The organism is Polynucleobacter sp. VK25 (assembly GCF_018687355.1).
GTDB lineage: Bacteria > Pseudomonadota > Gammaproteobacteria > Burkholderiales > Burkholderiaceae > Polynucleobacter.
This window is the reverse complement of the sequence record NZ_CP061288.1, coordinates 396,915-454,585: the sequence shown is the minus strand read 5'-3', so window position 1 is coordinate 454,585 and position 57,671 is coordinate 396,915. Positions and strand designations below refer to the sequence as shown.

Genomic DNA, 57,671 nt, shown 5'->3' with positions numbered 1-57,671 from the left:
TCAATGGTGCAAGACCAGCAGCCAACAAACAGGAAATAGCGATGCCAAGATAGCCAACCCTTTGCAAAATACATAAAGGACAAGGCAAGAAGCTCACACCTTGGTAGCCAGTCTGCTGCAAGATTACGGCAAAAATCACCAAACTCAGACTGAGGGTTGATAGGAAGAGGTACTGAGTTCTTTTCATCTATAGATGATAGCCAATGGGTTCAGAATCCACCATAAACCACCGCCTTATTACTAAAAGTCTGATCTATATCACTACAGAGTCCTATTTTTTGGGGGATTAGCCCCTATTTAGACCCCCAAGAATGGGATAATTATCGTTTTGCTATCACCTAATTAATACGCATTTATGGCCGCATACAACACCGAAACCGTTTTGTCAGTTCACCACTGGAATGACACTCTTTTCAGCTTTACTACCACCCGCAATAAGGGCTTGCGCTTTCGCAGTGGCCACTTCTTGATGATCGGGCTTGAGGTTGAAGGTAAACCATTGGTGCGCGCTTATAGCGTTGCTAGCCCGAACTATGAAGAGCATCTTGAGTTCCTGAGTATTAAAGTTCAAGACGGTCCTTTGACTTCACGTTTACAGAAGATTCAAGTCGGCGATCCGATTCTTGTCAGCGAGAAGTCTGTAGGCACATTAGTACTAGATGATTTAAATCCAGGCAAGCATCTCTACCTGTTTAGTACTGGTACCGGCCTTGCTCCATTCATGAGCATCATCCGCGATCCAGAAACCTATGAGAAGTTTGAAAAAGTTGTTCTCATTCATGGCGTGCGTTTAGTAAGCGAGTTAGCTTATGAGAACTACATTAAAAATGAACTCACTCAAGATGAATACTTGGGCGAACTCATTCGCGAAAAACTCATCTATTACCCAACAGTGACACGCGAAGCATTTAAGCACACTGGACGCCTCACTACTGCAATTGAAACAGGTCAACTTTTCAAAGATATTGGCTTGCCACCACTCGATCCAGCAGTCGATCGCGCCATGATTTGCGGCAGCCCATCCATGCTCAAAGAAACCTCTGAAATGCTCGATGCCAAAGGCTTCAAAGTCTCGCCAAGCCTTGGTCAATTGGGTGACTACGTCTTTGAACGTGCTTTCGTAGAGAAGTAATCGGTTTATCCCTATATATCTAAAAGTCATTTAGATATCGCTATATATTCCTTGTGGATATATAGATGCCTTGGTAAATTCTCCTTAACGAGCTATTTACCAAGGAATTGCAATGTCACCAGTCAGAGAGCACTTCAATCCAGTTATCACCAATTTACTGCGTCAGCATGATCGCTTACCCCATGATCAGGTTGAAGAACGTAAAAGCTTTCAGCGTCAAATTTTGTTTCTCATGAACACAATCAAGCTCGAAGAATTCGAGCAATCATTTGCTTAAGCAGGGGAAGCAAATATCGTGATCCAATTTTTTATAGACTCTTCGCAATTTATCATTTCTGGTGCACTGGTTGGTCTACTTGTAGGCATGACCGGCGTTGGTGGTGGCTCATTAATGACCCCTTTGCTCACAATCATCTTTGGCGTAGCACCAACTACTGCAGTTGGAACTGATTTAGCTTTTGCCGCCATCACTAAAGGCTTTGGTACTGCTGCTCACAGACTTCATGGCAATGTTCGCTGGGATATTGTTCGCCTTCTTTGTATTGGTAGTCTTACCACTGCAATATTCTCCATTCTTGTCCTCAAGTATGTTGGTCCAGTTTCAAAGGACTTTAATCATTTGATTAGCATTTCGATTGGCATTTCTGTCTTGCTAACAGCGGCATCACTTTTGTTTAGGGCTAAGATTTTGAAATGGGTGCAAGACAACCCCAACTTTTTACCTAGCGGCACCAATTTAAAAATCGCGACCATTACTGTTGGTGCTGTGATTGGTGTACTTGTAACTGTTTCATCAATCGGGGCGGGTGCAATTGGTGCAACGCTTATTTTGGTTCTGTATCCATACCTTAAGCCTGCCCAAGTTGCTGGTACCGATATAGCCTATGCAGTACCGCTTACAGCTCTGGCTGGTGCGGGTCACTGGTGGCTTGGTAACGTGCACTTTGACTTGTTATTCGGTCTTTTGCTAGGTTCAGTACCTGCAATTTGGCTCGGCGCCAAGTTATCCAGCACCTTATCAGAACGTGCGACCAGGACCACTCTTGCGGCAACGTTATTTTTAGTCGGAATTAAATTAGTTACCTCATGATTGCTCCAGAATTTTGGTCAATTCCGCCAAGCACCCTTTCCGCCACAGAGCTTGCTGAGAAATCTGCCACCCTGAAGCAACGCTTAATAGATATTTCAGAGCGTTTTTCAGATATTCGCTTTGCAACTAGCTTAGCAGCGGAAGATATGGTGATTACCGATGCTATTACTAAGGCTGGCGCCGAGATTAAGTTATTTACATTAGCGACCGGTCGCCTGCATCAAGAGACTGTTGATATGGTCAAAACTACTGAAGATCATTACGGCGTATCCATTGAAAAAGTTTATCCGCAAGATAGTGATGTTCAAGTCTTTATTGATCAATATGGCATGAATGGTTTTTACGATGGTGAAGAGCCTAAAAAAGCTTGTTGTGGAGCGCGCAAGATTAAACCACTCAATGCTGCACTTCTTGGCGCCGATGCCTGGATTACCGGCCAGCGACGTGAGCAATCTACCACTCGTACTGAGCTTAATTTTGAAGAACTCGATGATGCACGAGACATAGCAAAGTTCAATCCTTTGTTTGACTGGAGTGAAGCTGACGTCTGGGCTTATATCAAACAAGAAAATGTTCCTATTCATCCATTACATCTCAAGGGCTATCCCAGCATTGGCTGCGAGCCCTGTACCCGTCAGGTGAAAAAGGGTGAAGACATCCGCGCTGGTCGCTGGTGGTGGCTGCAAAGCGATAGCAAAGAATGTGGCTTACACGTTAATAAATAATTCAATTTCATCATTAAAATTTAGCAGAAATTACTTTCAGAATGTCAGAACAAAAATTACTTGATGATCACTTAGATTGGCTTGAAGCTGAATCGATCTACATCATCCGCGAAGTGGTAGCGCAGTGCTCCAATCCAGCCATGCTTTTCTCTGGCGGTAAAGACTCTATTGTGATGTTTCACTTAGCGCGTAAGGCTTTCCAGTTTGGTGATCGTCCAGTGAAATTACCTTTCCCTATTTTGCATATTGATACCGGCCATAACTATCCAGAAGTGATCGCCTATCGTGATGCTGTAGTGGAAAAGACGGGCGTGAAGCTGATTGTGGGTCATGTTGAAGACTCGATCAAAAAAGGCACTGTACGTTTGCGTAAGGAAACGGATTCACGCAATGCTGCCCAAGCTGTGACTTTGCTAGAGGCGATTGCTGAGCATGAATTCGATGCCCTCATGGGTGGCGCCCGTCGTGACGAAGAGAAAGCCCGCGCAAAAGAGCGCATCTTCTCTTTCCGTGATGAATTTGGGCAATGGGACCCTAAAGCTCAGCGCCCTGAGCTCTGGAAGCTCTACAACGCACGTATCGCCAAAGGCGAAAATATGCGTGTATTCCCAATCTCGAACTGGACGGAGCTCGATATTTGGCAATACATTGCTCGCGAGAAACTAGAACTCCCAAGCATTTACTACACACACCAACGCGAAGTGGTAAAGAAAAATAATTTATTGGTTCCAGTAACTAACGTTACGCCAAAAGCGGCTGATGATATTAGCGAGGTCCTGAGCGTACGTTTCCGTACTGTAGGCGATATCAGCTGTACCTGCCCAGTACTTAGTACTGCATCAACTCCACTAGAGATCATTGCTGAAACCGCTATATCTGAAATCACTGAACGTGGCGCTACTCGCATGGATGATCAAACTAATGAGGCCTCTATGGAGCGCCGCAAGAAAGAAGGTTACTTCTGATGACTGCCAATCAAAATCAAAACGTCGTTCGCTTCATTACTGCTGGTAGCGTGGATGATGGCAAGAGTACTTTAATTGGGCGCTTGCTCTATGACACTAAATCTATTTTGGTGGATCAATTAGAGTCCCTCTCAAAGACTAAGCACGCTCGCGTTACCTCCTCTGATGCAGGCGTTGACTTGGCCCTCCTCACCGACGGGCTAGAGGCTGAGCGTGAGCAAGGCATCACCATTGATGTGGCTTATCGCTACTTCTCTACCCCAAAACGTAAGTTCATCGTAGCTGATGCCCCAGGTCATGAGCAGTACACCCGCAACTTGGTGACTGGCGCCTCTCAATCGGATGTGGCAGTGATCTTAGTGGATGCAACCCGCGTTGATCTCAACACCACTCCCGCAACTTTGCTAGCGCAAACAAAACGTCATGCCGCTATTGTGCATTTATTAGGCTTGCGTCATGTTGTATTTGCCGTTAATAAGATGGATCTATATGAGTTTGATGAAAAAGTATTTAATACCATCAAGACTTCCATTGAAGATCTCACCCAGAAGATTGGTCTACCTAAGCCAACTTTGATTCCAATCTCTGCATTGCTTGGTGCTAACGTAGTTACTGCAAGCAAAAATACTCCTTGGTACAAAGGCCCTACCCTGCTTGAGTGGTTAGAAAGTTTAGACACTAGCCCTGAGTCTGAAAAATTGGCGCTACGTTTCCCAGTGCAATATGTAGCCCGTCAAGATGGTAGCGCTTCTGATGACTTCCGCGGCTACCTTGGAGAAATCGAGTCGGGCAGCATTCGCAAGGGACAAAAGATTAAAGTATTGCCAGGTGGCTCTGAGGCAACGGTTGCTGAGATTTATTTGGGTAATCGCTCCAGTAGCAAGCAAACCAATGGCAATAATGCTGTTGAGTCGGCGCAAACTGGGCAAGCTGTTGCCATCCAACTATCTGAGGATATTGACATCTCACGCGGCTCTTTATTTATTAGCGCCGAGGATAGTCACCCTCCAATACTAAGCAAGCAACTTTCTGTAGATCTATGCTGGCTAGATAGTGAACCACTCTCATTGAGTCGTAAATATGCCTTGCGTCACACCACCAACACTGTTGGCGCGAAAGTGAAGGGCATTCAACAAGTACTAGATGTACAAACATTGTCTCAAGCAAGTGATGTAGGTGCCCTATCCACCAATGAAATCGGTCGCGTTGATTTCATCTTGCAAAAGCCGATTGTTGCTGACTTGTTTGATCAATCTCAGCGCACTGGAGCCTTTATCTTGATCGATGAAGCCACCAATCATACGGTCGCTGCAGGCATGATTCGTGAGGCAGTAGCGCAGTAGTCGATGGATTTAGACGAACTGACCCACAGCAATATTGATCACAACCCCACCAAGCACAAGCCACAGAAATAGAATAGCCGCCAGCTTCAATGGTCCTGTTCCTGCTTTGGCTATAGCAGAAATATGGGTAGTCAACCCAAGGGCACCCATAGCTAAGGCTAATAAAAAATTATCTAGATAGACAAGGCCAGTACGAACAGGCTGGCTAATGTAGCCTGTTGAATTAATTCCAATAGCAATCAAAAATAAGACTGCAAATACTGGAAAAAATTTACCGATAGACTTTCTTATACCGCCACTAGTCGCATCTCGGTTTGCAGAGGTTTTGTCTGCCTTTTCTGACAGGGATGCTAAGACTGAAACACCAATTAAAAATGGCGCTAACATCATGACGCGCACCATTTTAGCAATCACAGCGGTATTAGTAACATCATCACTAATCGCGTCTGCAGTTGCGACCACTTGAGCAACTTCATGAATAGTCGAGCCAATATAGATACCAAATTTTTCTGGACTGCAATACTCGACGTAATGAAGCAAGGCATAAGAATGGATAATTGGATAAATAAAAATCGCAACAGTTCCAAAAATCACGATAGTAGAGATCGCAACGGCAACACGTTCATTGCTCGCCTTCAGAATAGGTTGAGTCGCTAAGATTGCCGCCGCACCACAAATTGAACTGCCCGCACCAATTAAAACTGAAGTATCTCGGTCTAGTTTGAAATATCTCATACCTAGATATACCGCCAAGATAAATGTAGATATCAGCATGACCGCATCAATCACAATGCCGCCAATACCGACATCGCCAATATCTTGGAATGTTAGCCTGAAACCATACAAAATAATCCCTAAGCGCAGCACTTTTTGCTTGGAAAAGTTGATCCCAGAACCGCAATAAGAAATCAAAAATTTATAAATTGGCATGTTGCCAATCGCAATGCCAATCAAAATGGCTAGAGTAAGAATGCTTAAGCCATTTTTCCCCAATGAAGGGTACCTACTAGACATTTCTATAGCTACCAAAGCAACTATCGTTGCGAATAATATTCCTGGGATATTTTTAATAAATGACATTATTTGGGGCGCATTAAGACAATCAACTCGCAGGAATACTCGAGCCGGTCAGTATAAACAGCAATGTTTATTGGGGCGGAAAAACATAAGCCCCAAAAGAAAAGCCACCCCGAAGGATGGCTTAAAAGATTTTTTTGGAGGTACTACCTAAAGAATGAACAACAACTTCATCTTAGCCCCACCAGAAATCTCACTTTATTAGGTTTGCATGATTGTAGGCATAAATGCATTAATTTGGTGCATTAATGATTCTCTTTGGCATGATTGATTGAATATTTGGGGATTTCAATCACTAAATCCTGCTTTGCCACAATAGCTTGGCAAGACAAGCGGGACTGAGGATTTAAACCCCAAGCGCGATCAAGCATATCTTCCTCATTCTCATCAGGAGGATTGAGGCTTTGGAAACCCTCTTTCACAATAACGTGGCAGGTAGTACAAGCACACACCATATCGCATGCATGTTCAATTGGAATATCGTTTTCTAGTAAGGCCTCACAAATAGAAGTACCTGGCGCTACTTCAACAACTGCGCCTTCAGGACAATACTCACTATGCGGTAGTACGACGATTTGAGTCATGATTCTTTTCTATTTGTATTTAGTGTGAATTCGTTTTAGGTTTTTTGTTTTCTTAAATCTCAGCAACATTCTTGCCAGATAAAGCCTTCTGAATGCTGGCGTTCATACGCTTTTGTGCAAAATCGTCAGTAGCTTTAGCAGCATGATCAACTGCTTTACGAACTACTGCGCTATCTTTTTCTTCATTCAGTATCTTTTGCAATGCAGCCATCTCTCGATCAATGATTACCTGCTCTTCTACATTCAGTAGATTGCGATCGCTATCAAGGGCTGTTTGAACAGCATCAAGTAAACGCTGTGCATTAACCTGCTCTTCACGCAAAGACCTGGAAAGCAAATCTTCTTTTGCAGATGAAAAACCATCTTGCAGCATGCGAGTAATTTCTGCATCAGTTAGGCCATAAGAAGGCTTTATATCAATCGAGGCTTTGACGCCAGAGCCTTGCTCTGTGGCGCTTACAGACAGGAGGCCATCAGCATCCACCTGGAAGGTCACTCGAATACGCGCTGCACCTGCAGCCATAGCCGGAATACCACGCAACTCAAACTTACCTAAAGAGCGGCAGTCTTGTGCAAGCTCACGCTCACCCTGCACCACCTGGATAGCCAATGCAGTCTGACCATCTTTAAAGGTCGTAAAGTCCTGCGCTCTAGCAACTGGAATCGGTGTATTACGGGGGATGATTTTTTCTACCAAACCACCCATGGTTTCAAGGCCGAGAGATAGTGGAATGACATCCAATAAGAGCCACTCATCATCTTTGCTTTGATTGCCTGCCAATAAGTCAGCCTGCATCGCTGCACCCAGCGCAACCACTTGATCTGGATTTAAATTATTTAATGGCTGGGTGCCAAAGAGCTCGCCAACGGCACGTTGCACATTAGGCATGCGAGTTGAACCACCCACCATGACAACACCTTTTACGTCTTCAGCCTTAAGGCCGGCGTCACGCAAGGCTTTTTTACAAGCCATCAAAGTCTTGGCTACTAAATTCTGAGTAATCTCAAATAACTGTGCCTGACTCACTCCAACATTCACTACCGTGCCGTCCGCAAGAGTCTCATGTACTCGCGCCAGCGGATTATGACTTAACAACTCTTTAGCATGTTTACACGCCTGCAGGAGCGTTCGATGATCATGAATGGATAGTGGAGGAAGCTTTGCTTGTTCAATCACCCAGCAATACAAACGATGATCAAAGTCATCGCCACCCAAGGCAGAATCGCCACCCGTAGAAAGCACTTCAAAGACACCGCGACTCATACGAAGTATGGAGATATCAAAAGTACCGCCGCCTAAGTCATAGACTGCGTAGATACCTTCAGTGGCATTATCCAACCCATAAGCAATTGCAGCAGCAGTTGGCTCATTTAATAAACGTAGAACTTCAATGCCGGCTAACTTAGCGGCATCTTTTGTTGCCTGACGTTGTGCATCATCAAAGTATGCGGGGACGGTAATTACAGCGCCAACAATGTCATCAGAGACAGAATCTTCTGCAAGTTGACGTAAGCGCGCCAAGATTTCTGCGGAGACTTCAATTGGACTCTTGTCACCAGCCACCGTTCTGAGTTTGAGCATGCCAGGCTGATCAACAAAGTCGTAGGGAGCACTTTCAATATGCTCCACATCCAGTAATCCTCGACCCATAAAACGTTTCACGGAAACAATCGTATTCTTTGGATCAATCACTACACTCTCAAGCGCTTCAAATCCAGCTTGAGTTCTGCCATTCGGTAAATAACGAATGACAGATGGAAGCAACTCGCGCCCCTGGGCATCCGGCAACACCTTAGGTAGAGCATCACGCACAATAGCCACTAAAGAATTTGTTGTGCCCAAATCAATGCCCACGGCAAGACGGCGCTGATGGGGCGCTAGCGATTTACCGGGTTCGGAGATTTGTAATAAGGCCATAGGAAATAGAGTTTAGCTTGAGTGAGGCTAGATTAAGGCTGCAATGGTGTCATCAAGCTCAACAGCAAACTTATCAATGAAGAGTAAGCCGCGCAGTAATTCCGCTGCACGTTGATAATTTTTTGCCCCATCAATGGCCTGAGCAATTTCAGCCAGCGTATCAGCCTTTGATTCATCTACCTCAGTCATTAAGGATTCAAGTGCCGGCAAATCTTCCGCCTGCTCATCAAGACTTTCACGCCACTCCATCTGCCGCATCAAAAAAGCGGCAGGCATTGCAGTATTCGTTTCTAGCTTGGCATCAACGCCATGAAGATGGCAGATATAGAGGCCGCGCTGAATGGGGTTCTTTAGGGTCTGAAATGCAGTGTTTGCCAAAGTAGCCATTTGCATCGCCAAGCGTTGGTCTGTATCACTGCCTCGTGCATGGCGATCAGGATGCACTTCCTTCTGAATCGCAAGGTATGCCTGATCTAGAGCAGGCAAATCGATGTTGAATTGCTGATTTAGTCCAAAGAAGCGAAAGTAATCGTCAGACGCGGAAGGATTCGCCACAACCACACTCATCTTTTACGTTTGGATTTTGGAACTTAAACCCTTCGTTCAAACCCTCACGCACAAAGTCTAGCTCCGTACCATCTAGGTAAGCTAAACTTTTTGGATCTATAAATACCTTAACGCCATTAGACTCAAACACTTGGTCTTCAGCTGCGGGCTCATCAACATACTCCAGTTGATATGCCAAACCAGAGCAACCCGTAGTGCGAACACCCAAACGCAAGCCGCAACCCTTGCCGCGCTTTTCTAGATTGCGGTTTACGTGTGCAGCAGCTTTGTCGGTTAATGTAATGGCCATAGTTTTGACTTAGTATTTTTTGTTCTTTACTTCAACTTTTATTTCGTTGGGTGCTTTTCTTTGTAATCAGCTACTGCTGCCTTGATGGCGTCTTCAGCCAAGATAGAGCAGTGGATTTTTACTGGTGGCAAAGCCAACTCTTCAGCAATCAGTGAATTCTTGATCTCAAGCGCTTGATCCAAAGTCTTGCCCTTAACCCACTCAGTTACCAATGAAGATGAAGCAATCGCTGAACCACAGCCATACGTCTTGAACTTAGCGTCCTCGATTACACCCTGATCATTCACACGAATTTGCAACTTCATAACGTCGCCACAAGCAGGTGCGCCAACCATGCCGGTACCCACTGTGTCATCACCCTTTTCGAATGAGCCAACGTTACGGGGATTTTCGTAGTGGTCAATGACCTTTTCGCTATATGCCATGGTATTTCCTCTTTAATTTCTATGTATTAGTTTTAGTGTGCAGCCCATTGAATCGTGCTGATATCGATTCCATCTTTGTACATTTCCCAGAGCGGAGATAATTCACGCAACTTGGCAATCTTTTCTTTTACTAACTTGATAGTGAAGTCCACCTCTTCTTCAGTCGTAAAACGACCCAAGGTAAAACGAATCGAGCTATGTGCCAACTCATCATTGCGACCTAAGGCACGCAAAACATAAGAAGGTTCTAAAGAGGCGGAAGTACACGCTGAGCCCGATGAGATCGCTAAATCTTTCAGAGCCATCAACATGGATTCACCTTCAACATAGTTAAAACTAATGTTCAGGTTGTGTGGAACACGATGGTCCATGTCGCCATTGACGTAAACCTCTTCAATGTCTTTTAAACCATTCAATAAACGATCACGCAAAGCACGGATACGCTTGTTTTCTGTGGCCATATCGATGCGGGCAATACGGAATGCCTCACCCATGCCTACGATCTGGTGAACCGCCAGGGTGCCAGAGCGCATGCCGCGCTCATGACCACCGCCATGAATCTGCGCCTCAATACGAATACGTGGCTTACGACGAACAAACAAAGCGCCGATACCTTTAGGACCATAAGTCTTGTGAGCAGAAAAACTCATCAAATCGACTTTGACCTTTTCGAGATCAATCTCAACCTTGCCAGTTGCTTGTGCTGCATCCACATGGAAAATCACACCACGTGTACGACACAAGTCACCAATCGCTGGAATATCTTGGACAACACCGATTTCATTATTGACATACATCACTGAAGCCAAAATCGTGCCTGGCTTCATTGCCGCCTCTAATTGCGCGAAGTCAATCAAGCCATTCGGTAATACATCTAAATAAGTAACTTCATAACCTTCGCGCTCAAGTTCACGACAAGTATCTAGCGTTGCTTTGTGCTCAGTTTTTACAGTGATGATGTGATTGCCACGATCTTTGTAGAAATGGGCAGCGCCTTTCAAGGCCAAGTTAATACTTTCAGTAGCACCGCTAGTAAATACGATCTCTCTTGGATCGGCATGCACTAATTGAGCAACCTCAGAACGCGCCCACTCAACCGCCTCTTCTGCAGCCCAGCCATAAGCATGGCTTCGGGAAGCGGCATTGCCAAACTGCTCGCGCAAATAAGGCAACATTTTGTCAACCACGCGTGGATCAATCGGTGTAGTAGCCGAATAGTCCATGTACACAGGAAAGTGTTCAGGACTAAACATGGGAACCGGTTGTTGCGGCAAAGCTTGTGGTGCGTTCATGATCTACTTATATAGGTAATGTGGTTATTAACTCTGTCGCGCCAAATTAAATACTGAATTAATTAATGGCGCTTTAGGGGCTACTTCTTTTTTAGCTGCAAGCGCTGGAGCAGGTTTATCTGCTTTAGTGCTTTCAACTTTAATTTTCTTTTGGCGCATGTCTTGAATCACAATGCCGCGCCCTTCTTGTTGCTGAACCAGATCTTTCAAGCTTACTGAGCTGAGGTACTCAACCATTTTAGAGTTGAGATTGCTCCAAAGATCATGCGTCATACAGCGGCCATGATTTTCTTCATCGGTATGACAGTTACCTTTACCACCACATTGGGTTGCATCAAGAGGCTCGTCGACTGCAACAATGATGTCAGCAACACTCACTTCGGAGGATGGTCGCGCTAGGGTGTATCCACCGCCAGGTCCGCGAGTACTCTCCACGATATTGAAACGGCGTAATTTGCCGAACAATTGCTCAAGATAAGAGAGGGAAATCTTTTGTCTTTGGCTAATTCCGGCCAAAGTTACGGGACCATGCGTTTCACGCAGGGCTAAATCAATCATTGCGGTTACTGCAAAACGACCTTTGGTTGTAAGTCTCATATGTCACCTTGGTAATGGATTGTTATGGACAGCTAACAGTCGGGCGGGTAATACCCGACCATTCCACTCAACTTTACCATATTCCCCAGCAAATTGCTCGGGAATTATCCCAAAAAACCGCATTGTAAGTCAGGAATTAACTGATTAAACCCCTAGACGGCGTCCCTAGACCTAGCCCCAAAAGCCATTTCTTTCACCTTAGTAAGTCTATCCCGGGTGCTAGCAGCCTTTTCAAACTCTAAATTCTTGGCTTCAGCATTCATCTGCTTCTCCAGGCGCTTGATTTCAGCTGCTAGGTCCTTCTCGCCCATATCTTCATAGTGAGCCCGCTCCTGCTCGACCTGCATCTCCTGGCGCTTCTCTTTGACGTCATAGACACCATCAATAATGTCTTTGATGCGCTTTTTCACGCCCTTAGGCTCAATGCCATGAAGCTTATTGAAGGCGATTTGCTTGGTTCGCCGTCTTTCGGTCTCCCCCATGGCAAGGCGCATGGAGTTTGTAACCTTGTCGGCATACAAGATGGCTTTACCACGAACATTTCGAGCGGCGCGCCCAATGGTCTGAATCAAGCTGCGCTCGGAACGCAAGAAGCCCTCTTTATCAGCATCCAGAATGGCTACTAATGACACCTCCGGAATATCCAAACCTTCGCGCAACAAATTAATACCAACTAACACATCGAAAACACCCAAACGTAAGTCACGCAAAATTTCGACACGCTCCACTGTGTCGATATCTGAGTGAACGTAACGCACCTTCACACCGTTATCCGAAAGATAGTCGGTTAATTGTTCTGCCATACGCTTGGTCAATACAGTTACTAGAACTCGCTCATGCACTTTAACGCGCGCATGAATTTGATCGAGCAAATCATCAACCTGGGTACTTGCTGGTAAGACTTCAATCTCTGGATCGACCAATCCAGTTGGTCTGGCTACTTGTTCAACCACTTGACCTTGATGTGCTTTTTCATAATCAGCAGGTGTTGCAGAAACAAAAACGGTTTGACGCATCTTGGTTTCAAACTCGGTAAATTTCAACGGGCGGTTATCCATCGCTGAAGGCAAACGGAATCCAAATTCCACCAAAGTATGTTTACGAGATTTATCCCCGTTGTACATAGCATTCAGTTGCCCGATTAATACGTGACTCTCATCCAGGAACATCAAGGCATCGTTAGGAAGATAGTCCACCAGCGTAGGCGGCGCCTCGCCAGGAGCAGCTCCAGATAAGTGGCGAGAGTAGTTCTCAATCCCCTTACAGAAACCCAATTCATTGAGCATCTCTAGATCAAAACGCGTGCGCTGTTCAAGACGTTGCGCCTCAACTAATTTGCCATCTTTAACGAACTCATCCAAGCGAGTGCGTAATTCTGTTTTGATAGTTTCAATTGCTTTCAAAACAGTATCGCGTGGCGTAACGTAATGTGAACTTGGATATACAGTAAAACGTGGAATCTTCTGACGAATTTTTCCAGTCAGCGGATCAAAGAACTGCAAGCTCTCAATCACATCATCAAAGAGTTCGACGCGCACTGCTAACTCGTTATGCTCAGCAGGGAAAATATCAATCGTATCGCCACGCACTCTGAATACACCACGCTTGAAATCCGTTTCATTGCGGTCATACTGCATTGCAATGAGGCGCATCAAAATATCGCGCTGGCTCATCTTGTCACCCGGACGCAATGTCATCACCATACTGTGATAGTCGCCAGGATTACCAATACCGTAAATTGCCGATACAGTTGCAACGATGATGACGTCACGACGCTCTAACAAACTCTTTGTTGCGGACAAACGCATCTGTTCGATGTGCTCGTTGATGGAGGAGTCTTTTTCAATAAAGAGATCACGCTGAGGGACGTAGGCCTCCGGCTGGTAATAGTCGTAGTAGCTGACGAAGTACTCAACCGCGTTTTTCGGGAAAAACTCCCTAAATTCACTGTAAAGCTGAGCCGCTAAGGTCTTATTCGGGGCAAAAATGATGGCCGGACGGCCTGTTCTAGCGATGACATTGGCCATCGTGAAGGTCTTTCCAGACCCAGTCACCCCTAGAAGCGTCTGAAAGGTCAATCCATCCTCAACCCCTTCCACTAGGGCATCAATTGCCTGAGGCTGATCGCCTGCAGGGGCAAATGGTTGATAGAGGAAATAAGGGGAGTCCGGGAAGGTGACAAACTTAGCCGGATCGAGGTCGTGGCCAGCCTCGCCCAACGGATCTGCCGCCGGGCTTTTATTTACCGCTTTTACTTCAGAATTTGGACCAGTTTTAGGCAACTTAGGGGGCATCTCGGCTATCATTTCACCTGTGAGACTTCTTCACAGAGAATTTTGTACAAACAATGATTTTGCCGTTTTTCTTAGGAAATAGTTGATTCTGGCCTCAAAAACCATCAATTAAACTGAATTTAACGTCAACGACAAGCTTAACTACCCCCAATCACCCCCTAACTACCACTTTCGACCTCCAATGACCCTGTTTGCCTCAGTTCAATTAGCCCCTAAAGATCCTATTTTTGGCCTCACAGAAGCCTATGTTGCAGACCAGCGTGCTGACAAAGTGAATTTAGGTGTTGGCGTCTATTACACAGACGAAGGCAAGGTGCCACTTCTCAAAGCGGTCATGAAGGCAGAAGAGGCGATTGTTGCAAAGCACTCGCCACGTAGCTACATCCCAATCGAAGGCCCAAACCCATACAACAGTGCAGTGCAAAATTTATTGTTTGGTGCCGAGTCTGCACTTATTAAAGACGGCCGCGTCGTTACAGCCGAGTGTCTTGGTGGAACAGGTGCGTTACGTGTTGGTGCTGACTTTATTAAACGCTTGAACTTAAATGCACCCTGTGCGATTAGCAACCCTACCTGGGAAAACCACCGTGGTATTTTTGAATCCGCTGGCTTTGAAGTAGTTGAGTACACCTACTTCGACGGCAAAACACGTGGTGTTGATTTTGATGGCATGGTGAAATCTTTAGAGTCTTTCCCAAAGAACACGACTGTGTTGTTGCATGCTTGCTGCCACAACCCAACTGGCGCAGATATTACTGAGGCGCAATGGCGCCAAGTGATTGCTATCTGTAAGAACAAAGGCCTCATCCCCTTCCTGGATATGGCTTACCAAGGTTTTGCCGATGGGATTGAGCAAGACGGCATTGCAGTTCGCCTCTTTGCCGAATCAGGTATGTCTTTCTTTGTATCGAGCTCTTTCTCCAAATCATTCTCACTCTATGGAGAGCGTGTTGGTGCCTTATCTATCGTGACGCAAGACAAAGACGAATCTACTCGCGTGCTCTCACAATTAAAGCGCGTAATTCGCACAAACTATTCGAATCCCCCAACTCATGGCGCTGCAATTGCTGCTGCTGTTTTAAATTCACCAGAGTTACGTAAGCTCTGGGAAGATGAGTTGGCAGAAATGCGAGATCGCATTAAAGCCATGCGTCATGGTCTTGTTGAAAAACTCGCTGCTGCTGGTGTGAAGCAAGATTTTGCTTTTATCGAGAAGCAACGTGGAATGTTTTCTTACTCAGGCTTAACTGCTGAGCAAGTTGAGCGCTTACAGAAAGAGGATGGCATTTATGCCCTTTCTACTGGACGCATTTGTGTTGCGGCCCTCAATACCAAAAATATTGACAAAGTGGCCAAAGCAATCGCCCGCGTATTGGCTTAAATAAAGCGTAATAAGCGGATACACTGAATTACCGGAGGTACCATGCTATATCAGTTACACGAATTTCAAAAAGCCTTACTTCAACCAGTTAGTTCATGGGCACGCGCTGCTTCAGAAGCTTTTATCAATGCTTCCAATCCCGCGTCTAAGGTTCCGGGCTCGGATCGATTGGCTGCTAGTTATGAACTCCTATATCGCTTGGGTAAGGATTACAAAAAACCGGAATTTGGCATTCGCTCTGTAAAAGCACATGGTCACGAAGTTGCGATTCATGAAAGAACAGTCGTCTCAAAGCCTTTCTGTAATCTGATTCGTTTTAAGCGCTTTTCTGATGATGTAGAAACCATTAAGAGCCTCAAAGAAGATCCAACAGTTCTCGTAGTTGCTCCAATGTCTGGCCACCATGCCACTTTGTTGCGTGATACCGTACGCACCCTTTTGCAAGACCACAAGGTTTACATTACTGATTGGATTGATGCACGTCTGGTGCCTGTAGAGGATGGTGAGTTTGGTCTTGATGACTATGTTCATTATGTCCAAGAATTCATTCGCACTATTGGCGCAAAAGATTTACATGTGATTTCAGTTTGCCAACCTACTGTTCCTACATTAGGCGCAATCTCCTTGATGGCCTCTGCTGGCGAAGCAACTCCAGCATCCATGATCATGATGGGTGGCCCTATTGATGCGCGCAAATCACCGACTGCAGTAAATAACTTAGCTGATCAGAAGTCTTTTGAGTGGTTTGAGAGTCACGTGATTTATAACGTACCACCAAATTACCCAGGCGCTGGTCGTCGTGTATACCCCGGCTTCTTGCAGCACACTGGCTTTATTGCCATGAATCCACAAAACCACTTACAGTCACACTGGGATTACTTCCAAAACCTAGTTCGCGGCGATGAGCAGGATGCTGAATCACATATCCGCTTCTACGATGAGTACAACGCGGTACTGGATTTGGACTCTAAGTTCTATCTCGATACTATCAAGACTGTCTTCCAAGACTATTCATTGCCTAACGGTACTTGGGAGGTTGCTGGTGAACTCGTCAAACCTCAAGATATCAAAAAGACTGCTTTGCTGACTATTGAGGGTGAGCTAGATGATATCTCCGGAAGTGGTCAAACACGTTCAGCACATGGTTTATGTGCCGGCATCTCAAAAGAGAACAAAGATCACTATGAGGTTGCTGGTGCTGGTCACTACGGCATATTTGCTGGCCGTCGTTGGCGCGAGAAGGTGTACCCAAAGATTAAGACGTTTATTCGTGAGCATCAAAATACGAAGAAAACAGCTACCCGGACTACCAAGTCTGCATAAATTAAGGGCTCTTCGGAGCCTTTAATTTTTAAGAAGATCAGCACTTCAATGAGTCAAACAAAAACCCTCATCGATCAACTTGAGGATATTCTTCCGCAAACGCAATGTACTAAATGCGGTTACCCAGATTGTCGTGGGTATGCCCAGGCCATGGCCTCTGGAGATGTGCCGCCCAATCGCTGCCCCCCAGGCGGAGTTGAGGGCATTCAGCGCCTGAGCAAGGTCCTAATGCCCATTTATCCGCAGGATGCCTTCGATCTCCATCCAACCATTGATCCAGAGTGCGGAGTTGAGCGTCCTAGGCCAGTTGCTTTTATTGATCCTCAAAAGTGCATTGGCTGCACTTTATGTATTCAGGCGTGTCCTGTTGATGCAATCGTTGGGGCCTCCAAACAAATGCACGTAGTGCTGACGGAGTGGTGCACTGGTTGCGACCTTTGCATTCCGCCATGCCCAGTCGACTGCATTAGCATGATCGACGTTACTGGGAATCAAACCGGCTGGGACGCCTGGTCTCAAGAGCTGGCTGATATTTCTCGTCAGCGCTATCACGACCGCGAACAGCGTCTTGATAGAGAGCAAAAGGATAACGATGATCGCTTGGCTAAAAAAGCTGCTGCAAAATTATCCGCAGTGAATGCAGAAAATCCTTCCTCTGTAGACGAATTAAAAGAACAAGAACGTAAGCGCGCCATTATTGCTGCCGCTATCGCACGAGCCCAACAAAAGAAATGATGAACCCAGAAAAGCGTCGTGCTTTTTTTGAGCAGCTCAAAGCCAATAACCCCAAGCCAGAAACTGAGCTGGAATATAACTCGCCATTTGAGTTATTAATTGCAGTACTACTATCTGCGCAAGCAACAGACATATCCGTTAACAAAGGGACACGTGAGCTATATAAAGTAGCTAATACCCCGCAAGCACTTCTGGATCTTGGAGAAGAAGGGGTTAGGCCCTATATTCAACATATTGGCTTATTCAACTCCAAAGGCAAACATATTCAAGAGACTTGTCGACTTCTCCTTGAAAAACATGGCGGTGAAGTTCCTCAAACCCGTGAAGAATTAGAAGCATTGCCAGGTGTCGGCAGAAAAACTGCGAACGTCATCCTTAATACCGCCTTTGGACAAATCGCTATGGCTGTTGATACTCACATCTTTAGGGTGTCTAACCGCACTGGCTTAGCACCTGGCAAAGATGTGGTGAAAGTGGAAGAGCAATTACTTAAGCGTGTACCAAAAGAATATCTATTGGATGCACATCACTGGCTTATTCTGCACGGTCGATATACTTGTAAAGCACGTAACCCAGATTGCGCGCAATGCATCGTGGAGCCTCTATGCGGCTTCAAACAAAAAACTGGCAAAGGGAAAGTTCGTGGCGATATTTAATCCAACCCGTGAAGAAGTGAGGCGCTTTTTCTGCGATACCTGGAAAAAGAAGACCGAGAATCAGATTCTTGATCCGATGGAGACGCTTGCAAGCGATTGGATGGTTGAGCACCCTGAATATCATGACTTACTCGCCGATCCAGAAGGCGCTCTAGGACAGGACTACACACCAGAGCGCGGTGAAACCAATCCTTTCTTGCATCTGTCGATGCATCTGTCGATTAGTGAGCAGATCTCAATCAATCAGCCACCTGGGATTAAAGAGATTGCAGACAAGCTCTCGCAAAAGCTAGGCTCAATGCATGAGGCACAGCACGTCATGATGGAATGTCTGGGGCAAGTGATGTGGGAAGCACAGCGTGAAGGTCAGCCACTCAATCCAGATAAGTATCTCGAAGCTTTGAAAAAACTGGGGTAGGTAGATTTAAAGACTGCTAGCGGTATTGAATGGATTCAAAATGAAAGCCGCCTCAAGACGGCCTTCATAATTGTTAGCGAATCACATCTTAACGATATGCCAAGCCCCATTTAAATAGTTATCGCCATTACGATCATCGGGCTTTTTGTCCATGATAAAGAAATACAAAGGCTTACCTTTATAGGCAAACTGTTGCTTACCGTCATCGCGCGTAATAATTGAGTAGTCCCAATAAGATGTGGCATTTTTATCCACCAATAATGGAGGCCAGTTAATCGCGCAATCTCCATTACAGGTTGATTTGCCTGATCCTGCTTGATCCTGCTTGATCCTTATCAAAGGTATACAAAGTCATATTGCTAGTGCTAACTAAAATACCATTATTAGTTTTAACGATACTTTGACTAGGAGACATTGAAACGCATGCCGCCAAAGTAAAGCATACCAATGATCCAAGTCCGAATTTTTTAATCATATTCATATCAATTCCTTTTTATGAAACCCCAAAACTTAATAAAACATCAAAGATGGGGCTTAATTCATCAATTAAATAATGCACTTACAGCTTGCGCTTTAAGTCTTGCAAGGTTTCAGCGTATTCCTTAATGAATCAATTTCATGTTCGCTATCAGACATATGGAATAAGAAATGAATCTTCGTGAAGGCGTTACAAACAGGATTGATGATTTTGTAACGCAAGCAAAGAGGTCGTCCGATGATCTGAAAAAGTTATCGCATGTGGGCGCGATAACAAGAGAGTGAATCTCTAACAGTTCATTACCAAGGCAATGTCGGTAGTACTGGCTTTAATCCTGCTTTTTGTATCGTTGGGGCCGCCTTGGCTGAAGCCAAGAACGCAATTAAATCTTTTGATGCAGTTAAATTCTGAACATTGCTCGTAATACCTGCAGAAAACAGCACCGTCTTTTGCGCTTCCGGAGGCAACTCACCAATAAAGTCTACGCCAGGGATAGGTAGTAGCTCGCTAACTTGCTGAAAGCCCAAATCGGCTTCTCCTCTAGCTACAACTGATGCCACTCTTTCACTATAAATTTTTCTTGCAGTTTTATCCATCTGCTCTGAAATTCCCATTTTTGGGAATAGCTCTGTTGATAAATACACGCCGCTAGCGCTTGCCGAATAAGCAACTGACTTTGCATTTAATAAGGCCGATTTCAATCCACTCATCGTACTAATATCGGGTTTTGGCGCGCCCGCCTTCACTACTGCGCCCATTACTGAAGCCACTAAATCAACTCGTGTTCCCGATTGCACTACGCCGCTCTTAATAAAGCCATCTAAAGCAGGTGAAGCCAAAATGAGGACATCAAACTGCTCGCCCTTTGTTAATCTTGAAGGAATGGAATCAGGTGCAGCCCCCATCGAGGAGCCATAAGAAATGATGACTTTATTGGGGGATTGTTTTTCATATACAGGCACTAAGTCCTTTAACGCCTCAGCAAAAGCACCAGAGGTAATAACTTGAATATCTGCCGCATATACCGAACCAAGGCATAAAGCATTGAATACAAATATTAAAGAAGCTACTAATAACTTGCGCATATGAACCCTAGGATAAATTAGCAATTACAGACTTAATGGCTGCTGGTAATTCTTGGGCTTTTTCTCTTCTAGCCTTTAATACAGCAGCTTGCGTTTCTTGAGCCCTCTTGGACCAAGCAGAGCCTGGAAAGAAAGCGTCATCCTTAAATCTTGGGATGACATGCCAGTGAATATGGGGAACCATATTGCCTAAGGCGGCAATATTCACCTTATCTGGATGCATGACGTGGCGTATAGCTTCTTCAACAGCAAACACCAAGGTCATTAGATGGTCTCGTTCCCCATGGCTTAGATCGGTCATTTCGGCTACGTGCCGATTCCAAACCACTCTACAGAAACCAGGCAGATCCTGGTCGTTAACAAGGATGACACGACAGTCATCCCCGCGCCAAATAAGCTGCCCTTCTTCGGGCTTAAGTTCGTCTTTACAAAGTACGCAATTAGTCATGGAAAGAATGTAAACGAAAACGGCACCTAAGTCACCCTTGTGGGGTTATTTAGGTGCCGCGGCAGTATGGGCGCATTATTACTGCGCTGCTACTACGTACTACTTAGGGATTTCTTAGTGAAACTGCTCTTCTTCAGTAGAACCAGTCAACGCCGTTACAGAAGACTTGCCACCTTGGATAACAGTAGTTACGTCGTCGAAATAACCAGTGCCAACTTCTTGCTGATGTGAAACAAAGGTGTAGCCACGATCACGAGCAGCGAATTCTGGCTCTTGTACTTTCTCAATATAAGCAGTCATACCGCGCTGCATGTAATCTTGAGCCAAGTCGAACATGTTGTACCACATAGAGTGGATACCAGCCAATGTGATGAACTGATACTTGTAACCCATTGCACCTAATTCGCGTTGGAATTTAGCAATCGTTGCGTCGTCTAAGTTTTTCTTCCAGTTGAAAGATGGTGAGCAGTTGTAAGCCAACATCTTGCCCGGGAACTTCGCACGAATTGCTTCAGCAAACTGACGAGCAAACTCAAGGTCAGGTGTACCAGTTTCACACCAAACCATATCAGCGTAAGCAGCATATGCCAATCCACGTGAGATCGCTTGATCCAAGCCCTTACGAGTTTTGTAGAAGCCCTCTGGGGTACGCTCGCCAGTCAAGAATGGCTTATCGTTTGCATCGTAATCAGATGTCAACAAATCAGCAGCTTCCGCGTCAGTACGAGCCAAGATGATGGTGGAAACACCCATCACGTCAGCAGCTAAACGAGCAGAGATCAACTTCTGAACAGATTCAGCAGTAGGCAACAATACTTTGCCGCCCAAGTGACCGCACTTCTTAACAGAAGACAATTGGTCTTCGAAGTGAACGCCAGCAGCACCCTGCTTGATCAATGCCTTACTTAATTCAAATGCATTCAATACACCACCAAAACCAGCTTCCGCATCCGCAACGATTGGAGCGAAATATTCAATATAACCAGCATCGCCTTTATTGATACCTTTAGCTGTTTGAATTTCATCGGCACGTTGGAATGAGTTATTAATACGCTCAACCATTTTAGGAACTGAATCTACTGGATATAAAGATTGGTCTGGGTACATTGCTGCGTATGAGTTACCGTCAGCAGCAACTTGCCAACCTGACAAGTAAATAGCTTGCACACCCGCTTTAACCTGTTGCATTGCTTGACCACCAGTCAAAGCACCTAAACAGTTCACGTAAGCTTCGTTATTTACCAATTCCCAGAGGCGCTCAGCACCATGCTTAGCTAATGTGTGTTCAATCTTCAATGAGCCACGAAGACGCACTACGTCCTCAGCTGTATAGCCACGGGTAATACCTTTCCAGCGTGGATTGGTATCCCAGTCTTTTTGTAGTGCTGCGATTTCTGCTTTGCGATCTGCCATGTTTTTCTCCCTAAGTTAAACAAGTACTTCAAAATTTAAGGACCGTTAAGACCTCTTCAAGTCTTATGTCTTATATAAGAGTTTAGACAGTTCAAAAAAGCAAGCAAGGGAAATTTGAGATATTTTAGAAAATATTTAGTTATTTAAATTCAATAACTTGTATCTATTTTTTTATAATGTGGAATAAATAACCACTGAATGGAATGAAGCTGCAGCACTTATGTTGCACCGCATTTTACGCAGTGTAATGGCGTTTCACATTGTGAAAATATAAGTAGTGATTTGTATCGCTACCTCAAACAGCTTTAGGAGAGAGTCTGGAGGAGACCTTAAACACCGTCGGAATGATCATTAACTGGAACATTGCGATTCCCAAGAACAATGCTTTGGGCAGACCAGCATCCATAAAGAAGCCAAAGATAAACGGACCCACTGCAGCTCCCAAATCAATTCCAGAGTAAACAATTCCGTAGACTCGCCCTGATACACCCTTAGGTGTAGCCGCCTTCACTAATAAGTCGCGTGACGGCGCCACTACACCATAACCAAATCCAAGCGCACAAAATATAAATGGAATGATGGATGGTGAAACCAATCCCGTAGCTAGCAAGATACACATCACAATCGTGATAGATAAACAAGAACTCACAATGCGTTCAGGTGCCCGTAATTTTGCAGCAAGGTAACCGCCAAATAAAACACCGCCAGCGCTACCAAGCGCTAACAAGGTGATGTAATAACTTCCTACATCAATAGGAATTTGATAAATATTAAACAGTGCACTCGGAGCAAATGATTGCAAACTCGATGTAGAGGCCATGCTAAAGAAAAAGAATATCCAACATAACCACACCGCAGGCAGCTTTAAGAAAGCAAACGCACTCTCTGGGCTAGAGCCTGGATTAGCGGCCTGGGTGCTTGCATGGCTTTGCTCACGGCGCTCTTTGACATCATCTAGTAGATAGCTTTTGTTAAGCCAAAGGATCGTCAAAATACAAGCCTCTAACAAAGCTGCAGACAAAAAGGCTATGCGCCAATCACTAAATTGAGCAATTGCAACCATGAAGGCTGGGGCTGCGGCCCACCCTAAATAACCAGTCACACCATGCATTGAATAGGCATATGGAAGATTGGGTGGTGACACCTTGTGATTGATGAGTGTGTAATCCACTGGATGAAAAATACCGTTGCCACATCCCGCTATTACCGCACCCATTAACAGCATGGCGTACCCATTGCTTTGCGAGTAAGTGAGCGCAGCGAGTATTAATAAAGCAATCCCAGAAAATAAAACTGGCCGTGCTCCGATACGGTCCACTAAAAATCCAGAGGTAGCCTGAGCAATACAAGACACAACAAAGAAGACTGACATGAGTAAACCGAGTTCGGCATAACTCAAAGCAAAGGCATCCTTCAACCATGGGAACATGGGCGGAAGCACTAAATGAAAGAAATGGGAGCTGCCGTGAGCCAGGCTAATAAGACCAATAACCCGGACATCACTGGGGCGCCTACTATTCGCAACAGTCATGTACCGAGTTTACTGGCGCAGAAAAATTCCTGCTGAAATACCTTTTTGCAGCTTAGTGGACCTGGCGCGTAAAGCTAAAGTTACCTGCTTTATCAACATCTACAGGTACTACATCCTTAGGTCCGAAGGTGCCCTCCAAAATCATCTTGGAAACGGGATTCTCAATATGCTGCTGAATTGCCCGCTTGAGTGGCCTTGCTCCGAATACAGGATCAAAGCCTACCTCAGCAATCTTATTCAGGGCAGCATCGCTGACCTCAAGCTGCATATCGACCTTCGCCAAACGATCTGACAAGTTTTTAAGTAAGATCTTCGCAATATTGGCAATATTGCCTTTGTCCAAACCATGGAATACGACGATTTCATCAATACGATTCAAGAACTCCGGACGGAAATGATTCTTTAGCTCTTCGAATACCGCTTCTTTGATTTCTGCCTGCTTCTTGTCCACCATTGACTGAATCAAATGTGAACCAATATTACTAGTCATCACAATGACGGTGTTCTTAAAGTCAACAGTGCGACCTTGACCATCCGTTAATCGGCCATCATCCAGTACTTGTAAAAGTACATTGAATACATCTGGATGGGCTTTCTCAATTTCATCAAACAAGATCACGCTATAGGGGTGACGACGAACTTGCTCAGTTAAATAGCCACCCTCTTCATAGCCTACATAGCCAGGAGGCGCGCCGATCAAGCGCGCAACACTATGTTTTTCCATGAACTCGCTCATATCAATGCGAATGAGATGATCTTCGCTATCAAACAAAAAGCCAGCCAGAGCTTTGCACAACTCAGTCTTACCAACACCGGTAGGCCCAAGGAATAAGAAGGATCCATATGGACGATTCTCTTCTGCTAAACCAGCACGGGAACGACGGATCGCATCTGATACTGCGCGGATAGCCTCCTCCTGACCAACTACACGTTTATGCAGAAGCTCTTCCATCTTGAGCAACTTATCACGCTCACCCTGCATCATCTTGGATACCGGAATACCCGTCGCACGAGAAACCACCTCAGCAATTTCTTCCGCGCCAACTTGGGTGCGTAGCAATTTGTTTTTTACTACGCCATCTTTACTGCCTTTAGCCTCAGCTGCAGCAGCAGATTTGAGCTTAGCCTCAAGCTCAGGCAGCTTGCCGTACTGCAACTCAGCAACTTGCTCTAACTTGCCGTCACGCTGTAGCTTTGCAATATCTGCTTTCACCTTTTCAATCTCTTCTTTCAGATTGGCGGCACCAAGGACGGCACCCTTCTCTGCTTTCCAGATTTCTTCCAAGTCAGCATACTCAGCACCCAGGCGCTTGATCTCTTCCTCAATCAGGGCTAGACGTTTTTGAGAGGCTTCGTCTTTTTCTTTCTTTACTGCTTCGCGCTCAATCTTCAATTGAATGAGACGACGCTCTAGCTTATCCATTACCTCAGGCTTGGAGTCAATCTCCATCCGAATACGGGAACCAGCCTCATCAATGAGATCAATAGCTTTATCTGGCAAGAAACGATCGGTAATGTAGCGATGTGATAACTCCGCAGCAGCTACGATTGCAGGATCGGTGATCTCGATACCATGGTGAAGCTCATAGCGCTCCTGTAAACCACGCAAGATCGCAATCGTTGCCTCAACACTAGGCTCTTCCACCATGACTTTTTGGAAACGACGCTCCAGCGCAGGATCTTTTTCTATGTACTTGCGATACTCATCCAAGGTCGTTGCACCGATGCAATGTAATTCGCCGCGAGCCAAGGCAGGCTTGAGCATATTGCCAGCGTCCATTGCGCCATCACCCTTACCAGCCCCAACCATCGTATGAATCTCATCAATAAAGATAATCGTTTGACCTTCGTCTTTCGCAACATCGCTCAGAACTGCTTTGAGGCGCTCCTCGAACTCACCGCGATACTTGGCACCAGCCAGTAGCAAGGCCATATCCAAGACCAAGACACGCTTGTTCTTGAGAGTCTCAGGCACTTCACCATTGACGATGCGCTGTGCTAAGCCTTCAACGATGGCAGTCTTACCCACACCAGGCTCACCAATAAGAACCGGGTTATTTTTACCGCGACGTTGCAAGATCTGAATAGTGCGACGAATCTCATCGTCACGACCAATCACTGGATCAAGCTTACCCATACGAGCACGCTCAGTTAAATCTACTGTGTATTTCTTTAAGGCTTCACGTTGGCCTTCAGCATCTGCACTATTCACTGATTCTCCTCCGCGCACTAAATCAATAGCCGCTTCTAACGATTTACGATTTAATCCATTCTCACGAGCCACTTTTCCGAGCTCGCCTTTGTCATCAGCCACCACCAGCAAAAACAACTCACCAGCGATAAATTGGTCATTGCGTTTATTGGCTTCTTTTTCACAAAGGTTAAGCCAATTACTTAAATCACGACCAACCTGAACCTCTCCGCTGGTGCCCTGCACCTCAGGAAGATTGCTGATGATCTTTTCTACGCCCTTTTCCAAGCCGGCGACATTGACACCCGCTCTAGTAAGCAAACTCTTTGCGCCACCATCAGAATCACGCAACATTGCCAGCAACACGTGGGCCGGCTCAATATATTGGTTATCTTTGGCTAAAGCGATACTTTGGGCCTCACTTAAGGCCTCTTGAAACTTAGTAGTTAATTTATCTATTCTCATTTTTTAAGTCCTATCTACTTCATCTATTTTTTACAAATATCTATCTATAGAATATAGGGGCATTCTTGTTAATTTCAAGTCTGTTAGACCTCTTTTTAAGCGAATTTATCCCTATTTTGACCTGGCTTGTTTACCTTCTAGAGTGCTCTGATGGCAGCTATTACGCTGGCATCACGAACCGCCTTGAGCATCGCCTAGAGGCCCATAATTCAGGACAAGGTGCTCGCTATACCAGAGCTCGCAGACCAGTCATCCTTTTGGCAACGCAAGAGCACCCCGACCGATCTGAAGCCTCTAAGGCAGAGGCTAAGCTTAAGAAATTACCTAGAGCTGAAAAACTAGGATTTTTTGCGTCTTAGCACCCAGATGCAGTTGCGGTTGGAACGCTCACACTATTAGTGCCAGGCAAACTAGACCAGGCAGAGTTAGATGAGGTTACGGGCAGCATATAAGCCCAATGCGTAAGACCAGCTGTGCCATTGCCGGTTGACATCTGCATCAAAAATGCAGGTTGACCACTAGATGTAGTTAACTGCCCAGACCCAACGGTTAGAGATGATCCATAGAAGCCAATAGATACCGAATTATTGGCTGTTACAGATCCCACAATAGTTGATGCAGACCAAGTAGCGCCATTATTGGTGCTAGCAAAAGAGCAACCCAATAAAAATCCCTGATTTACAGAAGTGAAGTGCCAAACTGTTTGATCATTTACAGCAGTTGTTTTTGGATTACCCGAAGAGCTATAGGCATAGGCCAGCAAATAATCCGTTGGCACATACCAATACGTATCCACAAAGGCAGAAAGATCTTTTGTGGCCAAAGTAGACGGGGTTGATTGTGCTTGCACACCATCGCCAGCACCACAACCAGATAGACCCACCGCAGAAAGTATCAACATGCACAACAAGAGCTTTCTTGCTGCGGTGTTCATTATTTTTCCCATTTAGACAGTGCTGCATCATCAGCTACACGGGCATCAACCCAACGCGCTCCCTCAGGGGTATCTTCTTTTTTCCAGAAAGGTGCGGCTGTTTTCAGGTAGTCCATGATGAACTCACAAGCGGAAAATGCTTCGCCTCTGTGTGCGCTAGTAACAGCCACTAAAACGATTTGATCCTCGGGCAACAAAGGCCCTACCCGATGAATTACTAAAGTTTGATAGATATCCCAGCGGGCTTTGGCTTGATCCAGAATTTCCTGGAGCGCTTTTTCAGTCATGCCGGGGTAATGCTCGAGTGTCATGCCTTTTACTTGGCTACCATCATTCATGTCGCGAACAGTGCCCAAGAAAGAAACCACTGCGCCAACCCGTGGATCACCTTTACGGAGTGCTGCTATTTCAGCACTGACATCAAAATCGCTTTCTTGGATTTTGATCGGCATATCAGCCTCCGGTCACTGGCGGAAAGAAGGCTACTTCAGCACCGTCTTGCAATGAAGTACTCGCATCAACCATCTGCTGATTCAATGCACAACGTAAAACTTTGCCCTCTGCCAAGACTTCTGCCCAGGGACTGCCACGCTCAATAAGGTGTTCCCTAAGATCGGCAATGGTTTTAATTGCTGCAGGAATGGTGATGCTTTCTTGTGAAACACCAAGTGCTTCACGCAGAGAAGCAAAGAATCGTAATTCGAGTTTCATGAGCTAATCGTAAACCGATTATTTAAGTAACGCATCAAAGGGGATGTACTTCACTAAATCTCCAGCCTTAATTGGCTGGTTGGGTGGGCAATCCACCAAACCATCGCCCCAAGAAGCGCTAGTGAGCACACCAGAGCTTTGGTTCGGGAATAAATCTAAGCCGCCGTTACTATTGAGTTTGACGCGCAAGAACTCATTACGACGATCTGCTTTTAACCAATCAAAATCAGCACGCATGAAATAGGATTGTGGGATCTTAGCTTCGCGGCCTTGTAATTTCAGAATGAAGGGACGGACGAATAACAAGAAAGTAACAAAGCTAGAAACTGGATTACCAGGCAAGCCAATAAACCAGGCCTCACCATCTTTAGGCTCATCTGATTTACGAACTGCACCAAAAGCCAACGGCTTACCAGGCTTAATGGAAATCTGCCAAAGATCCAATCTTCCTTCGGCAGTCACCGCAGGCTTAATGTGATCTTCTTCGCCAACCGATACGCCACCAGAAGTAATAATCAAATCATGATCTTTGCTGGCTTTACGTAATGCTGCACGTGTTGCATCTAAGCGGTCTGGAACAATACCTAAATCGGTTGCGTCACAACCTAGAGACTTGAGGCAGGCCAATAAAGTATCGCGATTGGAGTTGTAAATGCCACCTGGCTTTAAGGGCTCACCTGGAAGTGCTAACTCATCGCCAGTGAAAAATGCAGCTACCTTAACGCGACGCTTCACGTTTAAGTGAGTCAATCCAGCTGAAGCAGCAACACCTAATTCTTGGGGACGCAAGAATGTGCCCGCGGTTAAACAAGTCTTACCAGCTGTTAAATCTTCGCCCCTGCGACGGATCCATTGACCTATTACTGGAGCACTATTTACAGTGACTTGATCAACCGGGGCTTCTACTGAGCAATCTTCTTGCATGACTACTGCATCAGCGCCGGGAGGAACGGGTGCACCAGTAAAAATTCTGGCGACAGTACCTGGCTCCAATTGAACACCCATAGAGCCAGCTGGAATACGTTGGGCAATCTTGAGAATACTTCCGGCAGTTTGGGTATCCGCAGTACGTACGGCATAACCATCCATCGAAGTGTTATCTAATGGGGGCACATCAACCAGGCTATTGACGTTTTCAGAAAGCACGCGACCTAAAGCGGCCTGCATAGCAACCTGCTCGCTCTCACCAACTACTTGAGCATGCGAAAGCAGATGGTCTAAAGCCTGCTGCGCGGTCAACATTGGTGGCTTAGTCATAGGATGATCTTGATTGCTTCAATTGTTGTGGGTTAAAAATTAACCCAGATGCATTGTGATGAAATCTTTTACTTGATTTACATCTGCATCGATATTCTCTACGCGCTGTGGCTTGGACTTAATGTCTTTGAAAGCTGGCGGACATTCTGCAGGGCGGCCTAAAGCAATCTCAATCGTTTCTTCAAACTTAATTGGAAGCGCTGTCTCAAGCACAATCATCGGAATACCAACCTGCAAATGTTCACGAGCTACTTTTACGCCATCAGCGGTATGCGTATCAATCATGACGCCGTAGCGTTTATCAATGTCGCGAATAGTTTCTAGGCGATTTTCATGAGTGCTGCGGCCAGATTGGAAGCCGTATTTACCAAGCTCTTTAAAGACCGCGTCTTTTGAGATATCAAAGCCACCTGCTTCATCAACCTGCTTAAACATAGCGGCAGTAGCCTTGCCATCTTTACCCATGAAATCAAATACAAAGCGCTCAAAGTTACTCGCTTTGGAGATATCCATCGAAGGGCTAGATGTATGTAAAGTTTCTGCTGACTTGCGCGCACGATATACACCAGTACGGAAAAACTCATCCAGTACATCATTCTCGTTTGTAGCGGCAATTAAATGCTCAATAGGCAAGCCCATCATACGAGCAACGTGGCCCGCACAGATATTGCCAAAGTTGCCCGAAGGAACTGTGAATGAGACTTTCTCATTACTAGACTTCGTTGCTAGGAGGTAGCCCTGGAAGTAATACACCACTTGAGCAACTACTCGACCCCAGTTAATAGAATTCACTGTGCCAATTTGGCTCTTCGCTTTGAAGGCGTGATCATTGCTTACAGCCTTAACAATATCTTGGCAGTCATCAAAAACGCCAGCAACTGCTAAGTTAAAAATATTGGGGTCTTGCAACGAATACATTTGCGCCGACTGGAAGGCGCTCATCTTGCCACGGGGTGAAAGCATGAATACCTTCACGCCCTCTTTGCCACGCATGGCGTATTCAGCGGCACTACCCGTATCACCAGAAGTCGCGCCCAAAATATTGAGCTGCTGACCTTTTTTCTTAAGAGCATATTCAAACAGATTGCCAAGCAACTGCATCGCCATATCTTTGAAGGCCAATGTTGGGCCATTTGAAAGGCTCAATAAACCAATACGTGTGCCATGCTCTTCGCCCAGCCAATGGATCGGCGTAATGTCTTTTGCATTATCTTGAGGGCGACCATTGCAGTACACCTGCTCGGTATAAGTTTTGCGCAATAGCGCACGCAAATCAGCCTCAGGAATATCATCGCAATACAGACTCAACACTTCATAAGCTAAATCAGCATATGACAAGCCACGCCATGAATCCAGTTGTGCAGCAGTAACTTTTGGATACTGAGTAGGCAAATACAAGCCGCCATCAGGCGCCAATCCACCCAACAAAATTTCTAAAAAGGATTGTTGTGGGCTATTGCCACGAGTAGATTGGTAACGCATGTGTTTTGCTGAGTTTTACTTAAGACAGATTTTCTAAACGGATCTTAACCACTTCGCCCGCAACAGTTTTGAGAGCTTGAATCTCTTTGATGGCTGCAAGCATGTTCTTTTCTTTGGTTTCGTGAGTCAGGGCCACCAAATCTGTTTGACTCTCGCCCTCATCAGCCTCTTTTTGCAAGAGCGCATCGATTGAAACACCATGTGACGCCAAGATCTTCGTGATGTCAGCCAATACGCCAGCTTGATCAGCTACACGCAAACGCAAATAGTAACTAGTAGTGATCTCACCAATCGGCAATACCGGCGTGTCATGAACGGCATCTGGTTGGAAGGCCAAGTAAGGAACACGGTGCTCAGCATCTGCACTAAGCAAGCGCGTGATATCCACCAAGTCTGCAATCACCGCTGAAGCGGTTGGCTCCGAGCCAGCGCCTTTGCCGTAATACAAAGTAGTTCCAACAGCATCACCAAATACCTGAACGGCATTCATAGCGCCTTCAACGTTTGCAATCAAACGCTTAGAAGGAATTAAGGTTGGGTGCACGCGCAACTCAACACCTGTTGACGTTTTCTTAGCGATGCCAAGTAACTTGATGCGATAACCCAATTGCTCTGCGTATTTGATATCAATCGCATCCAATTTAGTAATGCCTTCAATGTGTGCTTTTTCAAACTGCATTGGAATACCAAATGCAATCGCACTCATGATGGTGGCTTTATGCGCAGCATCAACTCCTTCGATATCGAAAGTAGGATCCGCTTCTGCGTAACCCAAACGTTGCGCTTCTTTAAGAACGGTTCCGAAATCCAAACCTTTATCACGCATCTCTGACAAGATGAAATTGGTTGTGCCGTTAATAATGCCGGCAATCCATTCGATGCGGTTAGCAGTTAAACCTTCACGCAAAGCTTTAATAATGGGGATACCGCCTGCAACGGCAGCTTCAAAGGCCACCATCACGCCTTTAGCGTGCGCCGCTTTAAAGATCTCATTGCCGTGTACTGCGATCAATGCCTTGTTAGCTGTGACTACATGCTTGCCAGCGGCGATAGCTTCGAGAACTAAATCTTTAGCGATACCGTAACCACCGATTAACTCAACAACAATATCGATCTCTGGGTTATTAATCACTGCACGTGCATCATTGACTACTTGTGCGCGATCTTTAACCAACTCCTTGGCGCGCTCTACATTTAAATCAGCAACTGTATTAATCCGAATACCGCGCCCAGCACGACGAGTAATCTCATCCTGGTTACGCTCGAGAACAGTGAATACGCCACCACCAACGGTGCCAATGCCTAACAGACCTACTTGAATCGGTTTCATGATGCCTTTGCTGCAGTTGAAGAGGCCTTACGGCTGTGTTTATTACGATAACGCTCCAGAAAACGTGCAAGGCGGCTAATAGCTTCCTTAAGCACATCTTCGTGAGGCAAGAACACTACACGGAAGTGGTCAGGTTTTCCCCAGTTAAAACCAGAGCCCTGCACTAACAATACTTTTTCTTCTTTCAAAAGATCGGCAACAAACTGTTGATCATCTTCAATTGGATAAATTTCAGGATCAAGCCTTGGGAATAAATACAAAGCCGATTTTGGTTTCACGCAAGTGACGCCCGGAATATCAGTAATCAGTTTCCAAGCCAGATCACGTTGCTTTGCAAGACGGCCGCCCTCGCCTACCAAGTCATTAATACTTTGATATCCACCTAGCGCAGTTTGAATTGCATACTGACCTGGCACGTTTGCACACAAGCGCATAGAGGCCAACATATTTAAGCCCTCGATGTAGTCGCGTACCATTTCTTTATCGCCTGAAACCACCATCCAGCCTGCGCGGTAGCCGCATGAACGGTAATTCTTAGATAGGCCATTAAAGGTAATGGTGACAACGTCAGTGGATAAAGATGCCAGAGAGATATGCTTCTCTGCGTCATACAGCATCTTGTCGTAAATCTCATCTGCAAACAAAATCAAACCGTGTTCGCGAGCAATATTCGTTAACTCAAGCAAAACTTCTTTTGAGTAAATAGCGCCAGTCGGATTATTCGGATTAATCACCACAATCGCTTTAGTGCGAGGTGTAATTTTTTTGCGCAGATCATTTAAGTCTGGCGCCCAATCTTTGGATTCATCACAAAGATAGTGAACCGGTGTACCGCTCGATAAACTGACTGCAGCAGTCCATAGCGGGTAATCTGGGGTTGGAACCAACACCTCGTCGCCATCATTTAAGAGTGCGTTCATTGAAAGCACGATGAGTTCTGATACACCATTGCCGGTATAGACATCATCCAAGGTGACTCCCTGAATGCCTTTTTCCTGGCAGTACTGCATGATGGCCTTACGAGCAGCAAAGATTCCTTTGGAATCGGAATAGGCTGAGGCATTACTTAAATTGCGAATCATGTCCAACTGAATCTCTTCAGGAGGATCAAAACCGAAAACCCCTACGTTTCCGATGTTTAATTTGATGATTTTGTGACCCTCTTCCTCCATGCGCTGAGCAAGCTCGAGCACTGGTCCACGTATGTCATAACAGACGTTATCGAGCTTTTGGGACTTTCGGATCGGTTTCACAATAAATTTAAGGGTAAGTTCTTGAAATATGAGAAAAAACAGCTAGCTATAATCCACATAATTATGACAGAGACTCCACTTGAAGCTTCAATCTGACCCCCACTCCGGAGCGAATACGATCACCGGCTACGGCGATGGCTACGTAGAGATCAATAAGACTCCTTACGCCCATGCTGTTGTCCTCAGTTCGGACGGCGCCATCTCCAATTGGCCAGTGAAGGGATTTGAAGACTTAGAAGTCAATAATTTCTCACAACTCGTTGATTTAAAACCAGAATTAATCCTCATTGGGACCGGTAGCCGCCAGCGTTTTCCGAAACCAGAGCTACTGAAAGCATTGATTTCCGCCAAAATTGGCTTTGAAATCATGAGTTCTCAGGCTGCTTGCAGAACATACAACATCCTGGTGGGCGAAGGACGTCAAGTTCTATTGGCCCTGATTGTGGAGCCCGTTTAATGCAATTTGGCCAAATTCGGCAGTCATCAGCCCTCCATCCGGGCAAGATTTTGCTGCTATTCGTCATTTATGCCTTGTTGTGGTTTGGCACCCTCAATTACCGCCATCTCATTCCATCAGACGAGGGGCGCTACGCAGAAATCGCCCGAGAAATGTTAGTCACTGGTGACTGGATTACACCGCGTTACAACGGCTACAAGTATTTTGAAAAACCACCCTTACAAGCCTGGGCAACTGCTGCCGCCTTTCAAGTATTTGGCATCGGCGATTGGCAAGCAAGACTTTGGACTGCGTTAACGGGCTTTCTCACGATTGTTTTAGTTGGGTTTACTGGCGCTCGAATTTATAACGCTAGAGCAGGATGGTTAGCGGCCCTTGTGTTGGCTTCAAGTCCGATGTGGGTTATTAGCGGCCACTTCAATTCTCTGGATATGGGGCTCTCTGCTTTTTTAGTTGCTGCACTATGTAGTCTGCTGCTTGCGCAAAGTTCTCATAACAAAAATAGTTGTCGTAATTGGATGTGGGCTTGCTGGACCTTCATGGCATTGGCAACTTTGTCCAAGGGTGTGATTGGTGCAGCAATTCCTGCCATGGTTTTTGTTGCTTACTCCATTAGCACTTGGGATTGGAAAATTTGGACTCGCTTACGTTTATTTAGCGGCAGCATTTTGTTCTTAGCAATCACAGCGCCATGGTTTGTATTAGTCGCGCAACGCAATCCCGAATTCTTAGAGTTTTTCTTTATTCACGAACATCTGCAACGCTTCACACAAGACGCACACAGCAGAACAGGCCCCATTTATTACTTTGTGCCGCTCCTACTGATTGGGATTCTTCCTTGGATCTTCCAAGTTCCTGGAGCGATTGCCCAGGCGTGGAGCGAGCGTCGTCGCGAGTTTTCTGCTGGATGGTTATTAGTCTGTTGGTTTGTGGTGATCTTTGCATTCTTTAGTGTCTCTCGCTCCAAGTTGCCCGGCTACATCATTCCTGTTTTTCCGGCGCTTGCTTTAATCATTGGCAATCGTTTAGATCGCTTACTCGGTCCCACCAACACTATGGCATTGCCATGGAAATTACAAACACTTGGATTTGCGCTGCTCGGATGTATTGGGTTTTTCTTTTTGGATGCCATCGGCAAACAAGCAAGACCTGACGAAATTGAAGCGTATGCGCAATACACCTATTGGGTGATTGCTGCGTTAATTGCGCTAGTGAGTTTTAGTGCTTACGCTGCATGGCAAAGTAAACGCAATGGCATGCAAAGCATTGTGAGTTTTGCTTGTGGATTTTTTCTGTGCGCCATCATCGCTGGAACCGGTCATGAGACTTTAGGTCGCGCTGTCTCTGGTATCGATTTAGTTGAGCGAGTAAAGGCTTCCATTCCTGAGAAAGTGAATTTCTATTCAGTGCGTCTTTTAGATCACACCGTGCCCTTCTATTTAGGTCGAACCATGATCATGGTGGAATCTCCTGATGAACTCGAGTTTGGGGTTAATCAAGAACCCACGCTTTGGATGCCGACCTTAGACGCCTTTATTGCCCGCTGGCAAGAAGATCTAACAGCCTACGCTTTAATGGTTCCAGAGCAATTTGATGCGCTCAAGACCCAGAACTTCCCTATGCAGGAAGTCGATCGCGACTCTCGCAGAGTGATTGTGAAACATCCGGATGCATCGAACGTAACGCAGTAACGCAGTGAAGTAATATAAGAAACATCATGTCAAACAGCCCCACATTCATCCCCTTTACACGCCCCAGCTTTAATCAAGAAACGATTGATGCTGTTTCAGAAGTATTGCGTTCGGGTTGGGTGACATCGGGTCCCAAATTGGCAGAGTTTGAAGCGACCCTAAGTGAATATTTTGGTGGCCGTCCAGTACGCTGTTTTGCCAACGGCACCGCAACTATGAAGATTGCCTTGCAAGTTGCAGGCATTGGTCCTGGCGATGAAGTCATTACTACACCGATTTCCTGGGTAGCAACTTCCAATGTCATCTTGAGTGTTGGTGCAAAACCAGTATTTGTGGATGTTGATCCAGTCACACGCAATATTGATTTAAATAAAGTTGCTACTGCAGTCACGCCAAAGACACGCGCAATCATGCCCGTCTATTTAGCTGGTCTGCCGGTGAATATGGATCAACTCTATTCCATCGCCAAACAACACAATCTTCGCGTGATTGAAGATGCTGCACAAGCCTTTGGCTCGCTGTGGCAAGGCAAGAAGATTGGTAGCTTTGGTGACCTAGTGAGCTTCAGCTTTCAGGCCAACAAGAATCTCACCACTATTGAGGGCGGCTGTCTTGTACTCAATAACGCTGATGAGGCAAAACTTGCTGAGAAATTCCGCCTGCAGGGATTAACCCGTCACGGCATGGATGGCATGGATGTTGATGTATTGGGCGGCAAAGACAACTTGACTGATGTAAATGCAGCTATTGGTCTCGAACAACTAAAACAACTCCCCTCTTATCAATCTCGTCGTGGTGCGCTTGCTCGCCAATACTTTGATGTCATTCGTGCTGAATTGAAATCTACTGGATTAGAAAGTTTGAAACTAGAGCTTCCAGTGGAAAACTTTACCGATAGCAACTGGCACATGTTTCAAGTCATCTTGCCGCTTGAGCAGTTAAATACCGATCGCGCCCAAGTCATGGCCGAGTTAAAAGATTTGGGCATTGGTACTGGCGTTCATTACCCCGCTATTACTGGGTTCACGCTTTATAAAAACCAAGGTTACAAAACATCTGACACGCCAATCGCCGAACGCATTGGTCGATCTATCCTCACCCTCCCCCTGTTTCCTGCAATGACAGATGAGGATATTGGCCGCATAGCCACGGGATTGGTCGGAATTTTGCAGAAATACCGCAAAAACTAGTGTTCTTGGGTTAATCCCAGAGAATCAGGCAAAATTGCAGGATGACTGCAAACTTAGTTGCCAACCCAACACTCAGCATTGTTATTCCCGTTTACAACGAGGAGGATGGACTAGGAGCTCTATTTGATCGCCTCTATCCAGCATTAGATGCGCTGGCTACCAAACGCAAAATCACTTACGAGATCGTATTTGTTAACGATGGCAGCAAAGATCGTTCTGCTGGCATTCTTTCCAAGCAAGTGGAGTTGCGCCCAGATGTCACTCGCGCCGTTTTATTTCACAGCAACTTTGGCCAACACATGGCCATCATGGCTGGCTTTGAATACGCCAAAGGTGAACACATCATCACTTTGGATGCAGACTTACAAAATCCTCCGGAAGAAATTGATGCATTGACCGAGCAGTTATTAAAAGGTCATGATTATGTTGGCACCATTCGCGCAGATCGCCGTGATAGCTTCTTTAGAAAATTTGCCTCGCGCGCCATGAATCATTTACGTGAAAACATTACGCGCATCACGATGACTGATCAAGGATGTATGTTGCGTGGCTACAGTCGTCGCATTGTTGATCTGGTTCGCCAATGTGATGAGAGCAATACATTCATTCCTGCATTGGCATATACCTTCTCTGCAAACCCAGCAGAAATTACTGTCAAACATGAAGAACGTTTTGCTGGTGAATCTAAATACAGTCTGTATCAATTGATTCGCCTGAACTTTGACTTGGTTACCGGCTTCTCCATCATGCCCTTACAGATCTTCTCGATCCTGGGTATGTTGCTATCCCTTGCTGCAGGTAGCTTGTTTGTCTACCTGCTGGTGCGCCGCTTTGTTCTGGGTGCTGAGGTTGAGGGTGTGTTTACCCTCTTTGCTTTGACCTTCTTTCTCATTGGCGTGATGCTCTTTGGGCTCGGTCTTTTGGGTGAATATATTGGTCGCATCTACCAGCAAATCCGCAAGCGTCCTCGCTATGTTGTGCAAACCGTTTTAGAGAAAAAATAATTGCACGCAGTCGTCTTTGCCTATCACGATGTTGGCGTCAACTGCCTCAAAGCGCTTCTCAATGCGGGCATACAAGTTGATCTCGTAGTTACTCATCAAGATGATCCTAATGAGAATGTTTGGTTTGGCAGCGTAGCAAAGCTATGCGCCGAGAAAAACATTCCGTACATCACACCTAATGCTTCTGAATTGGTGGACTTAATACCGAAGCTGCAAGCTCTTGCACCAGATTACATTTTTTCTTTTTACTATCGCTTTATGATTCCGGAGCAGATTTTGCAATGCGCAAAAATTGCGGCGCTCAATATGCACGGTTCGCTACTTCCAAAATATCGTGGTCGCGCTCCAGTCAATTGGGCTATTCTGCATGGGGAAACTGAGACTGGTGCCACTTTGCACGTCATGGAAGCAAAACCAGATGCAGGGGATATTGTTGGGCAGGCAGCTGTGAGCATCGGTCCAGATGAGACCGCTACCGATGTCTTTGGCAAAGTAAGCCAGGCAGCCGTGAGCGTTATCGATCAAGTCTTACCCAGCCTTTTAAAAGGAATTGTTCCCCGCAAGGCGAATGAACTCCAAAAAGGCAGCTATTTTGGGGGTCGTAAGCCTGCCGACGGGCAAATTCACTGGAATCAGACCGCCAAACAGGTTCATGACTTGGTTAGAGCGGTTGCACCCCCTTATCCAGGTGCCTTTACGGCACATGATGGCAAGACCATGATCGTGGCTCGTACGAGCCTAAAAGGTCCATTTCCAGCCGAGCTCAATCTTGGGGTTTGCGGTATCCAAGTGGTTGATAATCGGGTATTCGGCATTTGTGGTGACCACCAAGCAGTGGAAGTATTGGAATGGTTTCCAGCTAGCAATTGAGAAGTAAATGAGTAGCAACTAAGTAACAACACTTATTAGATTAAAACGAGGCAGTAAAGATGAAAAAAGTACTCATTCTTGGTGTTAACGGCTTTATTGGTCACCACCTTTCCAAGCGCATTCTCGAGACAACCGATTGGGATGTCTATGGCATGGATATGCAAAACGATCGCCTTGGTGACTTAATCAATCATCCACGTATGCATTTCTTTGAAGGTGACATCACCATCAATAAAGAATGGGTTGAGTATCACATCCGCAAATGCGATGTCATCTTGCCTTTAGTTGCGATTGCAACGCCTGCAACTTATGTACAGCAACCACTCAAAGTATTTGAGCTTGATTTCGAAGCCAACTTACCGATCGTACGCTCTGCAGTCAAATATAAAAAGCATTTGGTATTTCCATCAACCTCTGAGGTTTATGGCATGTGCGAAGACGGCGAGTTTGATCCATCTAAATCGAATATGGTTTACGGTCCAATCAATAAGCCACGCTGGATCTACGCCTGCTCCAAACAATTGATGGATCGCGTGATCTGGGGTTATGGCATGGAAGGCTTACGCTTTACCCTCTTCCGCCCATTTAACTGGATTGGGCCTGGTCTAGATAGCATCTACACACCAAAAGAAGGTTCGTCCCGTGTAGTGACCCAGTTCTTGGGTCATATCGTTCGTGGTGAATCCATCAACGTGGTTGACGGCGGCGCCCAAAAGCGTGCCTTTACTTATATTGACGATGGTATCGACGCTCTGATGCGCATCATCGACAACAAAGATGGCATTGCTAACGGCAAGATCTATAACATTGGTAATCCAAAGAACAATCACTCTATTCGTGAACTAGCCAATCAGATGCTAGAAATTGCTCGCAGCATTCCTGAGTACGCAAAGAATGCAAATGAAGTGAAAATTGTTGAGACTACCTCTGGTGCTTACTATGGTGAAGGCTACCAAGACGTACAGAATCGTGTTCCAGCAATTGACAACACGATGCAGGAATTAGGCTGGAAGCCAACTACTACGATGACCGATGCGCTCAAGAATATTTTTGAAGCCTATCGTGGAGACGTAGAAAAAGCACGCCACCTAGTCGACAAAGAATAAGCAAAAGTAGATCTAAAGGTACATGGCTAAGATAGCTCTCAAGGTTGATGTTGATACCTTACGCGGCACTAAGGAAGGCGTACCCAATCTTGCTCGTACTCTAGAGCGTTTTGGCCTCAAAGCTACTTTTCTATTTAGCCTTGGGCCCGACCATACCGGCTGGGCCTTAAAGCGCGTCTTTCGTCCAGGCTTTCTAAAAAAGGTAAGTCGCACTTCTGTTGTCGAGCACTACGGCATTAAGACGTTGCTTTACGGCGTCCTTCTGCCCGGTCCAGACATTGGCAAGAAAGCAGCTGCAGAAATGCGCGCAATTGATAAAGCAGGTCATGAGACAGGTATTCACACTTGGGATCACGTAGCCTGGCAAGATGCCGTTCGCAATCAAGATGCATCATGGACAAAAGCGATGATGCAAAAGAGTTGGGATCGCTTCGTAGAAATCTTTGGTCATTCACCAGTCACCTATGGTGCAGCCGGATGGCAAATGAATGAGGCTGCTTTTGAGCAACTCGATCAATGGGGTATTGCCTATTCATCCGATGGTAGGGCCGAACCCAATCTCATACCTTATCGTCTTGCACTCCCTTCAGGCAAAGCGAAGCATGTTCAGTACCCAACAACACTCCCCACCTTTGATGAACTCATTGGCATCGATGGCGCCGATGAATTTGGTGCAGTTAAAAAATTATTAGAAATCACCCAAAGCAATCCAAATGACCAAGTCTTCACGCTACACGCTGAACTAGAAGGTCAAAAGCTATTGCCCGCCTTTGAGCAGCTATTAGCTGGATGGCTGAACCAAGGTCACGACCTTGTCACCATGGGTGAACTACACAAATCCTGGGAAGCCACCAAGCAACTCGATAAAATAGCTGTATTACCGCTAAGCTGGGGTGAGATACCCAATCGTAGTGGTGATTTAATTATTCAAAATAACTAATTCAGTAAAACTTAGAGACAAACAACAAAGGATCATCATGACAGTAGCCATTGGTCAACCTATGCCGCAGTGCGCGATTCCAGCAACCTCTGGATTAACCTTTTCACCAGCGTCTGCTAAAGGCAAAAAACTGGTTCTGTATTTTTATCCAAAGGATATGACGCCAGGTTGTACTGCTGAGTCAGGTGAATTTAGAGACAATATTGAAGCATTCACCAAAGCCAATACTTTGGTAGTTGGGGTTTCCAGAGATAGCCTTAAGTCACACGATAACTTCCGTAGCAAGTTAGAGCTTCCATTCGAGCTAGTAGCTGACACCGAAGAAACGCTTTGTCAGATCTTTGGCGTCATGAAGATGAAGAATATGTATGGCAAGCAAGTTCGTGGCGTAGAGCGCAGCACCTTCTTATTTGACTCCTCTGGCAAGCTAGCAAAAGAGTGGCGCGGCCTCAAGGTTCCGGGTCATGTGACAGAGGTATTGCAAGCCGCTCAGGCCACTAAATAATTTTTACAATAATTTGATCTGAGGTGCTTGCAAACCCCAAATTTTGGGGTAAAGTGATTCATATGCACCGTAAACGACGGGAAAGTCTGACAATCCGTTTGAATCAGAAACCTGAATATCTTAGATCAGGTACGGGGAGCAACCCCCTCCGTTTTTTAAGCAACACTGCAACTAGTTTCGTAATAAACCGTCAACGCAATCCGCTTGGCGGTTTTTTCTTTTAGGAGAGTCCATGCCACTGCCCCCAATCCCCACTCAAATTGCTGATCAAGTGAAACTCAGTCGCAAAGATACTCCCGACTTAAAGAAACGTCCTGCTCAAGCAAAACCAGTGGTTGTGGAAGCTGTTGATTGGACCAACGATGCAGAAGAAGATTTATCTGCAGCAGAGGTAGCTCTTGAAAAGATTAAAGCGGATCATCGCCCTGCTCATCATCAGCGTAGTGAGCGCAACGAGAACAAAGCCCCTACACCCACAAAACCCAAGCGGATTATTCGCACTGGGCCTCCTAGTTTGTTCGTGTTAGATACGAACGTATTGATGCATGATCCAAGCTCCCTGTTCCGATTCTCCGAGCACGATCTATATCTGCCGATGACCACTCTGGAAGAGTTGGACAATCATAAGAAAGGCATGACAGAGGTTGCCCGCAACGCCCGTACTGTCAGCAGATCCTTAGATCAACTGATTGCTGGCACTAGTGGCACCCTAGATGAAGGCATCCCTTTGAACAAGTTGGGCAATCAGGATGTGACTGGTCGCCTCTTCTTCCAAACCAAATTCTCCACACAAGCATTGCCTGAAGGCTTACCCGAAGGCAAGGGTGACAACATGATTTTGGCGGTAGTGAGTGAGCTGCAAAAAACTCGCAAAGGTCAAGAAGTCGTATTGGTATCCAAAGACATCAATATGCGCATTAAGGCGCGTGCACTTGGCTTACCGGCTGAAGATTATTTCAATGACCAGGTTTTAGAAGATCGTGACTTGATGTATGCCGGCGTGATGTCATTACCAGCAGATTTTTGGCCTAAGCATGGCAAGGATATGGAAAGCTGGGCTGACTCAAAATCTGGCACGATGTTCTATCGAGTAACCGGACCGACAGTACAAAGCATGTTGGTCAATCAGTTTGTCTATCAGGAAAATCCAGATGGCTCTACGCCTTTCTACGCACAGGTTAGAGAAATCAATGGCAAGACTGCTCTCTTGCAAACACTCAGAGATTTCTCTCATCAGAAAAACAACGTCTGGAGCGTGACTGCGCGTAACCGTGAGCAGAACTTCGCCATGAACTTACTCATGAACCCAGACGTCGATTTTGTGACTTTGTTAGGTCAAGCGGGAACCGGTAAAACCTTGCTAGCATTGGCTGCTGGTCTTGAGCAGGTGCTAGATAGCAAACGCTATAACGAAATCATTATTACTCGTGCCACTGTGCCAGTTGGCGAGGATATTGGCTTCCTACCGGGTACCGAAGAAGAAAAAATGCAGCCTTGGATGGGTGCATTTGACGACAACCTTGAAGTATTACAGCGCAATGAGGATGGTGGCGCCGGCGAGTGGGGTCGTGCTGCGACTCAAGAGTTAATTCGCTCCCGCATTAAAGTAAAGAGCATGAACTTTATGCGCGGCAGAACTTTTGTGAGCAAATTTGTCATCATTGATGAAGCACAAAACCTCACGCCTAAACAAATGAAGACTTTAGTGACCCGTGCAGGTCCTGGAACCAAAATTGTTTGCTTAGGTAATATTGCTCAGATTGATACTCCTTACTTAACCGAAGGATCGTCTGGTCTAACCTATGTGGTGGATCGCTTCAAAGGCTGGCGTCATGGTGGTCATGTGACATTAGCACGCGGCGAGCGCTCACGTCTTGCGGATCATGCTGCTGACGCACTCTAAGCAATCCCTCTCATGCCGCACTCTCTTGGGGTGCGGCATTTTTATTTGTAGCTTACTCATCCTAAGTGGGTGTAGCACATTCAGCGGTAAGTCAAACACTGCAAAAGTTTCTCAATTTAAACAAGATACGAGTGTTGGCACTGAGGATATTTCTATAGCAGCCGTTGGCTTAGTCGATGTTCCCTATCGATATGGCGGCAATACTCCCAAAGGTGGTTTTGATTGCAGTGGGCTGATTGTGTATGTCTATAACAAAGCGGCCGGGATCAAACTACCACGCACAATTCAATTGATGAGTACTAAGGGCGTAAGTATTGAAGGTCAACCACCAGCTCCAGGAGACTTAGTGTTCTTCAACACCACTGGAGAAAAATACTCTCATGCCGGAATCTATGTGGGGCAAGGCAGATTTGTACATGCCCCAAGCGCAGGTGGAACGGTACGCCTCGATTACATCACCTCACCTTATTGGGCTGCTAAATTTACTGAAGCACGCCGCATGGTGCCTCAGTAAACTCATTACAAACCAACTGTATAAGTTGCCAGAATCGTAGAGGAAGTCATTGCTTGGTAGGCCTCTTGTCGATAAATTCCTACCAATCCCAATCTCTCACGCGTACTCAAATCATAGAATGCACCAAGACTTGCTGTAGGCCGCAAAGATCGATAGTTATTATTTATCGCAATGTTGTAATCGCCATTACCGGTAGTGATTAAGTTACCCACATTAGCATTAACATCTTTTTCTGCGCCAGCACTAGCAACCAACATGGTTTTTTCGGTCAATCGATGATTGGCAATAAATCCAGCAAGAGTGGTTGTTGTGTAATTTCCAATTGCGTTATAGGTTAGAGGACTTGAGACGGTGCCAGTCTGAGCCTCACTATATCCGCCCATTCCACCAGCCATATAACGCATACCAGCATAGGGTGAAATAAGCGTTTTGTTGCCAATGGGAAAGCCATACTTCAAAACGCCTTGAATACCTTGTGCAGTCAAATTAGTAGAGCCAGAGCCAGCCTCAGCCACACCAATAACGGGGCGAGTTAATGTGGCGCCTTTATTGACATAGGCGGCAGAAATTTTTGCTTCCACACCAGACCCATCTGGGCTTTGCGACCAAACTCCAAATACACCCACCATAGGGCTGGAATTATTCAACTGCGCAATTCCGCCAGGCGTACTTTGGGTGATATTTTGATCTAGATAGCCGCCCAATCGCCAGCTTGGCGATAAACGATAGGCGCCAATGAGTAAAGCGCTCGTAGAATTATTTGGATAGACACTCACGTTAGTAAAACGACCACCCGTTGATAGGCAAATATTGTTATTGCCAAATAAAGGACAGTCGTAAGTCATGCTATTAACTACGCCTGCAGTTTGCATGGCAAACAGACCTTGCAAGGTATTGCCCAATGAAGTCAGGGATGTCTGGGTATCTACATTAATAGGATTAATTAAATATGCCTGAGTAAGCAACTCTGCCTTCAATACCTCGATGGTTGGAGGCACCGCTGATTGAGGGGCTGGCTGAATAACCAAATCTGATTGCGCTGCCGACCCACCGACTCGATGCACTAATGCCCAGATATAAGTATTACTACCTGATGTAAATGTCCCATATGAATTACCAAGGTTATTAATCTTTAATCCATTGAGAACAGTTGAGTATGTATGGTTAAAAGTGAGTGACGAATTACTATTAATATTGAAATTCATCACGCCAGTAACATTACCGCCACCGACATCTAACTTACCGTAATTACTCACGTTAGAGACAACTACGTTGTAATTTATAGGCAATGCACCAGAGTATGTCAGCGGAGCTGAGCCACCCTGCGAGTTGGTTAGGTTGGTAATGTTTCCAGCGCTATAAATACCGAAAGAGTTAGTACCTGCGGCATCAATAGTGCCGGTATTAATAATGCTTACCGCAGCTGTGCCGTTACCAATCTGAATACCATTCGACCCTGCGCCACTAGTAGAAATCATGCCAGCATTGGTCAAGGTAGCGGCACCCCCGGTAGCCGTCAACTGAATTCCGCTTGAGGATTTTCCAGTAGTGCTAATTGCGGCACCACTAGCATTGGTAACCGTTGCAACACCTCCAGCCGTAGACATCAAAATAGCAGTCGAGCCAGTATTACGAGTAGAAATACTATTGTTATTGACGATCGTATTTGCTACGGCGCTACCCGTTGCGCCTGAATTTAAACGCACTCCATATGCAGTAGAACCAAGGGTGGTGATTAGTCCGTTATTGGTAATGCTATTTGATCCAGATGATGCATTTGTTGCGCTGATATAAACACCAGTAGCACTTGTTCCGCCAGTTGTAATCGTCCCAAGAACATCATTCAATATTGTGTTTCCGCCAGCCTGCGATCTTCCATTTACGCCCGCTGAAATTCCGTAGCCATAGTAGAAAGAGCTAGTATTTAAGTTTCCATTGTTAGTTACCTGAGCGCTACTGCCTAAGCCAATAGTTGAACCATTAATTGCAAACGTGGTTCCATTAACCACATCAACAGTAACTCTATTGCCTACAGTAGTTGTATTTTCCGAAGAAATCACACCGGCAGTACTAATTGCGGTATACGAAGACGTTGTGTCGCAAGTTACGGTTGTGGATGTGCCATTTACCGTATCTGGGGTGAAGTTACTACACCCACCCACTGAATTAACTGCAGACGCCATTGGCATACACAGGATAGACAAGGCCAAAAGAAGTGCTGACGCCAACTGAGGTAAGTTGATAAATTTCTTCATAAAAACAAGGGTCTAAGTATAAAAATTGAATTTATAGCAAGTTGCTAATAGTTATACTCATAATAATTATCCGCATAGTGAATATCTATTAACCCTAAAGCTAATATTTAGAATTATTTAAATAGAAATAATCGTTTTAATCCCCGGAAGTAGCTATAGTTAAATCAACTAAACAGGAGAGCTCTGATGAAAAAACTATTTATTACCCTAAGCATTGCACTGAGTTTTGCGCTTCCTACTTACGCTTTTGCAGATCAGTCTGCTTGTGAAGCTAAGGCTGTAAGTAAGGATGGCAAGCCACTCTATGGCGCAGCTAAAGATGCTTCCATTAAAAAGTGTCTAGGTGATGCAAAGCCGAATGATTGCGAAGCTAAAGCAATCAGCAAAGATGGCAAGCCACTGTATGGTGCAGCTAAAGCAGCCTCCATCAAGAAATGTGAAGGCGGAAAATAATTAGATTGCTTTGCAGAATTAAAAAAGCCTCACACTGTGAGGCTTTTTCTTTGTCTGTTGATTTAGTTTTGTTTATTTAAAACGGCTCGTAACCACCAGATGAGTAACCAACAGAACCCATCGCTAAGTTATCAAACTTGGTATACGGACCTTGCCAACTTAAGCGTACCGTACCGATTGGACCGTTACGTTGTTTACCAATGATGATCTCAGCCATACCTTTATCGGTGGTAGTGTCCGGGTGATAAACCTCATCACGATAGATGAACATAATTAAGTCGGCATCTTGTTCAATAGCGCCTGACTCACGCAAATCAGACATGATCGGCCGCTTATTAGGGCGTTGCTCAAGACCACGATTTAACTGTGAGAGCGCAACTACAGGGCACTGCAATTCTTTTGCAAGAGACTTGAGTGAGCGGGAGATTTCTGAAATCTCGGTTGCGCGGTTTTCAGAACCGGAACCGCTCATCAACTGCAAGTAATCAATCACTACTAAACCAAGAGTTCCGCCAAAGTTTCTGGCGATACGACGAGCGCGTGCACGCAACTCTAAGCTGGACAAAGAGCCAGTCTCATCAATCAAAATTTGGGTGTTACTTAAACGTGCAATGGCATCAGTTACACGTGGCCACTCATCATCTTGCAACTTGCCGGTACGCATACGACCTTGGTCAACGCGCCCTACTGAACCCAATAAACGTGCGGCCAGCTGTTCGCCCGACATCTCCATGGAGAACACAACAACAGGCAAGCCTTCAGCTAAGGCAACGTTTTCTGCAATATTCAATGCAAAAGCAGTTTTACCCATGGAAGGGCGACCGGCAACAATGACTAAGTCGCCTTTTTGTAGGCCACTAGTTTGTTTATCTAAATCAATAAAGCCAGTTGCAATACCAGTGATGTCGCTACCGCCTTGGCGGTTATAGAGCTCATCGATACGAGCAACAACAGCCTTCAGCAAAGGCTCAATCTCAAGATAATCCGCTTTACGACTGCCCTCTTCACCAATCTGAAGAATGCGTGACTCCGCTTCGTCCAACAAGGTTCTGACTGTTCGACCTTCAGGAACGAATGCAGAATTCACAATGCTGTCTGAAACTTCAATTAAGCGACGCAAAATACTTCGATCACGAACAATGTCGGCATAGCCTTTAATGTTCGCTGCACTTGGGGTGTTTTGCGCTAATGAATTAAGGTAATCAATGCCAACTAAGTCACCACCTTGCTCAGATTTAATTGCATCATGAACAGTGATAACGTCAGCGGGATGATTGTCGCCAACCAAACGAGCAATAGCTTTATAGATCAAAGCATGTTCGGGGCGATAGAAATCTTTATCGTTTAATACTCCACCCAGGTTATCCCAAGAAGAGTTATCGATCAGTAGACCGCCGAGCAAAGATTGCTCGGCTTCTACAGAATGCGGCGGAACTTTTAAAGCCTGCACGACTGCATCCCCAGAACCCATCATGCCAGGATTCAGCGTAACGGAACGTGAACGGGATTCAGCCATGTGGCTTATTTACAGTTCTAAAACTTAAGCTTGCTCGCCAACCACACGAATAGTGATGTCTGCAACTACGTCGGTATGAACAGCAACCGCTACAGGGTGATCACCAACCATTTTCAATGGGCCAGTAGGCAAACGAACTGAAGACTTCTCAATTGTGAAGCCTTTAGCTTTCAACGCATCAGCGATGTCATGATTGGTTACAGAACCAAACAAGCGACCGTCAACACCAGCCTTTTGACCGATTTCGAGAACCAAGTCTTTGAGCTTGATGCCAACTGCTTCAGCAGCAGCCAATTTCTCAGCAGCTAATTTCTCCAACTCAGCACGACGAACTGCAAAGTCAGCAATCGCTGCTTCAGTTGCACGACGCGCTTTGCGTTGTGGGATTAAGAAGTTACGAGCGAAACCGTCTTTAACGCGAACGATGTCGCCGAGGTTGCCCAGGTTTGTTACTTTTTCTAAAAGAATGATTTGCATTGAGGGCTCCTAATTATTTCTTGTGTTGATCGGAGAATGGCAACAAAGCCAAGTAACGAGCACGCTTGATAGCAGTGTCTAACTGACGCTGATACTTTGCTTTTGTGCCTGTCAAACGAGCAGGAGTGATCTTGGCGTTTTCGCCAATGAAGTCCTTCAATGTGTCTACATCTTTGTAATCAATCTGTTCTACGCCAGCAACAGTGAAACGGCAATAACGCTTACGCTTGAACAATGGGTTCTGAGCTGGTTTCTTTTTGAAATCGGGTTTCTTTCCAAACGCCATGATGATTTCCTCTTTAATTTTTCAATTGAATATGGGTAATATGGAAAACAAGTCTTTGATTACGTAGAGTCTTGGGTGCTAAGAATCCCTCAAACACTGCCTCAGTTCCTAAATCCATTCTCTCTAAATCCTTTTGTATCGGACCGATTGTGATGGCTTCAACGTTCATCTGAATTTTCCTTGCCACTCCTACCTCATTTGCTTGGCCGCTATGTTCTAGCTGGCAATGCATCACCGGTATTCCTGCTGGTGTAAATCGAATCGCGTCTTTAGATACCAAGATTGCAGTTAGGGTGAAATGATTCAACGCCACTCCGCTTCTCTGATACGTTTTCTAGTCTGTGTATTCCTCTTCAAATTTCTAACTTAGGCTGCCGCTACAGGAGCGTCAGATTGAGCAGATTTGCGCGCTTCTTCACGTTGCACTTCTTTCATCATGATGGAAGGCTCTGTTTCAGCTTTCTTAGTCTTGATGATGAGGTGACGCAAAACAGCATCGTTAAATTTGAACGCATGCTCGAGCTCTTCCAGAGTTTTCTGGTCGCACTCAATGTTCATGCAAACGTAATGGGCTTTAGCAAGCTTGTCGATCATGTAAGCCATCTGACGACGACCCCAGTCTTCCATGCGATGAATTTTTCCGCCCGCAGCTGCTAATGTAGCTTTGTAACGATCGATCATCGCTGGTACTTGCTCGCTTTGGTCCGGATGGACGATAAAGACGATTTCATAATGACGCATCAAACACTCCTTAAGGATTGAGTCACCTGGGCGTCTTGCTAAGTTCTGATGGTTGTGAACTCAGCGCCAGTGTGACAAGGTAGTAACAAATTGTAGGTATTGCTTACAACACTTTTACAGCCGCTTTTCAGCGCTTACCGAATTACTGGCAAGACCGCTATTCTAGCAAAAAAATCCTGCCAAGTCAGGGATTTACCTGCTATCTGCGCCTGTTTTTCAGCATTCAGTGAGAGTTGGAGGGCAATTCTGGCCCTTGGGGCAGTGAGACTGCCTGAGGCCAAGCATCCAGAAATATCTTTTTCGGGTAAATCCAACAGAGTCACCCCTGCGCCAGTTCTAGTTGTCCTTACCAGCGCAATTCCATGTTTAACCGCTGCAACCAGCGATTCCTTCCAAGCATCATGAAATCCGCCCATGCCAGAACCAGCAAGGACCAAGCCCTTTACCTTGGAGTTCAGCCAATGGGTAATCGTCTCTGAACGGGCGCCAGCATGGCTAGTTAATATCTCGACCCACGGCCATTCGTTTTCCTTTGGAATCGGCAAATCCTCAGCCCATAGAGCCTGAACCGCCTTCACGCCGGATAGCCACGATGGGTTAATAAGTCCAACTGAACTACTCGGCGAGGCCTGAATAGGGGCATTTAAGGTGCTACCGTGCCGCTTTGCCAGATCCATGGCCAAGCAACCCCTGCCATCCATCACGGCATAAATACCGCCAGGGCAGTTATCGATCGGGGTGGATGCCCAACGAATGGCATCCAATAGGTTGGATGGTCCATCGGCCTTAGGGGCATTTGCCGGCAACATCGCACCCGTCAAGATCACTCTTTTGCCTAAATTTTGAGCATATTTGCCGCAAGTCAGTTGCAAAAAGATGCCTGTCTCTTCAATCGTATCCGTTCCGTGAGTGACCACTATCCCTTTAACCAAGGTGCTATCAAGCGCCTCTCTCACAGCCTCGCCCAATAGAGTCAATAAGGGCTCCGTTAGATTGCGGCTATTGATGTTGGCAATTTGCCTTGAAACCAAGTTGATGCCTTCGGGGATCGCGGATTGAATATGGGTGAGCAAAGAGGCGACCTCAACCTGACCAGCTTCATACTGCAAAGGATTCTCTGCTGGACTCGGTGCCAAGCCGGCAATCGTGCCGCCCATACCCAACACCAAGATATGGGGTGAAGTTTCAGGGGTATTTTGTTGTGAGCTCATACCCCATTATCCCCCTTAAATAGCTTGATCAATCAAATACTGCTGTATACAATCCCAGTATGGACATAAACACAGTCGATTTTCCGGAGGAGCTGACTGCCCTCCCCAAGCTCACTCCACGTCAGAATGAGATTTTGGAGTTGATTACTAAAGCCATCGATGAGAGCGGTCTTCCGCCAACTCGCGCGGAGATTGCTACACAGTTAGGCTTTGCTTCCGCCAATGCAGCTGAAGAACATCTTCGTGCGCTAGCAAAAAAAGGTTACATCGAATTAACGCCTGGCACTTCACGCGGCATTCGCATTCCACAACGATTCAACCAATCACACAACACTAATAAATATCGCCAGCTGTCTTTACCATCGGGCGCATTACAACAACTCACATTGCCGTTAATCGGAAGGGTTGCTGCTGGCTCACCCATCATGGCAGTCGAGCATATTGAAAAACATGTTCCGATTGATCCAAGTTTATTTAGCAAAGGTGCTGATTACTTATTGAAAGTTAAAGGCATGAGTATGCGCGATGCCGGAATTTTGGATGGCGACTATTTAGCAGTCAGAAAAACAACTGAAGTTCGCAATGGTGACATTGTCGTAGCACGCCTTGATGATGAAGTCACAGTGAAACGTTGGCAGCAAAAGAAAACTGCTAACGGTATGGTGATCGAACTACAAGCAGAGAACCCAGACTTCAAAAACATTTTGGTAGATGATCGTCAACCCAACTTTGCGATTGAAGGTCAAGCCGTTGGTCTCATCAGGGCTGAAGGGCTGTAAGCTAGAGCCCCTAAAGCAAAAGGCCTCTTATTAGAGGCCTTTTTATTTGCTCTCCACTAGAGCTAAATGCTTTGCTTACTTCTTAGTTGGCGCTACAACGTTAGCGTTCTTCGGTGACGAAGTAATTGTGATCAATGTTTTAGGTCCAGCCAACGAACCTTCATTTAATTCCACAGTAGCTGTACGATCGCCTTTAGTAAATACCAAAATACTGGTTTTAGATTTCACGGCACTAACAGTTGTCCATCCTGCGCGTGGGTACTCTGATTGGAAGAATGCATAAATGTCTGTTGGCGTTTGTACGCCAGATAAAACAACGCGCCCTACCCAGTTATCACCGCGTCCAATGATTAAAGATTCCCCACCAATAATTTTTGATGCAGCAGGCAATGGCATGTCGCCTAAAAGCTGCGCTTGAACCTCTTGTACCTCTTGGGGCGTACCTGTTGGTGAATCCCCTGAACTCGCGCACGCACCTAACAACGCTGCTAAAAATAAAGCGAGAGCGCTGAGCTTAAGAGTTTGAGTAGTGATCATGTGTGTTGTACTTGGTTAAGGTAATGAATGCTTTTTTACTTACGATAGTTAAAAAGTATTTTAGGTGATGCACCTAATTCGTCAAGACAAATTACTGGAGGCGCGTGAGGGAATCGAACCCCCGTACGAAGCTTTGCAGGCTCCTGCCTAACCACTCGGCCAACGCGCCATACTCTTGAATCAAAAATGGGAAGCTTTTGAGGGCTTCCCATCGAACTTGGAGCGGGAAAGGAGGTTCGAACTCCCGACCTATACCTTGGCAAGGTATCGCTCTACCAGCTGAGCTATTCCCGCATAACAGGGCAGTAGTTTAACAAACAATCTCAAAGAAAGCATTATTCCTTGTAAAACCTAAAATTTGGGGGAATGTGAATGCCTTGAAAGTCTTAGCTGGCTGGGTTTTGCGAGAATTAGTCAATTTTTCCAGCGAGCTGGGGCAAAGCCTTTTTCATGTAATAGAACATGGACCAAAGCGTTAAAAAGGAGGCAATCCAAATTAACCAGGTACCCACTTGCGCACAATTTAACCAACCAAATAAGGTGTCATTTAGCAACAAAAACGGGATAGCCACGAGTTGAGCAGTTGTTTTGAGCTTACCAACCATATGAACTGCTACGCTTTTTCCGGCTCCCAATAAAGCCATCCACTCCCGCAGTGCAGAGATCGTGATTTCGCGGCCGATGATGATGAGCGCCACCCAAACTTGAACGCGATCCATATTCAGTAGCACCAATAACGCTGCAGCAACAATAAGCTTGTCTGCGACGGGATCCAAAAACTGGCCGAAGGCAGACTCTTGTTTTAGGCGACGTGCTAGAAAGCCATCCAACCAATCAGTAATTGCAGCAGAAACAAAGATGATTGCAGCAACCAGATTCTTCTCAAAAGGAGTAAGCCAGGAATTAGGAAGATAAAAAACAACTACCAACAGCGGAATCGCTGCAACGCGCAACCAGGTTAAGGCGATCGGTAAATTAAAAGGCATTCGATAAGCATAAACCAAGAACGGTCAATGCTCCTAGTGAAGCTGGCGATATATTTGTTCAGCCAAGGTCATAGAAACACCCTCTACGCTGGCTATTTCCTCAATACTGGCGTTAGCAACCCCTTTAAGACCACCAAAGCGAGCTAGCAGCTTTTGTCTGCGCTTAGCACCGATACCCTCAATCTCTTCTAAGCGAGAAATCGTCCTTGCTTTAGCCCGCTTAGCTCGCATACCGGTAATGGCAAAGCGATGAGCTTCATCTCGTATCTGAGCAACCAATAACAATGCAGCACTATCTATACCTAACTCCAAGGGCTCACGTCCATCAGCAAAGATAAGCGTCTCCAACCCAACCTTACGCCCTTCGCCTTTAGCAACGCCCACGATCAATCCAACATCCATTCCGAATTCAGATAACACCTGACGAGCCATCTCCACTTGACCCTTGCCACCATCAATCAAAACTACTTGAGGAATTTTTTCTACTGGTAACTCTTGAAAATTGGCATAACGTCTATGCAACACTTGACGCATTGCTGCGTAATCATCGCCTGGTGTGATGTCATTGATATTGAAGCGTCGATACTCGCTCGATTGCATTGCATTTTTGGTGTACACCACACATGATGCTTGCGTAGCTTCACCGGAAGTATGGCTAATGTCAAAACACTCAATGCGTAACTGCTCAAGACTTTCTAGTTCAAGACTGAGAATATCAGCCAAGGCACGCGCTCTTGCTAACTGTCCACCAGTCTCTACTAAGCGTTTTGTTAAAGCAATCTTGGCATTGCCTTCCGCCATTGCTAGCCAGTGGCGTCTTTGCCCTTGAGGCTGGTGTAAGAAGGTAATTTTTCTACCGGCCTGTGAATTTAATAACTCATGTAAATCTTCAGGTGGAGATTCATTCAATTGAGTAAGGTCATCGCTCGCTGATTGCAAAGCATGATTTAAAACCAATACTGGCGGTATTAAGTTGGCAGCAGTTTCGTCAGCATGCTCTTCCAAATAATGCTGAGTAATAAAAGCTTCCAGTATTTCTGCGGGAGAAGGTAGCTCACCAGAGGTGGAGCGCAATCCCTTTGGGAAATAAGCTCGGTCGCCTAAGTGACGACCACCACGGATCATCGCCAAGTTCACACAAACCATTCCCTCCATTTGCGCCACAGCGATAACGTCCACGTCACCCTCACCTTCGGCAACCGTATCCATTGATTGCTGTTGCAGAACACTAGATAGATCTGCGATGCGATCACGCAATACCGCAGCCATCTCAAACTCCATTGCTTCGCTATGCTTGTGCATTTCTCTTTCAAGCTCGGATAGTACTTGGCTGTGATCGCCCTTTAAAAATCGAGTAGCTTGAGCAACGTCTTGGCCATACTGCTCAACACTCAAACGGCCGACACAAGGGGCGCTACAACGATGAATCTGATGCAATAGGCAAGGCCGACTACGATTCTTGAATACAGAATCCTCACAAGTTCTCAGGCGGAATACTTTCTGCAAGATCTGCACTGAGTTACGAACTGCCCAGCTATTCGGAAATGGTCCAAAGTAATGATTGCGCTTATCCACCTTTCCCCGGTATGAGGCTAACCTGGGGAACTGGTGCCCCGTTAACATCACATAGGGATAAGACTTGTCATCACGAAAGAGAATATTGAATGGCGGAGCCAGCTCTTTAATGAGATTGTTCTCTAGAATGAGGGCTTCAGTTTCGGTCCGTGTTACCGTTGTCTCATAGCGGGTAATTTTGCCCACCATCAGTTCGATGCGGGGTGATAACTGGGTCCGCTGGAAATAACTAGAGACACGCTTTTTAAGGTTGCGAGCTTTGCCTACATACAGAATATGTCCCGCTTCATCAAAAAAGCGATATACCCCCGGCAATCCGGGTAGCCGTTTAACATCCTGCTGAAGGGTTTCGAAAAGCGAATTACTCATGCGTTGGGATATTTTCTGCCAAATCGTCGATAACTATGGTGATGCCGGTGTTTGCTGGCGTCTAGCCCGAAGCTTATCAAGCATTCATGGGCAAGAGGTCCGTATTTTTTGCGATGACCTGCCAACCCTTAATTTACTCGCATCAGGAGTAGATCCGTCTATTAAGCAACAAATTGATATGCAGCCTTGGGAGGCCAGCTACTCTAATGCTCGGCATCCAGTGCAAATACCCGATGTTGTCATTGAGGCTTTTGGCTGTGAATTACCTGAACGCTATTTGGCCGGCCTCTTTATTGCGCCCATCAAGCCGATCATCATCAACTTAGAGTATTTAAGTGCAGAGCCTTGGGTGGCTGACTTTCATGGCAAGGCCTCGCCCCAGTCTCATGGCATTCCGAAATACTTCTTCTTTCCCGGCTTTCAGGATGAGGTGGGTGGACTTTTGCTCGACCCCATACCAGTGGAAGGCCATCTCGTTGAAAAACACATCCCCAAGGATCTCAAAACTACCTGGTCTCAATTACGACCAAGCGCTCAGCGGATCAGTGTTTTTTGCTACCCAGGAGCGCCGCTCAAAAAATGGCTAGCTGACTTAGGGCGCCTTGGTAAAGATGTCGATATCCTACTGGCACACGGTCACGCAGAGCAACTAAATCTCTACGGCGAGCAACCCATCGTACTGCCGGCAAATCTACAATTGCTTTCCATGCCATTCGTATCTCAGGATGAATACGATTGGGTGCTTTCGCAATGCGACTTCAATATCGTGCGCGGTGAAGACTCTTTTGTGCGAGCCCAGCTCGCTGGTAAGCCATTTATTTGGCATATCTATCCACAAGAGGATCGTGCCCATGAAGTGAAATTAGCGGCTTTTCTCGATCTTTATCTAGCAGAGGCCAACCAAGAGTTGAAGCTAGCTACGATCGCTGCCATGACCTGGGCAATGCCCGGCGAATGGTTTAAAGACTTAAATAGCTGGAATGCGCATGCTAAGGCCTGGCGTACCCATTTACTTGAAAAACAAGCGGATGGCGCCCTGCCAGCGCGTTTAATCCGCTTTGTTGCCTAATCCCAAGCAATAAAGGCTTGCGGGCGGTTACAATCTTGTTTTTGATAAAAACCGCAGAAAATTAGCTCTGCCCCCAGGAATAGCAAGATGAAAACAGCACAAGAACTCCGCGTTGGTAACGTAGTCATGATTGGTACTGATGCCCAGGTCGTTTTAAAGGCCGAATATAGCCGCTCTGGCCGCAACTCTTCAGTTGTGAAAATGAAATTTAAGAATTTGTTAACCGGCGCGCCAAACGAAGGCGTTTACAAGGCTGATGACAAGTTTGATGTTGTGATTCTCGATAAGAAAGAATGTACTTACTCTTATTTCGCTGATCCAATGTACGTGTTCATGGATACCGAATACAACCAATACGAAGTTGAAGCTGAATTCATGGGTGATGCATTGAACTACCTTGAAGAAAGCATGCCATGCGAAGTAGTGTTCTACGAAGGTAAAGCACTCTCAGTAGCAATGCCTAACTCATTGGTTCGTGAAATCATTTACACAGAACCAGCAGTTAAAGGTGATACGAGCTCAGGCAAAGTATTGAAGACTGCAAAATTGGCAACAGGCTATGAATTGCAAGTTCCATTGTTCTGCAACACTGGCGACAAAATCGAGATCGATACTCGCACTGGTGAATACCGTAGCCGCGCTAACTAATTAGCACACTACAGATGTTAAAAAGCCCGGCATGCCGGGCTTTTTTATTGCCACAATAATGTTTATGCAATCAGCTTTAACTGCTCAAGCAACCCTTTGGCATGCTGATACTCAACTTCATTTTGCAACTCGCCCCAACCCAATGCAAGCGCAGTCGGCATTAACTTATTTAAACGCGCTTTTGACTCTTCTTGCTTGGCTTTTGATACCTTTAGCTTACTTAATAGCTGATCAGCAAGGTCTGGACGATTGCAGATTAATACCGCATCGCAACCAGCCTCTAGCGCCATCTCCGCGCCCTTCACTACTGATCCAGCAACACTGGCGCCTTCCATGGAAAGGTCATCACTAAAGATTACACCCTCAAAGCCCAACTCTTGACGCAAGATGGAGTGGAGCCAGACCTTTGAAAATCCCGCTGGGTTCTTATCTACCTTTGGATAGATCACATGCGCTGGCATGACCGAAGCTAAGCTGAGATCTAACCACTCGTAAGGCTTGGCATCATCATTCAAGATTTCTTTTAATGAGCGCTCATCTACCGGGATAGCTACATGCGAATCTGCTTCAGCCCAACCATGCCCAGGGAAATGCTTGCCACAATTAGCCATCCCCGCGAGACGCAAACCTTCATTCAAGCTCTTCGACAAAGCAAATACGATTTGCGGATCACGACTAAATGATCTATCGCCAATCACGCCACTACGTCCGAAATCTAAATCCAACACCGGCGTAAAGCTGAAATCAACACCGCAAGCACGTAACTCAGCAGCGAGAACATAACCACAAGCTGTTGCTGCAGCCATTGCAATAGCAGCAGATTCTGCAGCATGAGTTGATTTATTTTTAGCACCCCACAATTCACCTAACTTACGCATTGCAGGAAGATGAGTAAAGCCGTCTGTTCTTGCGCGCTGTACTCGACCGCCCTCATGATCAATGGATATCAGCACATCAGGGCGCAGCTTCTTAATGGCTGCAGTCAACTTAGTGAGTTGCTGACGATTGGCGAAGTTTCTACCAAACAAAATCACGCCACCAGTCAGGGGATGCAAAATGCGGCGGCGATCCTCAGCATTTAATTCAAGACCAACTACATCTAGAGTGACTGGGCCGGGATTCATGGTGGATTTTGTCATTTATGCCTCTGTTTTATTCTTTATTTCTGAGTAACAATTACGTGTGCAATTGCCATATCTT

General features: G+C 45.8%; 60 protein-coding genes, 2 tRNA genes and 1 pseudogene (2 of these 63 cut by a window edge). 26 read left to right on the top strand and 37 right to left on the bottom strand.

The window, feature by feature from the left end; translation table 11 throughout:
• Nucleotides 1-187, bottom strand: the beginning of a protein-coding gene (locus tag AOC21_RS02510) for a disulfide bond formation protein B (RefSeq protein ID WP_215392227.1). It extends 296 nt beyond the left edge of the window; 187 of the gene's 483 nt are visible here — the first part of the coding sequence; it begins with the start codon at nt 185-187; its stop codon lies off the left edge, out of view.
• Between the two features lie 168 nt (nt 188-355).
• On the opposite strand from AOC21_RS02510, the gene AOC21_RS02505 reads away from it, so the two are divergent.
• The 6 genes from AOC21_RS02505 (at nt 356) to AOC21_RS02480 (ending at nt 5,255) form a co-directional block, all read left to right on the top strand.
• On the top strand, nt 356-1,132 hold the full coding sequence (locus AOC21_RS02505; RefSeq protein WP_215392226.1) for a ferredoxin--NADP reductase: 777 nt from the start codon (nt 356-358) through the stop codon (nt 1,130-1,132).
• Nucleotides 1,133-1,244: 112 nt separating this feature from the next.
• Entirely contained in the window at nt 1,245-1,409 is a 165-nt protein-coding gene (locus tag AOC21_RS02500) for a hypothetical protein (RefSeq protein ID WP_215392823.1), read from the top strand.
• An 18-nt stretch (nt 1,410-1,427) separates the two neighbouring features.
• Nucleotides 1,428-2,222 (top strand): sulfite exporter TauE/SafE family protein, encoded by a 795-nt coding sequence (locus tag AOC21_RS02495; protein ID WP_215392225.1) that lies wholly within the window; start codon nt 1,428-1,430, stop codon nt 2,220-2,222.
• On the top strand, nt 2,219-2,947 hold the full coding sequence (locus AOC21_RS02490) for a phosphoadenylyl-sulfate reductase (RefSeq protein WP_215392224.1): 729 nt from the start codon (nt 2,219-2,221) through the stop codon (nt 2,945-2,947). The genes AOC21_RS02495 and AOC21_RS02490 overlap by 4 nt, the downstream gene beginning before the upstream one ends.
• 41 nt (nt 2,948-2,988) lie before the next feature.
• On the top strand, nt 2,989-3,912 hold the full coding sequence (gene cysD / locus AOC21_RS02485; protein WP_215392223.1) for a sulfate adenylyltransferase subunit CysD: 924 nt from the start codon (nt 2,989-2,991) through the stop codon (nt 3,910-3,912).
• Complete coding sequence (locus AOC21_RS02480; RefSeq protein WP_215392222.1) at nt 3,912-5,255, top strand: sulfate adenylyltransferase subunit 1; 1,344 nt, start codon at nt 3,912-3,914, stop codon at nt 5,253-5,255. The genes cysD and AOC21_RS02480 overlap by 1 nt, the downstream gene beginning before the upstream one ends.
• 9 nt (nt 5,256-5,264) lie before the next feature.
• Here the strand turns inward: AOC21_RS02480 and AOC21_RS02475 are convergent, their stop codons facing one another.
• From AOC21_RS02475 to uvrB, 9 genes are all read right to left on the bottom strand, one after another.
• Nucleotides 5,265-6,335, bottom strand: coding sequence for a YeiH family protein (locus AOC21_RS02475; RefSeq protein ID WP_215392221.1), 1,071 nt, complete (start codon nt 6,333-6,335; stop codon nt 5,265-5,267).
• Between the two features lie 242 nt (nt 6,336-6,577).
• Nucleotides 6,578-6,916: an ISC system 2Fe-2S type ferredoxin gene (fdx, locus tag AOC21_RS02470; RefSeq protein ID WP_215348652.1), complete on the bottom strand. Its 339-nt coding sequence runs from the start codon at nt 6,914-6,916 to the stop codon at nt 6,578-6,580.
• 52 nt (nt 6,917-6,968) lie between these two features.
• The gene (gene hscA, locus AOC21_RS02465) at nt 6,969-8,834 is read right to left on the bottom strand and encodes a Fe-S protein assembly chaperone HscA (protein ID WP_215392220.1); all 1,866 of its coding nucleotides are present in this window, start codon (nt 8,832-8,834) and stop codon (nt 6,969-6,971) included.
• 27 nt (nt 8,835-8,861) lie between these two features.
• A complete protein-coding gene (gene hscB, locus AOC21_RS02460) occupies nt 8,862-9,389 on the bottom strand; it encodes a Fe-S protein assembly co-chaperone HscB (protein WP_371817796.1) in 528 nt (175 codons plus the stop codon).
• Nucleotides 9,367-9,690 carry an iron-sulfur cluster assembly protein IscA gene (iscA, locus tag AOC21_RS02455; protein ID WP_072583082.1) on the bottom strand — a complete coding sequence of 108 codons (324 nt, stop codon included), beginning with the start codon at nt 9,688-9,690 and terminating at the stop codon, nt 9,367-9,369. Before iscA ends, hscB begins: the two co-directional genes overlap by 23 nt.
• Before the next feature lie 38 nt (nt 9,691-9,728).
• A complete protein-coding gene (gene iscU, locus AOC21_RS02450; RefSeq protein ID WP_215392218.1) occupies nt 9,729-10,115 on the bottom strand; it encodes a Fe-S cluster assembly scaffold IscU in 387 nt (128 codons plus the stop codon).
• Nucleotides 10,116-10,147: 32 nt separating this feature from the next.
• Entirely contained in the window at nt 10,148-11,407 is a 1,260-nt protein-coding gene (locus tag AOC21_RS02445; RefSeq protein ID WP_215392217.1) for an IscS subfamily cysteine desulfurase, read from the bottom strand.
• A 27-nt stretch (nt 11,408-11,434) separates the two neighbouring features.
• Complete coding sequence (locus AOC21_RS02440) at nt 11,435-12,004, bottom strand: Fe-S cluster assembly transcription factor (RefSeq protein WP_215392216.1); 570 nt, start codon at nt 12,002-12,004, stop codon at nt 11,435-11,437.
• 152 nt (nt 12,005-12,156) lie between these two features.
• Complete coding sequence (gene uvrB / locus AOC21_RS02435) at nt 12,157-14,310, bottom strand: excinuclease ABC subunit UvrB (protein WP_251371552.1); 2,154 nt, start codon at nt 14,308-14,310, stop codon at nt 12,157-12,159.
• 169 nt (nt 14,311-14,479) lie between these two features.
• Here uvrB and AOC21_RS02430 point away from each other — a divergent pair, with 169 nt between their 5' ends.
• From AOC21_RS02430 to AOC21_RS02410, 5 genes are read left to right on the top strand one after another with little or no spacing between them, the layout of a single operon-like run.
• Nucleotides 14,480-15,679 carry an amino acid aminotransferase gene (locus tag AOC21_RS02430; protein ID WP_215392215.1) on the top strand — a complete coding sequence of 400 codons (1,200 nt, stop codon included), beginning with the start codon at nt 14,480-14,482 and terminating at the stop codon, nt 15,677-15,679.
• A gap of 42 nt (nt 15,680-15,721) precedes the next feature.
• Nucleotides 15,722-17,002, top strand: a complete 1,281-nt coding sequence (locus tag AOC21_RS02425; RefSeq protein ID WP_215392214.1) for a polyhydroxyalkanoate depolymerase — start codon at nt 15,722-15,724, stop codon at nt 17,000-17,002.
• 48 nt (nt 17,003-17,050) lie between these two features.
• Complete coding sequence (gene rsxB, locus AOC21_RS02420; protein WP_215392213.1) at nt 17,051-17,737, top strand: electron transport complex subunit RsxB; 687 nt, start codon at nt 17,051-17,053, stop codon at nt 17,735-17,737.
• Nucleotides 17,737-18,393, top strand: a complete 657-nt coding sequence (nth, locus tag AOC21_RS02415) for an endonuclease III (RefSeq protein ID WP_215392728.1) — start codon at nt 17,737-17,739, stop codon at nt 18,391-18,393. Before rsxB ends, nth begins: the two co-directional genes overlap by 1 nt.
• The gene (locus tag AOC21_RS02410; protein WP_215392212.1) at nt 18,380-18,811 is read left to right on the top strand and encodes a DUF1841 family protein; all 432 of its coding nucleotides are present in this window, start codon (nt 18,380-18,382) and stop codon (nt 18,809-18,811) included. Before nth ends, AOC21_RS02410 begins: the two co-directional genes overlap by 14 nt.
• Nucleotides 18,812-18,892: 81 nt before the next feature.
• Here AOC21_RS02410 and AOC21_RS02405 read toward each other — a convergent pair whose 3' ends face one another.
• The 6 genes from AOC21_RS02405 to clpB all read right to left on the bottom strand — a co-directional run bounded on the left by AOC21_RS02405 (nt 18,893) and on the right by clpB (nt 26,422).
• Nucleotides 18,893-19,150 (bottom strand): hypothetical protein, encoded by a 258-nt coding sequence (locus tag AOC21_RS02405; RefSeq protein WP_371817795.1) that lies wholly within the window; start codon nt 19,148-19,150, stop codon nt 18,893-18,895.
• Between the two features lie 438 nt (nt 19,151-19,588).
• On the bottom strand, nt 19,589-20,374 hold the full coding sequence (locus AOC21_RS02400; RefSeq protein ID WP_215392211.1) for a substrate-binding domain-containing protein: 786 nt from the start codon (nt 20,372-20,374) through the stop codon (nt 19,589-19,591).
• A 7-nt stretch (nt 20,375-20,381) separates the two neighbouring features.
• Complete coding sequence (locus AOC21_RS02395) at nt 20,382-20,822, bottom strand: HIT family protein (RefSeq protein ID WP_215392210.1); 441 nt, start codon at nt 20,820-20,822, stop codon at nt 20,382-20,384.
• Between the two features lie 114 nt (nt 20,823-20,936).
• Nucleotides 20,937-22,235 (bottom strand): isocitrate lyase, encoded by a 1,299-nt coding sequence (gene aceA / locus AOC21_RS02390; protein WP_072583092.1) that lies wholly within the window; start codon nt 22,233-22,235, stop codon nt 20,937-20,939.
• 295 nt (nt 22,236-22,530) lie between these two features.
• Complete coding sequence (locus tag AOC21_RS02385) at nt 22,531-23,766, bottom strand: MFS transporter (RefSeq protein WP_215392209.1); 1,236 nt, start codon at nt 23,764-23,766, stop codon at nt 22,531-22,533.
• 52 nt (nt 23,767-23,818) lie between these two features.
• Nucleotides 23,819-26,422, bottom strand: a complete 2,604-nt coding sequence (clpB, locus tag AOC21_RS02380; RefSeq protein WP_215392208.1) for an ATP-dependent chaperone ClpB — start codon at nt 26,420-26,422, stop codon at nt 23,819-23,821.
• A gap of 116 nt (nt 26,423-26,538) precedes the next feature.
• On the opposite strand from clpB, the gene AOC21_RS02375 reads away from it, so the two are divergent.
• Complete coding sequence (locus AOC21_RS02375) at nt 26,539-26,781, top strand: GIY-YIG nuclease family protein (protein ID WP_215392207.1); 243 nt, start codon at nt 26,539-26,541, stop codon at nt 26,779-26,781.
• Here AOC21_RS02375 and AOC21_RS02370 read toward each other — a convergent pair.
• The 7 genes from AOC21_RS02370 to AOC21_RS02340 are packed head-to-tail and all read right to left on the bottom strand — an operon-like array spanning nt 26,778 to nt 33,389.
• The gene (locus AOC21_RS02370) at nt 26,778-27,356 is read right to left on the bottom strand and encodes a hypothetical protein (protein ID WP_215392206.1); all 579 of its coding nucleotides are present in this window, start codon (nt 27,354-27,356) and stop codon (nt 26,778-26,780) included. The genes AOC21_RS02375 and AOC21_RS02370 overlap by 4 nt on opposite strands.
• Nucleotides 27,356-27,808, bottom strand: a complete 453-nt coding sequence (moaE, locus tag AOC21_RS02365) for a molybdopterin synthase catalytic subunit MoaE (protein ID WP_215392205.1) — start codon at nt 27,806-27,808, stop codon at nt 27,356-27,358. The genes AOC21_RS02370 and moaE overlap by 1 nt, the downstream gene beginning before the upstream one ends.
• Nucleotide 27,809: 1 nt before the next feature.
• On the bottom strand, nt 27,810-28,067 hold the full coding sequence (gene moaD, locus AOC21_RS02360; RefSeq protein WP_215392204.1) for a molybdopterin converting factor subunit 1: 258 nt from the start codon (nt 28,065-28,067) through the stop codon (nt 27,810-27,812).
• Between the two features lie 18 nt (nt 28,068-28,085).
• The gene (glp, locus tag AOC21_RS02355) at nt 28,086-29,309 is read right to left on the bottom strand and encodes a gephyrin-like molybdotransferase Glp (RefSeq protein WP_215392727.1); all 1,224 of its coding nucleotides are present in this window, start codon (nt 29,307-29,309) and stop codon (nt 28,086-28,088) included.
• A 54-nt stretch (nt 29,310-29,363) separates the two neighbouring features.
• Nucleotides 29,364-30,806, bottom strand: coding sequence for a threonine synthase (gene thrC, locus AOC21_RS02350; protein ID WP_215392203.1), 1,443 nt, complete (start codon nt 30,804-30,806; stop codon nt 29,364-29,366).
• A 19-nt stretch (nt 30,807-30,825) separates the two neighbouring features.
• On the bottom strand, nt 30,826-32,136 hold the full coding sequence (locus tag AOC21_RS02345) for a homoserine dehydrogenase (RefSeq protein WP_215348583.1): 1,311 nt from the start codon (nt 32,134-32,136) through the stop codon (nt 30,826-30,828).
• Nucleotides 32,133-33,389 (bottom strand): pyridoxal phosphate-dependent aminotransferase, encoded by a 1,257-nt coding sequence (locus tag AOC21_RS02340; protein WP_215392202.1) that lies wholly within the window; start codon nt 33,387-33,389, stop codon nt 32,133-32,135. Before AOC21_RS02340 ends, AOC21_RS02345 begins: the two co-directional genes overlap by 4 nt.
• 79 nt (nt 33,390-33,468) lie before the next feature.
• Between AOC21_RS02340 and AOC21_RS02335 the strand changes: the two genes are divergently transcribed.
• From AOC21_RS02335 to AOC21_RS02290, 10 genes and pseudogenes are all read left to right on the top strand, one after another.
• Nucleotides 33,469-33,846, top strand: coding sequence for an Mth938-like domain-containing protein (locus tag AOC21_RS02335; protein ID WP_215392201.1), 378 nt, complete (start codon nt 33,469-33,471; stop codon nt 33,844-33,846).
• Nucleotides 33,846-35,537: a glycosyltransferase family 39 protein gene (locus AOC21_RS02330; protein ID WP_215392200.1), complete on the top strand. Its 1,692-nt coding sequence runs from the start codon at nt 33,846-33,848 to the stop codon at nt 35,535-35,537. Before AOC21_RS02335 ends, AOC21_RS02330 begins: the two co-directional genes overlap by 1 nt.
• A gap of 26 nt (nt 35,538-35,563) precedes the next feature.
• Nucleotides 35,564-36,727 (top strand): DegT/DnrJ/EryC1/StrS aminotransferase family protein, encoded by a 1,164-nt coding sequence (locus tag AOC21_RS02325; protein ID WP_215392199.1) that lies wholly within the window; start codon nt 35,564-35,566, stop codon nt 36,725-36,727.
• 41 nt (nt 36,728-36,768) lie between these two features.
• Nucleotides 36,769-37,731: a glycosyltransferase gene (locus tag AOC21_RS02320; RefSeq protein ID WP_215392198.1), complete on the top strand. Its 963-nt coding sequence runs from the start codon at nt 36,769-36,771 to the stop codon at nt 37,729-37,731.
• Complete coding sequence (locus AOC21_RS02315; protein WP_215392197.1) at nt 37,732-38,601, top strand: formyltransferase; 870 nt, start codon at nt 37,732-37,734, stop codon at nt 38,599-38,601.
• Between the two features lie 59 nt (nt 38,602-38,660).
• A complete protein-coding gene (locus AOC21_RS02310) occupies nt 38,661-39,707 on the top strand; it encodes a bifunctional UDP-4-keto-pentose/UDP-xylose synthase (protein ID WP_215392196.1) in 1,047 nt (348 codons plus the stop codon).
• Nucleotides 39,708-39,729: 22 nt separating this feature from the next.
• Nucleotides 39,730-40,647, top strand: a complete 918-nt coding sequence (locus AOC21_RS02305; protein WP_215392195.1) for a polysaccharide deacetylase family protein — start codon at nt 39,730-39,732, stop codon at nt 40,645-40,647.
• A 37-nt stretch (nt 40,648-40,684) separates the two neighbouring features.
• Nucleotides 40,685-41,152, top strand: a complete 468-nt coding sequence (locus AOC21_RS02300; RefSeq protein WP_215392194.1) for a peroxiredoxin — start codon at nt 40,685-40,687, stop codon at nt 41,150-41,152.
• A 232-nt stretch (nt 41,153-41,384) separates the two neighbouring features.
• The gene (locus AOC21_RS02295; protein ID WP_215392193.1) at nt 41,385-43,055 is read left to right on the top strand and encodes a PhoH family protein; all 1,671 of its coding nucleotides are present in this window, start codon (nt 41,385-41,387) and stop codon (nt 43,053-43,055) included.
• Between the two features lie 124 nt (nt 43,056-43,179).
• Nucleotides 43,180-43,563: pseudogene (locus tag AOC21_RS02290) on the top strand (C40 family peptidase); the annotation flags it as partial.
• An 11-nt stretch (nt 43,564-43,574) separates the two neighbouring features.
• On the opposite strand, the gene AOC21_RS02285 reads toward AOC21_RS02290, so the two are convergent.
• A complete protein-coding gene (locus AOC21_RS02285) occupies nt 43,575-45,824 on the bottom strand; it encodes an autotransporter domain-containing protein (protein WP_215392191.1) in 2,250 nt (749 codons plus the stop codon).
• A 186-nt stretch (nt 45,825-46,010) separates the two neighbouring features.
• Here AOC21_RS02285 and AOC21_RS02280 point away from each other — a divergent pair, with 186 nt between their 5' ends.
• A complete protein-coding gene (locus AOC21_RS02280; RefSeq protein ID WP_215392190.1) occupies nt 46,011-46,277 on the top strand; it encodes a hypothetical protein in 267 nt (88 codons plus the stop codon).
• A 76-nt stretch (nt 46,278-46,353) separates the two neighbouring features.
• Here the strand turns inward: AOC21_RS02280 and dnaB are convergent, their stop codons facing one another.
• From dnaB to AOC21_RS02250, 6 genes are all read right to left on the bottom strand, one after another.
• Entirely contained in the window at nt 46,354-47,793 is a 1,440-nt protein-coding gene (gene dnaB / locus AOC21_RS02275; protein WP_371817794.1) for a replicative DNA helicase, read from the bottom strand.
• Between the two features lie 24 nt (nt 47,794-47,817).
• On the bottom strand, nt 47,818-48,270 hold the full coding sequence (rplI, locus tag AOC21_RS02270) for a 50S ribosomal protein L9 (RefSeq protein WP_215384740.1): 453 nt from the start codon (nt 48,268-48,270) through the stop codon (nt 47,818-47,820).
• A gap of 13 nt (nt 48,271-48,283) precedes the next feature.
• The gene (rpsR, locus tag AOC21_RS02265; protein ID WP_011902267.1) at nt 48,284-48,556 is read right to left on the bottom strand and encodes a 30S ribosomal protein S18; all 273 of its coding nucleotides are present in this window, start codon (nt 48,554-48,556) and stop codon (nt 48,284-48,286) included.
• A gap of 13 nt (nt 48,557-48,569) precedes the next feature.
• Nucleotides 48,570-48,869: a primosomal replication protein N gene (gene priB, locus AOC21_RS02260; RefSeq protein WP_251371550.1), complete on the bottom strand. Its 300-nt coding sequence runs from the start codon at nt 48,867-48,869 to the stop codon at nt 48,570-48,572.
• Between the two features lie 53 nt (nt 48,870-48,922).
• Nucleotides 48,923-49,297, bottom strand: a complete 375-nt coding sequence (gene rpsF / locus AOC21_RS02255) for a 30S ribosomal protein S6 (RefSeq protein WP_068322189.1) — start codon at nt 49,295-49,297, stop codon at nt 48,923-48,925.
• Nucleotides 49,298-49,431: 134 nt separating this feature from the next.
• Complete coding sequence (locus AOC21_RS02250; protein WP_215392189.1) at nt 49,432-50,508, bottom strand: asparaginase; 1,077 nt, start codon at nt 50,506-50,508, stop codon at nt 49,432-49,434.
• A gap of 59 nt (nt 50,509-50,567) precedes the next feature.
• Between AOC21_RS02250 and lexA the strand changes: the two genes are divergently transcribed.
• A complete protein-coding gene (gene lexA / locus AOC21_RS02245) occupies nt 50,568-51,287 on the top strand; it encodes a transcriptional repressor LexA (RefSeq protein ID WP_215392188.1) in 720 nt (239 codons plus the stop codon).
• 75 nt (nt 51,288-51,362) lie between these two features.
• On the opposite strand, the gene AOC21_RS02240 is transcribed toward lexA, so the two are convergent.
• The 5 genes from AOC21_RS02240 to uvrC all read right to left on the bottom strand — a co-directional run bounded on the left by AOC21_RS02240 (nt 51,363) and on the right by uvrC (nt 54,754).
• On the bottom strand, nt 51,363-51,824 hold the full coding sequence (locus AOC21_RS02240) for a hypothetical protein (RefSeq protein WP_215392187.1): 462 nt from the start codon (nt 51,822-51,824) through the stop codon (nt 51,363-51,365).
• A gap of 95 nt (nt 51,825-51,919) precedes the next feature.
• Nucleotides 51,920-51,993 (bottom strand) — tRNA-Cys (locus tag AOC21_RS02235).
• Between the two features lie 49 nt (nt 51,994-52,042).
• Nucleotides 52,043-52,118: transfer RNA gene (locus AOC21_RS02230), tRNA-Gly, on the bottom strand.
• A 116-nt stretch (nt 52,119-52,234) separates the two neighbouring features.
• Nucleotides 52,235-52,810, bottom strand: a complete 576-nt coding sequence (gene pgsA / locus AOC21_RS02225; RefSeq protein WP_215392186.1) for a CDP-diacylglycerol--glycerol-3-phosphate 3-phosphatidyltransferase — start codon at nt 52,808-52,810, stop codon at nt 52,235-52,237.
• Nucleotides 52,811-52,843: 33 nt separating this feature from the next.
• The gene (gene uvrC / locus AOC21_RS02220) at nt 52,844-54,754 is read right to left on the bottom strand and encodes an excinuclease ABC subunit UvrC (protein ID WP_215392185.1); all 1,911 of its coding nucleotides are present in this window, start codon (nt 54,752-54,754) and stop codon (nt 52,844-52,846) included.
• Between uvrC and earP the strand changes: the two genes are divergently transcribed.
• Both earP and efp read left to right on the top strand, forming a co-directional pair.
• A complete protein-coding gene (earP, locus tag AOC21_RS02215) occupies nt 54,753-55,823 on the top strand; it encodes an elongation factor P maturation arginine rhamnosyltransferase EarP (protein WP_215392184.1) in 1,071 nt (356 codons plus the stop codon). The two genes, uvrC and earP, sit on opposite strands and share 2 nt — an antisense overlap.
• An 87-nt stretch (nt 55,824-55,910) precedes the next feature.
• Entirely contained in the window at nt 55,911-56,471 is a 561-nt protein-coding gene (gene efp / locus AOC21_RS02210; protein WP_215392183.1) for an elongation factor P, read from the top strand.
• 62 nt (nt 56,472-56,533) lie between these two features.
• Here efp and nagZ read toward each other — a convergent pair whose 3' ends face one another.
• Together nagZ and acpS are read right to left on the bottom strand one after the other, a co-directional pair.
• Nucleotides 56,534-57,610, bottom strand: coding sequence for a beta-N-acetylhexosaminidase (gene nagZ, locus AOC21_RS02205; protein ID WP_215392182.1), 1,077 nt, complete (start codon nt 57,608-57,610; stop codon nt 56,534-56,536).
• A gap of 20 nt (nt 57,611-57,630) precedes the next feature.
• On the bottom strand, nt 57,631-57,671 hold the 3' end of the coding sequence (gene acpS, locus AOC21_RS02200) for a holo-ACP synthase (RefSeq protein WP_215392181.1). 352 nt of this gene lie beyond the right edge of the window; the window shows 41 of its 393 coding nt (coding positions 353-393); the start codon falls outside the window, past its right edge; its stop codon occupies nt 57,631-57,633.

Bases quoted from the DNA above. Each gene is read 5' to 3' on its own strand.
- AOC21_RS02505 (WP_215392226.1), top strand. From the start codon at position 356: ATGGCCGCATACAACACCGAAACCGTTTTGTCAGTTCACCACTGGAAT.
- AOC21_RS02500 (WP_215392823.1), top strand. From the start codon at position 1,245: ATGTCACCAGTCAGAGAGCACTTCAATCCAGTTATCACCAATTTACTG.
- AOC21_RS02490 (WP_215392224.1), top strand. From the start codon at position 2,219: ATGATTGCTCCAGAATTTTGGTCAATTCCGCCAAGCACCCTTTCCGCC.
- cysD (WP_215392223.1), top strand. From the start codon at position 2,989: ATGTCAGAACAAAAATTACTTGATGATCACTTAGATTGGCTTGAAGCT.
- AOC21_RS02480 (WP_215392222.1), top strand. From the start codon at position 3,912: ATGACTGCCAATCAAAATCAAAACGTCGTTCGCTTCATTACTGCTGGT.
- AOC21_RS02475 (WP_215392221.1), bottom strand. From the start codon at position 6,335: ATGTCATTTATTAAAAATATCCCAGGAATATTATTCGCAACGATAGTT.
- fdx (WP_215348652.1), bottom strand. From the start codon at position 6,916: ATGACTCAAATCGTCGTACTACCGCATAGTGAGTATTGTCCTGAAGGC.
- hscA (WP_215392220.1), bottom strand. From the start codon at position 8,834: ATGGCCTTATTACAAATCTCCGAACCCGGTAAATCGCTAGCGCCCCAT.
- iscA (WP_072583082.1), bottom strand. From the start codon at position 9,690: ATGGCCATTACATTAACCGACAAAGCTGCTGCACACGTAAACCGCAAT.
- iscU (WP_215392218.1), bottom strand. From the start codon at position 10,115: ATGGCATATAGCGAAAAGGTCATTGACCACTACGAAAATCCCCGTAAC.
- AOC21_RS02445 (WP_215392217.1), bottom strand. From the start codon at position 11,407: ATGAACGCACCACAAGCTTTGCCGCAACAACCGGTTCCCATGTTTAGT.
- AOC21_RS02440 (WP_215392216.1), bottom strand. From the start codon at position 12,004: ATGAGACTTACAACCAAAGGTCGTTTTGCAGTAACCGCAATGATTGAT.
- uvrB (WP_251371552.1), bottom strand. From the start codon at position 14,310: ATGATAGCCGAGATGCCCCCTAAGTTGCCTAAAACTGGTCCAAATTCT.
- AOC21_RS02430 (WP_215392215.1), top strand. From the start codon at position 14,480: ATGACCCTGTTTGCCTCAGTTCAATTAGCCCCTAAAGATCCTATTTTT.
- AOC21_RS02425 (WP_215392214.1), top strand. From the start codon at position 15,722: ATGCTATATCAGTTACACGAATTTCAAAAAGCCTTACTTCAACCAGTT.
- rsxB (WP_215392213.1), top strand. From the start codon at position 17,051: ATGAGTCAAACAAAAACCCTCATCGATCAACTTGAGGATATTCTTCCG.
- nth (WP_215392728.1), top strand. From the start codon at position 17,737: ATGAACCCAGAAAAGCGTCGTGCTTTTTTTGAGCAGCTCAAAGCCAAT.
- AOC21_RS02400 (WP_215392211.1), bottom strand. From the start codon at position 20,374: ATGCGCAAGTTATTAGTAGCTTCTTTAATATTTGTATTCAATGCTTTA.
- AOC21_RS02395 (WP_215392210.1), bottom strand. From the start codon at position 20,822: ATGACTAATTGCGTACTTTGTAAAGACGAACTTAAGCCCGAAGAAGGG.
- aceA (WP_072583092.1), bottom strand. From the start codon at position 22,235: ATGGCAGATCGCAAAGCAGAAATCGCAGCACTACAAAAAGACTGGGAT.
- AOC21_RS02385 (WP_215392209.1), bottom strand. From the start codon at position 23,766: ATGACTGTTGCGAATAGTAGGCGCCCCAGTGATGTCCGGGTTATTGGT.
- clpB (WP_215392208.1), bottom strand. From the start codon at position 26,422: ATGAGAATAGATAAATTAACTACTAAGTTTCAAGAGGCCTTAAGTGAG.
- AOC21_RS02370 (WP_215392206.1), bottom strand. From the start codon at position 27,356: ATGAACACCGCAGCAAGAAAGCTCTTGTTGTGCATGTTGATACTTTCT.
- moaE (WP_215392205.1), bottom strand. From the start codon at position 27,808: ATGCCGATCAAAATCCAAGAAAGCGATTTTGATGTCAGTGCTGAAATA.
- moaD (WP_215392204.1), bottom strand. From the start codon at position 28,067: ATGAAACTCGAATTACGATTCTTTGCTTCTCTGCGTGAAGCACTTGGT.
- glp (WP_215392727.1), bottom strand. From the start codon at position 29,309: ATGTTGACCGCGCAGCAGGCTTTAGACCATCTGCTTTCGCATGCTCAA.
- thrC (WP_215392203.1), bottom strand. From the start codon at position 30,806: ATGCGTTACCAATCTACTCGTGGCAATAGCCCACAACAATCCTTTTTA.
- AOC21_RS02345 (WP_215348583.1), bottom strand. From the start codon at position 32,136: ATGAAACCGATTCAAGTAGGTCTGTTAGGCATTGGCACCGTTGGTGGT.
- AOC21_RS02330 (WP_215392200.1), top strand. From the start codon at position 33,846: ATGCAATTTGGCCAAATTCGGCAGTCATCAGCCCTCCATCCGGGCAAG.
- AOC21_RS02325 (WP_215392199.1), top strand. From the start codon at position 35,564: ATGTCAAACAGCCCCACATTCATCCCCTTTACACGCCCCAGCTTTAAT.
- AOC21_RS02320 (WP_215392198.1), top strand. From the start codon at position 36,769: ATGACTGCAAACTTAGTTGCCAACCCAACACTCAGCATTGTTATTCCC.
- AOC21_RS02310 (WP_215392196.1), top strand. From the start codon at position 38,661: ATGAAAAAAGTACTCATTCTTGGTGTTAACGGCTTTATTGGTCACCAC.
- AOC21_RS02305 (WP_215392195.1), top strand. From the start codon at position 39,730: ATGGCTAAGATAGCTCTCAAGGTTGATGTTGATACCTTACGCGGCACT.
- AOC21_RS02300 (WP_215392194.1), top strand. From the start codon at position 40,685: ATGACAGTAGCCATTGGTCAACCTATGCCGCAGTGCGCGATTCCAGCA.
- AOC21_RS02295 (WP_215392193.1), top strand. From the start codon at position 41,385: ATGCCACTGCCCCCAATCCCCACTCAAATTGCTGATCAAGTGAAACTC.
- AOC21_RS02285 (WP_215392191.1), bottom strand. From the start codon at position 45,824: ATGAAGAAATTTATCAACTTACCTCAGTTGGCGTCAGCACTTCTTTTG.
- AOC21_RS02280 (WP_215392190.1), top strand. From the start codon at position 46,011: ATGAAAAAACTATTTATTACCCTAAGCATTGCACTGAGTTTTGCGCTT.
- dnaB (WP_371817794.1), bottom strand. From the start codon at position 47,793: ATGGCTGAATCCCGTTCACGTTCCGTTACGCTGAATCCTGGCATGATG.
- rplI (WP_215384740.1), bottom strand. From the start codon at position 48,270: ATGCAAATCATTCTTTTAGAAAAAGTAACAAACCTGGGCAACCTCGGC.
- rpsR (WP_011902267.1), bottom strand. From the start codon at position 48,556: ATGGCGTTTGGAAAGAAACCCGATTTCAAAAAGAAACCAGCTCAGAAC.
- rpsF (WP_068322189.1), bottom strand. From the start codon at position 49,297: ATGCGTCATTATGAAATCGTCTTTATCGTCCATCCGGACCAAAGCGAG.
- AOC21_RS02250 (WP_215392189.1), bottom strand. From the start codon at position 50,508: ATGAGCTCACAACAAAATACCCCTGAAACTTCACCCCATATCTTGGTG.
- lexA (WP_215392188.1), top strand. From the start codon at position 50,568: ATGGACATAAACACAGTCGATTTTCCGGAGGAGCTGACTGCCCTCCCC.
- AOC21_RS02240 (WP_215392187.1), bottom strand. From the start codon at position 51,824: ATGATCACTACTCAAACTCTTAAGCTCAGCGCTCTCGCTTTATTTTTA.
- pgsA (WP_215392186.1), bottom strand. From the start codon at position 52,810: ATGCCTTTTAATTTACCGATCGCCTTAACCTGGTTGCGCGTTGCAGCG.
- earP (WP_215392184.1), top strand. From the start codon at position 54,753: ATGCGTTGGGATATTTTCTGCCAAATCGTCGATAACTATGGTGATGCC.
- uvrC (WP_215392185.1), bottom strand. From the start codon at position 54,754: ATGAGTAATTCGCTTTTCGAAACCCTTCAGCAGGATGTTAAACGGCTA.
- efp (WP_215392183.1), top strand. From the start codon at position 55,911: ATGAAAACAGCACAAGAACTCCGCGTTGGTAACGTAGTCATGATTGGT.
- nagZ (WP_215392182.1), bottom strand. From the start codon at position 57,610: ATGACAAAATCCACCATGAATCCCGGCCCAGTCACTCTAGATGTAGTT.